Annotated in this window: 44 protein-coding genes and 1 pseudogene (1 of these 45 running past the window's edge); 23 read left to right on the forward strand and 22 right to left on the reverse strand. The window is 67.4% G+C overall.

Annotated elements, in window-relative coordinates; genetic code table 11:
* The 14 genes and pseudogenes from AC1DNG_RS03850 to AC1DNG_RS03915 all read right to left on the reverse strand — a co-directional run.
* Positions 1-248 (reverse strand): annotated as a pseudogene (locus AC1DNG_RS03850) (bifunctional D-altronate/D-mannonate dehydratase); the annotation flags it as partial.
* A 32-nt stretch (positions 249-280) separates the two neighbouring features.
* Positions 281-1,699 (reverse strand): glucuronide transporter, encoded by a 1,419-nt coding sequence (uidB, locus tag AC1DNG_RS03855; RefSeq protein ID WP_476874330.1) that lies wholly within the window; start codon positions 1,697-1,699, stop codon positions 281-283.
* Between the two features lie 58 nt (positions 1,700-1,757).
* Positions 1,758-3,569, reverse strand: a complete 1,812-nt coding sequence (gene uidA / locus AC1DNG_RS03860) for a beta-glucuronidase (protein WP_476886673.1) — start codon at positions 3,567-3,569, stop codon at positions 1,758-1,760.
* 207 nt (positions 3,570-3,776) lie between these two features.
* The gene (locus AC1DNG_RS03865) at positions 3,777-5,222 is read right to left on the reverse strand and encodes a mannitol dehydrogenase family protein (protein WP_476886674.1); all 1,446 of its coding nucleotides are present in this window, start codon (positions 5,220-5,222) and stop codon (positions 3,777-3,779) included.
* On the reverse strand, positions 5,219-6,625 hold the full coding sequence (gene uxaC, locus AC1DNG_RS03870; protein ID WP_476886675.1) for a glucuronate isomerase: 1,407 nt from the start codon (positions 6,623-6,625) through the stop codon (positions 5,219-5,221). The genes AC1DNG_RS03865 and uxaC overlap by 4 nt, the downstream gene beginning before the upstream one ends.
* Before the next feature lie 85 nt (positions 6,626-6,710).
* A complete protein-coding gene (locus AC1DNG_RS03875; RefSeq protein ID WP_476886676.1) occupies positions 6,711-7,787 on the reverse strand; it encodes a LacI family DNA-binding transcriptional regulator in 1,077 nt (358 codons plus the stop codon).
* A 94-nt stretch (positions 7,788-7,881) separates the two neighbouring features.
* Positions 7,882-9,048 (reverse strand): Gfo/Idh/MocA family protein, encoded by a 1,167-nt coding sequence (locus AC1DNG_RS03880; protein WP_476872357.1) that lies wholly within the window; start codon positions 9,046-9,048, stop codon positions 7,882-7,884.
* Between the two features lie 31 nt (positions 9,049-9,079).
* Positions 9,080-9,940 (reverse strand): sugar phosphate isomerase/epimerase family protein, encoded by an 861-nt coding sequence (locus tag AC1DNG_RS03885; RefSeq protein ID WP_476886677.1) that lies wholly within the window; start codon positions 9,938-9,940, stop codon positions 9,080-9,082.
* A 99-nt stretch (positions 9,941-10,039) separates the two neighbouring features.
* Positions 10,040-10,915, reverse strand: coding sequence for an ATP-binding cassette domain-containing protein (locus AC1DNG_RS03890; protein ID WP_476886678.1), 876 nt, complete (start codon positions 10,913-10,915; stop codon positions 10,040-10,042).
* Positions 10,912-12,783, reverse strand: a complete 1,872-nt coding sequence (locus AC1DNG_RS03895; protein ID WP_476886679.1) for a dipeptide/oligopeptide/nickel ABC transporter permease/ATP-binding protein — start codon at positions 12,781-12,783, stop codon at positions 10,912-10,914. Before AC1DNG_RS03895 ends, AC1DNG_RS03890 begins: the two co-directional genes overlap by 4 nt.
* A complete protein-coding gene (locus tag AC1DNG_RS03900; RefSeq protein WP_476851820.1) occupies positions 12,780-13,721 on the reverse strand; it encodes an ABC transporter permease in 942 nt (313 codons plus the stop codon). Before AC1DNG_RS03900 ends, AC1DNG_RS03895 begins: the two co-directional genes overlap by 4 nt.
* Before the next feature lie 6 nt (positions 13,722-13,727).
* Complete coding sequence (locus AC1DNG_RS03905) at positions 13,728-15,251, reverse strand: ABC transporter substrate-binding protein (protein ID WP_230008163.1); 1,524 nt, start codon at positions 15,249-15,251, stop codon at positions 13,728-13,730.
* 300 nt (positions 15,252-15,551) lie between these two features.
* Positions 15,552-16,559: a Gfo/Idh/MocA family protein gene (locus tag AC1DNG_RS03910; RefSeq protein WP_476874326.1), complete on the reverse strand. Its 1,008-nt coding sequence runs from the start codon at positions 16,557-16,559 to the stop codon at positions 15,552-15,554.
* A 52-nt stretch (positions 16,560-16,611) separates the two neighbouring features.
* Positions 16,612-17,460: a sugar phosphate isomerase/epimerase family protein gene (locus AC1DNG_RS03915; protein WP_476886680.1), complete on the reverse strand. Its 849-nt coding sequence runs from the start codon at positions 17,458-17,460 to the stop codon at positions 16,612-16,614.
* A gap of 206 nt (positions 17,461-17,666) precedes the next feature.
* On the opposite strand from AC1DNG_RS03915, the gene AC1DNG_RS03920 reads away from it, so the two are divergent.
* Positions 17,667-18,692, forward strand: a complete 1,026-nt coding sequence (locus AC1DNG_RS03920; protein WP_223914562.1) for a LacI family DNA-binding transcriptional regulator — start codon at positions 17,667-17,669, stop codon at positions 18,690-18,692.
* 244 nt (positions 18,693-18,936) lie between these two features.
* A complete protein-coding gene (nadE, locus tag AC1DNG_RS03925) occupies positions 18,937-19,758 on the forward strand; it encodes an ammonia-dependent NAD(+) synthetase (RefSeq protein ID WP_026539367.1) in 822 nt (273 codons plus the stop codon).
* Between the two features lie 52 nt (positions 19,759-19,810).
* Here the strand turns inward: nadE and AC1DNG_RS03930 are convergent, their stop codons facing one another.
* Positions 19,811-20,716 carry an NADP-dependent oxidoreductase gene (locus AC1DNG_RS03930; protein WP_476886681.1) on the reverse strand — a complete coding sequence of 302 codons (906 nt, stop codon included), beginning with the start codon at positions 20,714-20,716 and terminating at the stop codon, positions 19,811-19,813.
* Between the two features lie 136 nt (positions 20,717-20,852).
* Positions 20,853-21,635, reverse strand: coding sequence for an IclR family transcriptional regulator (locus AC1DNG_RS03935; protein WP_230010098.1), 783 nt, complete (start codon positions 21,633-21,635; stop codon positions 20,853-20,855).
* Positions 21,636-21,884: 249 nt separating this feature from the next.
* Between AC1DNG_RS03935 and AC1DNG_RS03940 the strand changes: the two genes are divergently transcribed.
* The 8 genes from AC1DNG_RS03940 to AC1DNG_RS03975 all read left to right on the forward strand — a co-directional run bounded on the left by AC1DNG_RS03940 (position 21,885) and on the right by AC1DNG_RS03975 (position 30,612).
* On the forward strand, positions 21,885-22,631 hold the full coding sequence (locus tag AC1DNG_RS03940; RefSeq protein WP_476874323.1) for a CoA transferase subunit A: 747 nt from the start codon (positions 21,885-21,887) through the stop codon (positions 22,629-22,631).
* Between the two features lie 82 nt (positions 22,632-22,713).
* Complete coding sequence (locus AC1DNG_RS03945) at positions 22,714-23,394, forward strand: CoA transferase subunit B (RefSeq protein WP_230008949.1); 681 nt, start codon at positions 22,714-22,716, stop codon at positions 23,392-23,394.
* Positions 23,391-24,587, forward strand: a complete 1,197-nt coding sequence (locus AC1DNG_RS03950) for an acetyl-CoA acetyltransferase (protein WP_230008948.1) — start codon at positions 23,391-23,393, stop codon at positions 24,585-24,587. The genes AC1DNG_RS03945 and AC1DNG_RS03950 overlap by 4 nt, the downstream gene beginning before the upstream one ends.
* Positions 24,588-24,731: 144 nt before the next feature.
* On the forward strand, positions 24,732-25,787 hold the full coding sequence (locus tag AC1DNG_RS03955; protein WP_476851828.1) for a zinc-dependent alcohol dehydrogenase family protein: 1,056 nt from the start codon (positions 24,732-24,734) through the stop codon (positions 25,785-25,787).
* Positions 25,788-25,931: 144 nt separating this feature from the next.
* Positions 25,932-26,249 (forward strand): hypothetical protein, encoded by a 318-nt coding sequence (locus tag AC1DNG_RS03960; RefSeq protein ID WP_476886682.1) that lies wholly within the window; start codon positions 25,932-25,934, stop codon positions 26,247-26,249.
* A gap of 166 nt (positions 26,250-26,415) precedes the next feature.
* Complete coding sequence (locus AC1DNG_RS03965; RefSeq protein WP_476886683.1) at positions 26,416-29,226, forward strand: PEP/pyruvate-binding domain-containing protein; 2,811 nt, start codon at positions 26,416-26,418, stop codon at positions 29,224-29,226.
* A gap of 87 nt (positions 29,227-29,313) precedes the next feature.
* Positions 29,314-30,261 carry an alpha/beta fold hydrolase gene (locus AC1DNG_RS03970; protein ID WP_476859424.1) on the forward strand — a complete coding sequence of 316 codons (948 nt, stop codon included), beginning with the start codon at positions 29,314-29,316 and terminating at the stop codon, positions 30,259-30,261.
* A gap of 147 nt (positions 30,262-30,408) precedes the next feature.
* Positions 30,409-30,612 carry a cold-shock protein gene (locus AC1DNG_RS03975; protein WP_009357211.1) on the forward strand — a complete coding sequence of 68 codons (204 nt, stop codon included), beginning with the start codon at positions 30,409-30,411 and terminating at the stop codon, positions 30,610-30,612.
* Positions 30,613-30,762: 150 nt separating this feature from the next.
* Here the strand turns inward: AC1DNG_RS03975 and AC1DNG_RS03980 are convergent, their stop codons facing one another.
* On the reverse strand, positions 30,763-32,739 hold the full coding sequence (locus AC1DNG_RS03980) for an APC family permease (RefSeq protein WP_476886684.1): 1,977 nt from the start codon (positions 32,737-32,739) through the stop codon (positions 30,763-30,765).
* Between the two features lie 266 nt (positions 32,740-33,005).
* Between AC1DNG_RS03980 and AC1DNG_RS03985 the strand changes: the two genes are divergently transcribed.
* The 9 genes from AC1DNG_RS03985 to AC1DNG_RS04025 all read left to right on the forward strand — a co-directional run bounded on the left by AC1DNG_RS03985 (position 33,006) and on the right by AC1DNG_RS04025 (position 45,899).
* The gene (locus AC1DNG_RS03985) at positions 33,006-33,626 is read left to right on the forward strand and encodes a hypothetical protein (RefSeq protein ID WP_476886685.1); all 621 of its coding nucleotides are present in this window, start codon (positions 33,006-33,008) and stop codon (positions 33,624-33,626) included.
* A gap of 130 nt (positions 33,627-33,756) precedes the next feature.
* Positions 33,757-35,733 carry an APC family permease gene (locus tag AC1DNG_RS03990; RefSeq protein ID WP_476886686.1) on the forward strand — a complete coding sequence of 659 codons (1,977 nt, stop codon included), beginning with the start codon at positions 33,757-33,759 and terminating at the stop codon, positions 35,731-35,733.
* A gap of 332 nt (positions 35,734-36,065) precedes the next feature.
* Positions 36,066-36,164 carry a potassium-transporting ATPase subunit F gene (locus AC1DNG_RS03995; RefSeq protein WP_344361134.1) on the forward strand — a complete coding sequence of 33 codons (99 nt, stop codon included), beginning with the start codon at positions 36,066-36,068 and terminating at the stop codon, positions 36,162-36,164.
* Between the two features lie 7 nt (positions 36,165-36,171).
* Positions 36,172-37,839: a potassium-transporting ATPase subunit KdpA gene (kdpA, locus tag AC1DNG_RS04000; RefSeq protein ID WP_476851792.1), complete on the forward strand. Its 1,668-nt coding sequence runs from the start codon at positions 36,172-36,174 to the stop codon at positions 37,837-37,839.
* Complete coding sequence (kdpB, locus tag AC1DNG_RS04005) at positions 37,836-39,974, forward strand: potassium-transporting ATPase subunit KdpB (protein ID WP_476886687.1); 2,139 nt, start codon at positions 37,836-37,838, stop codon at positions 39,972-39,974. The genes kdpA and kdpB overlap by 4 nt, the downstream gene beginning before the upstream one ends.
* 10 nt (positions 39,975-39,984) lie before the next feature.
* Positions 39,985-40,614: a K(+)-transporting ATPase subunit C gene (gene kdpC, locus AC1DNG_RS04010; protein ID WP_476886688.1), complete on the forward strand. Its 630-nt coding sequence runs from the start codon at positions 39,985-39,987 to the stop codon at positions 40,612-40,614.
* 12 nt (positions 40,615-40,626) lie between these two features.
* Complete coding sequence (locus tag AC1DNG_RS04015) at positions 40,627-43,311, forward strand: DUF4118 domain-containing protein (RefSeq protein WP_476886689.1); 2,685 nt, start codon at positions 40,627-40,629, stop codon at positions 43,309-43,311.
* Entirely contained in the window at positions 43,308-43,982 is a 675-nt protein-coding gene (locus AC1DNG_RS04020) for a response regulator (RefSeq protein ID WP_476886690.1), read from the forward strand. The genes AC1DNG_RS04015 and AC1DNG_RS04020 overlap by 4 nt, the downstream gene beginning before the upstream one ends.
* Before the next feature lie 81 nt (positions 43,983-44,063).
* Positions 44,064-45,899: a sensor domain-containing diguanylate cyclase gene (locus tag AC1DNG_RS04025; RefSeq protein ID WP_476886691.1), complete on the forward strand. Its 1,836-nt coding sequence runs from the start codon at positions 44,064-44,066 to the stop codon at positions 45,897-45,899.
* A gap of 13 nt (positions 45,900-45,912) precedes the next feature.
* Here AC1DNG_RS04025 and AC1DNG_RS04030 read toward each other — a convergent pair whose 3' ends face one another.
* Entirely contained in the window at positions 45,913-47,046 is a 1,134-nt protein-coding gene (locus AC1DNG_RS04030; RefSeq protein ID WP_243181414.1) for an acyl-CoA dehydrogenase family protein, read from the reverse strand.
* Positions 47,047-47,369: 323 nt separating this feature from the next.
* Here AC1DNG_RS04030 and AC1DNG_RS04035 point away from each other — a divergent pair, with 323 nt between their 5' ends.
* The 4 genes from AC1DNG_RS04035 to AC1DNG_RS04050 all read left to right on the forward strand — a co-directional run bounded on the left by AC1DNG_RS04035 (position 47,370) and on the right by AC1DNG_RS04050 (position 54,105).
* Positions 47,370-49,115 (forward strand): AMP-binding protein, encoded by a 1,746-nt coding sequence (locus AC1DNG_RS04035; RefSeq protein ID WP_476886692.1) that lies wholly within the window; start codon positions 47,370-47,372, stop codon positions 49,113-49,115.
* 2 nt (positions 49,116-49,117) lie between these two features.
* Positions 49,118-49,624 (forward strand): MarR family winged helix-turn-helix transcriptional regulator, encoded by a 507-nt coding sequence (locus tag AC1DNG_RS04040; RefSeq protein WP_028277447.1) that lies wholly within the window; start codon positions 49,118-49,120, stop codon positions 49,622-49,624.
* A 54-nt stretch (positions 49,625-49,678) separates the two neighbouring features.
* Positions 49,679-50,677 carry a zinc-binding metallopeptidase family protein gene (locus tag AC1DNG_RS04045; RefSeq protein ID WP_476886693.1) on the forward strand — a complete coding sequence of 333 codons (999 nt, stop codon included), beginning with the start codon at positions 49,679-49,681 and terminating at the stop codon, positions 50,675-50,677.
* Positions 50,678-50,925: 248 nt separating this feature from the next.
* Positions 50,926-54,105: a bifunctional cytochrome P450/NADPH--P450 reductase gene (locus tag AC1DNG_RS04050; protein WP_476886694.1), complete on the forward strand. Its 3,180-nt coding sequence runs from the start codon at positions 50,926-50,928 to the stop codon at positions 54,103-54,105.
* 36 nt (positions 54,106-54,141) lie between these two features.
* On the opposite strand, the gene AC1DNG_RS04055 is transcribed toward AC1DNG_RS04050, so the two are convergent.
* The 4 genes from AC1DNG_RS04055 to AC1DNG_RS04070 all read right to left on the reverse strand — a co-directional run.
* Complete coding sequence (locus AC1DNG_RS04055) at positions 54,142-54,921, reverse strand: enoyl-CoA hydratase (protein WP_223914579.1); 780 nt, start codon at positions 54,919-54,921, stop codon at positions 54,142-54,144.
* A gap of 68 nt (positions 54,922-54,989) precedes the next feature.
* Positions 54,990-55,949, reverse strand: a complete 960-nt coding sequence (mmsB, locus tag AC1DNG_RS04060) for a 3-hydroxyisobutyrate dehydrogenase (RefSeq protein ID WP_476886695.1) — start codon at positions 55,947-55,949, stop codon at positions 54,990-54,992.
* A complete protein-coding gene (locus AC1DNG_RS04065) occupies positions 55,942-57,090 on the reverse strand; it encodes an enoyl-CoA hydratase/isomerase family protein (RefSeq protein ID WP_476886696.1) in 1,149 nt (382 codons plus the stop codon). The genes mmsB and AC1DNG_RS04065 overlap by 8 nt, the downstream gene beginning before the upstream one ends.
* Positions 57,090-57,671, reverse strand: the final stretch of a protein-coding gene (locus AC1DNG_RS04070; protein ID WP_476856194.1) for a CoA-acylating methylmalonate-semialdehyde dehydrogenase. It continues 918 nt past the right edge of the window; 582 of the gene's 1,500 nt are visible here — the last part of the coding sequence; its start codon lies beyond the right edge, outside the window; its stop codon occupies positions 57,090-57,092. Before AC1DNG_RS04070 ends, AC1DNG_RS04065 begins: the two co-directional genes overlap by 1 nt.

The following is a 57,671-nucleotide window of genomic DNA, read 5'->3' on the forward strand; positions in this document are numbered from 1 at the left end:
ATCGTGACCGGGCCGCGGCGCCAGTACGAGGACCGGTACAGGAACTGCCAGGTGTCCTCGATCCGGTGCGGGTCCTTGCCGATCAGCAGCTGCGCGACGTGCTCCTTCAAATAGGCGGCCACGGCGAGCTCGCGCCCGTTCAGGGTCGCRTCCCCGATCCCGGTCACGCCGTCCTCGGTGGTGATCCGCAGGGTCACGAAGTTCCGGGAGGGGCTGGTGACGAACACTTCAGCGGCAATGATTTTCACAACAGGTCCTTTTCTGGTCTTTCGGGGGTGTCTTATTTGCTGGGCGCCAGCGGCGCGGCGTCCGCGGAACCGGTGGCGGAAACAGCGGCCGGCACGCCGGCGCCGTCGGAAGAACCGTCGCCGCCGGTGCGGCGGGCCTGGATCTCGGTGAGGATCCGGGCGTGCATGGCATCGGTAAGCGTGTACTTGGCCATGACGAGCACGGCCAGGATGGTCATGACGGCCGGCAGGGCGCCTGCGGCGATCTGGATGCCGAAGACGGCGTCGGGCGTCTGGACGGCGCCGGACTTGTAGCCGCCCAGGGCCAGGGCGTAGGCGGCGAGCGCACCGCCGACGGCCTGTCCGGTCTTGCGGGTGAAGGAGAACAACGCGTAGGTGATGCCCTCGGTCCGGACGCCGGTCTTCCATTCGCCGTACTCCACGGTGTCGGCCTCGAGCGCCCACACGACGATGTTGACCGCCAGCACGCCCACGAGGCTGATGATCAGGCCGGTGAATCCGATCCAGACCTGGCTTGCCGGGGTGAAGAAAACGATGGCGCCGCCAATGACCGTGAGCAGCGAGGAGAAGATGTAGACGCGCTTTTTGCCAAGGTTCCGGACCAGCTTCGGCATGAACCCGGCCAGCACGAAGGTGAGGACGAGCTGGGTGATGGACAGTACGGGGTACAGGTCCAGCCGGCCCAGGACATCGCGGAGGTAGTACAGCTGGACCGAGGTGAGGGCCAAGTAGCCGGTCAGGAAGAAGAAGGAACTCACGCACAGCATCAGCAGCGGCCTGTTGCCCTTGAGGGTGTCCATGCTCTGCTTGAACGTGACGTTGGGGACGGCGCGGTGGACCCGCTCCTTGGCGGTCAGGACGGTGAAGAGGTACAGGGCCGCGCCGATGACGACGAAGACAAGGGTGATGGTGGTGAACGTTGCCTGCAGGTTGGCGCCCGGCTTGATCAAAGGGGCCACGAAGATGCCAAGGGCGGAGCCGACCAGCATTCCGCCGATCATCCGGGCGGAGCCGAGCTTGGCGCGTTCCGCGGGGTCCTGGGTCATGGCGCCGGCGAGGGAGCCGTAGGGGATGTTGACCAGGCTGTAGGCCAGGCCCAGGGCTGCGTACGTGACGTAGGCGTAGAGCAGGGTGCCGGATTCGCCGAGCTCAGGGATGGAGAAGGTGGCCACGCTCAGCAGCAGCAACGGGATGGAACCGAACATGATGAACGGACGGAACTTGCCGAACCGCTTGCTGTAGGTCCGGTCCACCACGCGGCCGGCGAAGACGTCGGCGAAGGCGTCGAAGATCCGCACCACCAGCAGCAGGGTGCCGGCGGCCGCGGCGGAGATTCCGGCCACATCCGTGTAGTACACGAGCAGGAACATGGTGGCGGTGGTGAAGGCGAGATTGTTTGCGGCGTCGCCGGCGCCATAGCCGACGATGCTGAGCTTGTTCAGCTTTTTCATGATTGGGCTCCTTTACCCGTTGCCGGACCTGGGTCCGGCGAAAAATGTGCGGTGAGGCCTACGCCTTGGAGGTGCTGTTCTTGGTGCCGGCCAGTGCCGTCCACCGTTGGCGCAGGGCATAGGCGGCAGGTTTGGGCCGCCTGTCCCGGGTGAAGACGCCCTTCTTGTTGCCGTCCACGCGCATGATGCCGTTGGAGGTCTGGAAGTCCGCGAAGTTCCAGACCTGTTCACCGACCATGGCGTCGACCCGGTCGAAGACCCGGTGGTACATGGCCAGGAACGCTGCCTGGTATTCCTCGCTCCAGGGCTGTTCATAGATGGAGTGGAAGCCGGGCATGGTGTCCGGTCCGTACTCGGTCATGATCATGGGCTTGCCGTACTTGGCTTCCCACTCGCGCAGCTCCTTCTCGAGGTGCTGCTCGGCGGTTTCGAGGTCGCCGTTATCGACGTACCAGCCGTAGTAGCGGTTGAGCATGATCACGTCGAACAGGTCCCCGAGCAGTTCCTTGTCCGGGGTGTCGAACAGGACGTTGACGTAGCCGACGGGCCGGGTGGGGTCCAGGCTGCGGGTCAGCTCCGCGAGGGGTGCGAAGTACTCGCGGGCGCCCTCCTCGGAACCGTTGGGTTCGTTGGCGATCGACCAGATCACGACGGAGGGGTGGTTCTTGTCGCGGGCGACGAGTTCGGTAATCGCCTGCCGGTGGTTGGCGGCGGTGTGGGCGTCCACTCCGCCCTCGACGTAGGTCTTCCTGGCGATGCCGCCGAAGACGGCGCCGAAGCCCAGGTGCAGCCCGACGGCGGCGGTTTCGTCGATCACGACGATGCCGTGCCGGTCCGCGAACTCCATGACTTCCTCGGCGTAGGGGTAGTGCGAGGTCCGGAACGAGTTGGCGCCCACCCAGTCCAGGAGCTGGAAGTCGTTGACCATCTGGGCGTTGCTGTGGCCCTTGCCGATGGCCACGTGGTCCTCGTGCATGCCGAAGCCGGTGAAGTAGAACGGTGCACCGTTGATGAGGAATTCCTTGCCCCTGACTTCCACGGTGCGGACGCCGACCGGCAGGGTGTAGCTGTCCAGCAGCCGGCCGCCGTCGCGGATCTGCGCGGTGAGGCTGTACAGGTAGGCCGCGCCGGGCTTCCAGAGCACGACGTCGGCGACCGCCAGGGTGCCGCGGGCGCCGTCGGCGCGGGCGACCTCGACGCCGTCGGCGTCGCGGAGGGAAACGGTGACCGTTTCGCTGCCGGTTCCGCCGGCGGTGGCAATCGTGTAGTCGACGCTGCCGGCGGTTCCTTCGAAGCCGGTGACGACGGTGATGTCATCGACCGTGACCGCGGGGGTGCTGAAGAGCCAGAGGCTGCGGTGCAGGCCGGCGTAGTTGTAGAAATCGTGGAGGTAGCTCTGCTGCCGGCGGCCGTCCCCGGTGACGGTGATGGTCCCGGGCGGGATGGTGGCCTGCGTGAGCTCGTTGTTGACCGAGACCGTCAGGCGGAAGGCCTGTCCGGGTGTCACATGGTCCGTGATGTCTGCGCTGAACGGCATGTAGCCGCCGGTGTGCTGTGCCACCAGGGTGTCGTCCACCCACACCATGCCTTCGTGGGTGGCGGAGTCGAGGCGGACGTGGATGCGCTCCCCTGCCCAGCCGCGCGGGACGCGCACGTCGCGCTGGTACCAGACGTAGCCCACGTGGTCCCGGATGGCCTTGTCGGGGAAGACGTCGTTGTAGCTGGCCGGGACGCCCATTTCCAGTCCGGTTTCCAGGGGCGCCTTGAACCATTCGTCCCGGTGGCCGGAGCGGTCATGGTCGACCTTGAAGCGGTACAGGCCGTCGAGGTTGACGATCTCGCGGGTTTCGCTGGCCTGGGGCTTGAGCATTGGGAGGTCCTATCGCGTCTTTGCGGGCAGTGCCGGGGAGGGTTTTTAGGGTCCGGCCGCGGGGCCGGTTTGTGCTCTTGCTGTAATCCTAATCACTTGGCAATCAAATGGCAAGCGGTTGCCATAAATTTATTGAAAGTACATCGAAACGCTGCTGCCCGGCTCCCGATGATCCGGGACCGGGCAGCGCTGCTTGCACGCAGGGCGTTACGGGGAGACAGCCTGCTCCCCGAACGTTCCGCGCAAGCTTTCAATGAGTTCCACAACGGAACGGTCACCGGCCAGGGCCGGATCCACCAGGGCCAACAGCGCACGGGTCCGCTCGGCGCCCGCGAGCCGGTTGGCTGCGGCTGCCTCCTCGGCCAGCGGATCCTGGAGCGCGGCCGAGGCGGCGCTGTAGTCCATCCAGGCGGCAATCATGAGCGCGGCCGCCGCGCCGGGCCTGCCCGCGGCACGCTCGGCCCGCAGCACCGGAACGGCGCGCATCCGCAGCTTCGTGCTGCCGTCCATGGCGATCTGTGCGAGGTGGTGGGCAATCCGGGCGTTGCCGAATCGCTCCAGCAGGGCGGCGCGGTAGGCCGGGATCTGCAGCTCGGCGGCATGTCCCGCCGGCCCGGACAGATTTGCCTCCGCCTCGTCCCAAAAGCTTTCAATGGCCCGCAGGCACAGCGGGTCTGCCAGGGCCTCGGCCACGGTGGTGTGGCCGCGCAGCTGGCCGGCGTAGGCCAGCAGGGAGTGCGCGCCGTTCAGGAGCCAGAGTTTGCGGTTTTCGTACGGTTCGATCTCGGCGACGAACACGGCTCCGGCGTCTTCCCAGCGCGGCCGCCCGGCGGGGAACTCCCCGCTGAGCACCCAGTTGGAGAAGGGCTCGGCCACCACGGGCGAATTGTCGCGGTAGCCGCACGCGGCCTGGACGGCGGCGATGTCCGCGGCCGTGGTGCGGGGAGTGATGCGGTCAACCGAGGTGCTGACGAAGCTGACGTTGGCGTCGATCCATCCGGCCAGGCCCGCGTCCCACGCCCCGGCCATGCCTGCCACGGCATTGTGCGCGACGGTGCCGTTGTTGGAAAGGTTGTCGCAGCAGACGACGGCGAGTGGTCCCGCCCCGGCAGCCCGGCGGGCGGCGAGGGCCAGCACCAGCCGGCCCAGCGGCGTCGCCGGGTTGGCGCTGCCGGACGCCAGCAGCGCAAGGTCGGCGGCGACGTCGGGCGCGGAGCGGTCAAGCTGCCCGTCGGCGCGGAGCCGGTAGGCCGCCTCGGTGATGGTCAGGGTGATCACCGCGGTGGCCGGCGCGGCAACCAGCTCCGCCAGGCGCTGGACATCCGCCCCGTCCACGGCTTCGACGATGCTGCTGACAACGGTGAAGGTGTCGCCGCCGTCGGCCCGGTTCACGATCGTGTAGAGCCCGTCCTGTTCGGCCAGCGCCAGGGCGGCGTCGGGGCGGCGTCCGGTAAAGGCCGCAATGCCCCAGTCCGCTGCGTCGGACGCCTGGTGGGTGTACCAGCCCTGGTGCGAGCGGTGGAAGGCGCCCAGCCCCAGATGGACGATCCGCACAGGCGCCGTCGCACCGGGGTGCAGGCGGCGGCTCAGTTGGGGAAGTTCCACGGCGGCCTCGACCTCGGATTCCTGTGCGGATGTCAGTTCGGCGCTCACAGTTTGAACACCCGTCGGGGTGAGCCGTCCACGACGTCGACGATCAGTTCATGGGCGCGGTCCTCGCTGACGCGGTGCTCCGCGACCAGCCTGGCCAGGAAGGAGGCCTCGATCCGGCGGGAGGCATCGTGGCGCGCGGGGATGGAGCAGAAGGCGCGGGTGTCGTCGATGAAGCCGGACGAGCGGGAGAATCCTGCGGTTTCGGTCACGGCCGAGCGGAAGCGCAGCATGGCGTCGGGCGCGTCCAGGAACCACCATGGCGCACCGAGGTAGACCGACGGGTAGAAACCCGCCAGCGGCGCGAGTTCGCGGGAGAACACGGTCTCATCGAGGGTGAAGAGCACCAGGTGGAAGTCCTTGGCGGTGCCGAAGTCCTGCAGCAGCGGACGGATCGCCTCGGTGTAGTTGACGGCGAACGGGATGTCGTGGCCGGTGTCGGCGCCGAAGGCGTTGAAGGTGGGTTCGTGGTGGTTGCGGTAGGACCCCGGGTGGATGGTCATGACCAGGCCGTCCTCCACTGACATCCGTGCCATCTGGTACATCATGTGGGCCTCGAAGTCGTCGCGGTCGGCCGCCGTGGCCTGGCCCGAGCGGGCGCGGTCGAACAGCCTGGCCGCGTCGCCGGCGTCGAGCTTGAGCGTTGCCGGGGTCCGGACGCCGTGGTCGGCCGAGACTGCGCCGTGGACCACGAAGTAGCGGCGCCGGTTTTCCAGGGCGGTGATGTAGCCGGCATAGCCGGCGGCGCCGTCGCCCGCTGCCGCAATAAGCCGGTCAACATTCGCACTCCACGTGGGGTGCGCGATGTTGAGGTAGGCATCGGGGCGGAAGGTGGGCAGGACGCGGCCGTGGAAGGTGGGGTCCTCGGCGATCGCCGCGTGGCTGGCGAGGCTGTCCAGGGGGTCGTCGGTGGTGGCCAGCACCTCGATGTTGAAGTCCTTGAAGAGCTGGCGGGGACGGAAGCCGGGCTCCAGCAGCTTGGCGGAGATCGCGTCGTAGCTGGCGTCGGCGGTTTCGGCGCTGATCTCCTGCCGGAGGCCGAAGACGCTGCTGAACTGGGTGCGGAGCCAGTAGCCGGAGGCCGTGCCTTCGAAGAGCGGCCAGGCCTTGCAGAACTCGCGCCAGACCGTGCGGGAGTCCGGTTCCGCCGCGGCCGAGCCCCGGAGCCGGTCCAGCGGTACGCCGCTGGCGTGGATCAGCCGGGTGACGTAGTGGTCCGGGCTGACCAGCAGCGCTGCCGGGTCCGGGAAGGGGCTGTTGTGCTCGATGACGGCGGCGTCAACGTGCCCGTGCGGGGAAATGATGGGGAGGTCCTGGACGCGCTGGAGGAGGTCGCGCGCAATGCTGCGCGTTCCGGGATCCGCGGGCAGAAGCCGGTCTGGGTTGGCGGCAATCGACTGTGACATAGATCAATGGTCCGGCTTGCCTCCGGCATTTGTCAACCGGTTGCCAATAATTGCCATCAAGTTGCGGATGGCCTCACAGGTGTGGCTAGCCCGCGGGCAGCAGCCGCCCGCTCGAGCCGCGCAGCACCAGCTCCGTCTCGACGCGCAGCGTGGCGGCAGGTTCCCCCGCGCTGGGCAGGTGGTCGCTGTGCAGCAGATCAAGGAGCAGCGTCGCGGCGCCGGAGCCGCACTCCCCCAGCGGCGAGCGCACGGTGGTGAGCGGGGGCGTGGTGAAATCCGCGCCGAAGATGTCGTCGAAGCCCACGATGCTGATCTGGTCCGGGACCACCATGCCGGCGGCCTGGAGTTCCTGCATGAGCCCGATGGCCAGGAGGTCGTTGTAGGTCAGCACCGCCGTGGCGCCGCTTGTCCGGACGTCGCGCGCCACCTGGCGGCCGCCGTCGACCGTGGGTTTGGTGGATTCCAGCCGCACGGCTTCGAGCCGGGACCACTCGCAGGCCGCCTGCACGCCTTCCCAGCGGCGCGCGGACATCCAGGACTGCGGCGGCCCGGCAACAAAGGCAACCTTGTGGTGCCCGTTGGCGGCCAGGCTGCGGACTGCCTCGCTGATGCCCTTGTTGACGTCGGGAACCACGCACGGCACGCCGTCGACCTCGCGGTTGATGACCACCACCGGCTTGTCCCGGGCGATGGCGCGGATGTCGTCGTCGTCCATGCGGGGGCTGGCCAGGATGAGGCCGTCCACGGTGGCCATCATCCGGCGTGCTGCCGTCAGTTCGGTGACGCCGGACTCGGCCGACTCGGCCAGCACCAGGGTGTAGTCCCGCAGCGTGGCGGTCGTTTCCGCCCCGCGGATGATGTCGAAAAAGGTGGGGTTGGTGATGTCCGCGACGATCAGGCCGAAGGTGTTGGTGCGGCCGGTGGGCAGCGCGCGGGCGAACGGATTGACCTGGTAGTTCAGCTCGGCGGCCGCGTCCTCGATGAGTTTCTGCGTCTTGGCGCTGACCCGGCCGGGCTTGCTCAGCGCCCGTGAGACGGTGGAAGGATTGACGCCGGCAACCTTGGCAATGTCGTAGATGGTGGCGTGGGACTTTCCGGACCGGGAGTGCTTCTTGGCCGGGTCGGTTGTTGCGGCAGCGTCCGGCGTCTTGGGTTCAGTCACCGCCCCATCCTAACGAGGAAACAACCCAACCAGCCCCCAGCAGGGGCCGTTTTGAGTGCTCAAAACGGCCCCTGCTGCGGCGGGGCGGGGCGGGCTAGGAGCGCTCGGCGAACTTGCCCTCGTCCGCGATGCGCTTGTTCAGCTCGGCGAGGAACTCGTCCTCGTCGAAGTCCAGCGCCACTTCCGTGCCGGTCCAGCTCGAGAGGTGGATGGCGTTGGCCAGCCGGACACCCTTGATGCCGTCCGATCCCGGGGCCAGCAGCGGCGTGCCGTCCAGGATGTTGGCGGCGAAGTTCGCCAGGACGCCGGAGTGCTGCGCGCCCCAGGCGGACTCGAACTCGATGACCTCGGTGGTGTAGTACTCGCCGGGATTCAGCTCGCCCATGAAAAGTTTGCGGACATCGTCCATGCCCATGCCGTCGCTGAGTTCACGCTCGGGCTTCTTCAGGCGGGTCACGGTGGCGGTCTTGCTGTTCTCCACCACGATCTTGCCCTGGTCGCCCAGGATCTCGAAGCGGTCGGTTCCCACGAGGTCGTGCGTCGCGGTGACGAAGACGCCCGTGGCGCCGTTGCCGTAGTCCACCACGGCAGTGACTTCGTCCTCCACGGCGATGTCGCGGCGGAAGCCGTAGGCCACCTTGGCGTAGACGGACTTCGGCACGCCGCAGATCCACTGCCACAGGTCCAGCTGGTGCGGGGCCTGGTTGACCAGAACGCCGCCGCCCTCGCCGCCCCACGTGGCGCGCCATTCGCTGGAATTGTAATAGCCCTGCGGTCGCCACCAGTTGGTGATGATCCAGTTGGTGCGGCGGATGCCGCCGATCTCGCCGCCGTCGACGATCTCCTTCAGCTTCTGGTACAGCGGGTTGTTGCGCTGGTTGAACATGATGGCGAAGGACAGTTCGGGCTTGCCCGCGGCAAATTCGTTGAGCTCCCTGACCTGCTTGGTGTAGACGCCGGCCGGCTTCTCCACGAGGGCGTGGATGTTGCGCTTGAGGGTCTCGATCCCCATTTCCGGGTGCAGGAAGTGCGGCACGCACGTCACGACCGCATCGACGTCGCCGCTTTCCAGCATCGTGATGTAGTCGTCGTAGAAGGGCGCGTCGGGGTACCTGGCGGCCGCCAGTTCCTTTTTCGCGGGGTCGGTGTCGCAGATGGCGCCGATCACCATGTTCGGGACCAGGCCGTCGGTGATGAACTGGGCGTAGGCGCCGCCCTGCTGGCCCAGGCCGATGATGCCCAGGCGTACTTGCTTGCTCATGTGGTGGTTCTCCGTAGTCAGTGGGGGTGGGTTAGAAAAGTTCGGCGTGGCCGAGCGCCACCAGGTTGTCGTGGGAGGTCTGCAGCGCGTCCCAGACGGTGCGCCCGTAGAGTTCGTCCTGCTCCACGAGCAGGTACCGGGCGCCGGCGGCCTGGGCGGCCGGAACAATGGATGCGAAGTCCAGGTTGCCTTCGCCCACTTCAGCGAACTGGACCACATTCTTGAACTCGGTCATGAAGCCCATGATGTCCCCGGAATCCAGGAGCCCGAACGAGGACTCCGGCAGTTCTCCGATCCGGTAGTCCTTCAGATGGACCATGGCCGTGCGGCCGGCGTACTTCTGCAGCGTCCGGACCGGGTCCAGGCCGCCGCGCTGCACCCAGTGCACATCGATTTCCATGCCCATGGCCGGGGAGTTCTCGGCAATGATGTCCAGCATGAATTTGCCGTCGAACTTCGCGAACTCGATGTGGTGGTTGTGGTAATACAGGCTCAGGCCCTGTTCCTGCAGGCGCTCCGCGTACTCGTTGGCCTGCTTGGCGAAATCAACGACTGCCGCGATTGACTTCATGGCCGGGAACGGCAGCATGCCGATCCGCAGGAGGCTGGAGTCCAGGCGTTTGGCGTCCGCCACGATCTTGTCGAAGTGCTCCGCCAGGGAGTCCCCGGGACGGCCTTTGGGGGTCTCCATCGCGACGGACAGTGCCGCGATGTCCATGCCCAGTTCGCTCCGGGCGCGGCCCAGCTCGGCGACGTTCTCCGGGGTCATCGGGATCTGGGAGATCTCGACGGCGTTGTATCCGATCGCGCTCACCTTGCGGAGCGTCTCGAACGCCCCCACTTCGGCGAAGCTGTCTTTCAGCATCATCGCTTGTACGCCAATTTTGGCCACTGTATTCCTCCGTGGTGTTACGGACCCGCAAGGGCCCTCGTTGCCGGTTAGGTGCTGCCGCCAGGGCGCCGGCCGTTCTGCCTGACGGCGCGGGTGGCCTCAGGCGAGGGCGCCCGCTTGTTCGTGCTGCATGCGCTGCGTCTCGAGCAGGCGGTGCCGGTCCGCGCGGCGCTGTTCCTGCCGGTCCGGGTCCGGGACCGGGGAGGCGAGCAGCAGCCGCTGGGTGTAGGGGTGGTCGGGGTCGGTGGTGACGACGCCGGCCGGGCCTTGTTCGACGATCTCCCCGTGGTACATCACGGCGACGCGGTGGCTGACGTGCCGGACGACGTCGAGGTCGTGGGAGACGAAGAGGTAGGACACACCGGTGTCCTTCTGGATCTGCAGGAACAGGTCCAGCACCCGGGCCTGGGTGGAGAGGTCCAGGGCACTGACCGGCTCATCGCAGACGATCAGCTTGGGCGAGAGGGCCAGGGCGCGGGCGATCGCCACGCGCTGGCGCTGTCCGCCGCTGAATTCGCGCGGCAGCCGGTTGATGGCGTCGGCGGGCAGACCCACCTGGTCCAGCAGTTCCCTCACACGCTTTTTGGCCGCCGCGGCGTCCATGCCCTGCACACCCAGTGGTTCGGCGAGGATGTCGCCGATCTCCAGGGCCGGGTTCAGCGAGGTGTAGGGATCCTGGAACACCACCTGAAGGTCACGGCTCAGGACCCGCCGGTCCTTGCGGGTGGCGCGGCTGATGTCCTTGCCGTCGAAGCTGATCTTCCCGCCGGTCACCGGGGCCAGCCCCAGGATGGCGCGGCCCAGGGTGGTCTTGCCGGAACCGGACTCCCCCACCAGGCCGAGGGTTTCGCCGCGGCCGATGGTGATGTTGATGTCCGTCAGGGCGCGGAAGGGCTTGGCCCGGAACTTCTTGCTGGGGTACTCGACGACCAGCTGGTCGACTGTGAGCAGCGGAGCGCTGTCGGTGGGGCTCATGCGACTGGCTCCTTCTGGCCGGTGGAAACGAGCATGGACATGGGTTCCTTGCCCTCAAGCATCGATGCCAGGAGCGTTTGCGTGTAAGGCTCCTGCGGATTGCGCAGGATGTCGCGGACGGATCCTTCCTCCACGAGCCGGCCGTTCTGCATGACAGCCACACGGTCGCAGAGGTCCGCCACCACCCCGAAGTTGTGGGTCACCAGGATGACGCCGATGTTCAGGCGCTGCTGGAGCTCGCGCAGCAGGTCCAGCACGTCCGCCTGCACCGTGACATCCAGGGCCGTGGTGGGCTCATCGGCAATAACCAGGTCCGGTTCGCAGCTGATGGCGCCGGCGATCAGGACGCGCTGGGCCATGCCGCCGGAGACTTCGTGCGGGTAGGCGTTGAAGGTCCGTTCCGGGTTGGCGATTCCGACGTCGGTGAGCAGCTTCAATGCCCGCCTCCTGGCCTCGGCCTTGGAGATGCCGAGGACGCGGACCATGGGCGTCACGAGCTGGTAGCCGATGGTGAAGGCCGGGTCCAGGTTGCTCATGGGCTCCTGCGGGATGTAGGAAATCCGCCTGCCGCGCAGTTTGGACAGGCGCTCCTGGCTGACGCGCTCCTCGCCCGGGGCAACGGTGTAGTTGCCGTCGAACTGGATGGAGCCGGCCACGATGCGGGCATTGTCCGGCAGCAGCCCCAGGATGGAGAAGGCGGTCTGGGACTTGCCCGAACCGGATTCGCCCACGATGCCCAGGATCTCGCCGCGGTCCACGTGGAAGGAGACGTCGTCGACGACCTTCTTGATGGAACCGTCTGCCTGCGGATAGCCGACCCCGAGATTGGTCACCTTGACCAGGTGGTGTTCGGTTCCGGGGTCGACGGCGGCCACTGACTTCCGCGACGGGCGGGCGGCGGCGGCCGGCGCCGTCGTGCGTTTGCTGATGCCGTTTCCCCTTGGCTTCTTGCGATGCGTGATCTTTTCGCCGTCTTCAAGGGCATCGCGGATGGCGTTGCCCAGCAGGACCAGGCCGCCGATGGTCAGCGCCATGGCCAGTGCCGGCCAGAAGAGCAGCGTGGGAGTGAGGTAGACGTTCTTGAAGCCCTCCGAGAGCATCACGCCCCAGGTGGCCTTGGTGGGGTCGCCCAGGCCGAGGAATTCCAGACCGGACTGAATGGCGATGGCCACGCCGGCGATCGCCGCGGTCTGGATGATGATGGGGGCGCGGACCACGGAGAAGATGTGGCGGGCGATGATGCTGAGGTCGGACAGCCCGGAGACCCGTGCGGCGTCGACATAGAGCTCGTTGCGCACCGACTGGACGGCCGTGCGGGTCAGCCGGAAGTAGGACGGGCTGATCAGGATGCCGAAGGCGATCATGGACATCCAGACCGAAGGGCCGAAGGCCGCCCGGATGGTCAGCAGCACGATCAGCCCGGGGAGGCTCATGAGGATGCCGACCACCCAGTTGGAGACTGCCTCGAATTTGCCGGCGTAGTACCCGGCGACCAGGCCGGACGGCAGGCCGATGGCAATGGCCACGCCCGCGCAGAGCAGGGCGGAAAGCAGCGTCAGCTGCGCGCCGTACAGGAGCCGGCTCCAGACATCGCGCCCGGCGCTGTCCGTTCCGAGGATGTTTACGGAGTCCGGGGCGGCGAGGGTCTTGGCGATGTTGGCGTAGTTCTGCTCGAAGGGCGCCAGGACCGGGGCGAGTACCGCCAGGAGCGAGATCGCCAGCAGGATGGTCATGGCAACGATGCCCAGCGGGTTCCTGAACAGGCGCCGGATGACGGTGGACCGGACCACGGTGCCGCTCTGGCCGGGGTGAATCGGAATGGCGGCGGATGCCGCGGTTGCGGCGGCTTCTTCGGAAGAATTTTTCATGACACACGTACTTTCGGGTTGAGCCAGCCATTGAGGATGTCCACCAGCAGGTTCACCACAATGACGACGACCACCGTGTACATCACGACGCCCATCACCACCGGAAGATCCGACTGGCCGGTGGCGGCGACCGCCATCGGACCCATGCCGGGAAGGGCGAAGATCTGCTCGATGATCACCACGCCGCCCAGCATGCCGATCAGCTGCAGGCTCAGCACCGTCAGGCCGGCCGGCGCGGCGCTGCGCAGGACGTGCTTGAACAGGATTTCCCGCTCGCCGATCCCGCGGCTGCGCAGGGTGCGGACATAGTCCCGCTCGAGTTGTTTGATGACGGCGCTGCGGATCTGCTGCGCGCCCCCGGTGACGCCGTTGATCAGCAGGGCTATCACCGGAAGCGACATGGAATAGACCCACGCGTCGGCCCCGGAATCCGGGGAAATGGTGCTGGTGGCCGGGAACAGGCCCAGCTGGATGGCCAGGATGGTGACCAGGATGACGCCGATCACGAACCCCGGAACGGAGTCGCCGATGATGGCGCCAACCTGGACCACCCTGTCCACCCAGCCGCGCTTGACCGCGGCGAAGACACCGATGAGTGCGGCACAAATTGCGATCAGGATCATTGCGGCGAAAACCATGGTCATGGTCACCGGAATCCGGGTGGCCAGGGAGTTGGCCACCGGTTCCGAGGAGAACCAGGAGGCGCCCAGGTTTCCGCTGAGGGCATCGGCCACCCAGGCAAAGTAGCGGGTCAGCAGGGGCTGGTCCAGCCCCAGCTCGTGTTCTTTCATCGCCACCTGCTCAGCGGTGGCCTGATCGCCCAGGATGTTCCTGGCGATGCTCCCGCTGGACATATAGAGCAGGAAGAAGGTGAGCGCCGAGACAACAAGCAGCACCACCAGCCCGCTGCCCAGTCGTTTCGCAATGAACCTGATCATGGTGTCCTACTTGGCGGGTGAGTAGTTGTAAATGGACGGAACGGCCTGCTGGATCTGGGGTGTGACGTCGACCTTGGCGTTGTGGTAGTACATCTGGTTGACGCGGAACAGCGGCGCGAACCAGGCCTGCTCCACCACGTACTTGTTCACTTCCTGGGCCAGCTTGCCCGCGTCAGCCCCGCCGTTGCGCACGGCGTCAATCTTGGCGTCGAGCTCCGGCGACGCGTTCTTGAACGGGTTGTAGAGCGCCTTGGTGGAGATGATCTGGTTGATGGCAACTGTCGGCTGGCCTTGGAAGAGGGAGAAGTACATGGTGGTGTACTTCTGTCCAGCCACATCGGAGGTGAAGGTGTTGGTGAGCGCGGCGCCAATCTTCAGGGTGATACCGACGTCTGCCAGCTGCTGCTGGACCACGGAAATCTGAGTCTGGAAGTCGGGGATGCTGGGGACTTCCAGGGTCACGCCGTTTTCATAGCCGGCTTCCTTGAGGAGCTGCTTGGCCTTGGCCGGATCGTAGCTGTAGTAGTTCTCCAGTTCTTCGGTCCAGGCGCCGCTGGCCTTGCCGAACGGCTGGGACGTCGGGGTGCCCTGGCCCAACAGGACCTGGTCCAGGATGGTCTTGCGGTCAAAGGCGTAGTTGATGGCCTGGCGGACCTTGACGTTCTGCAGTGCGGGGTTCTTGGCACCGTCACGGTCCAGGAGGAGCAGCCCCTGCCAGTCCACCTCGTTGGCGGCCAGCTTCATCTTGGCGCCTTCGGCCTGCTTGCCGTTCTTGGGGTCCAGGAGTGTGGCGTCCACCTGGCCGGAGACCAGGGCGTTGGTGCGGGCGGTGGGGTCGGTCAGGATCTTGAAGGTCAGCTTGGAGTACTTCTGCAGATCCTTGTTCCAGTAGTCCTTCCGGGCGGTGAACACGGTCTGGGAGTCCTTGACCGACGCGGCCTTGTCCATCACGTAGGGCCCGGAGCCCACCGGCTCGGTCTTGATGCCCTCGGTGCCGAGCGCCTTGGGGCTGCCCATCAGGCCGGCCGCCTGGCTGAGGAAGTACTCGAGGGCCGGGTCCGGGGTGCTGAGGTTGATGTCGATGGTATCGGCGTCCACAACGGCCACGTCCTTGACGGCATTGAGCTGGGCCATCTGCGGACCATTGGCCGTCTTGAAGTGGTCCATGTTGGCCTTGGCAGCCTCGGCGTCGAACTTTGCTCCGTCGCTGAAGGTGACGTCCGAGCGCAGGTCCACCGTCAGTTTGGTGTTTGCTGCGTTGTACTTCCAGGCCGTCGCCAGCATGGGGCTGAGCTTTCCGTCCGGCTCGCGCAGGATCAGGGTGTCGTAGACGGCCTGGTACGGCTGGAGGATATGGCCCACATGGGCCTGGGCCGGATCCCAGGACCGGACATCCTGGATGGTGCCGAGCGTGAGGGACGTGGCTGTGGTGCCTGCGCCGCCTGCTGCGGCGCCGCCGCCACAGGCGGTGAGCGCGAGGGATGCGCTGAGGATGAGGGCAGCAGCTGCTGCCTTGGGACCGAACTTCATTGTTGGCTCCTTTGGATCGCTTCTCGAGGTCCGCTGCACGGACGTTGATGGCGGCAATGTGGCTTGGGCCACACCGCTGCTTGTGGGTTCAGCGTACGTTGGGTTGCCACATCTGGCAACCGGTTGTCATTATTTTTTGAATTATTGCGAATCCGGGCGTGGCCAAGCACTACGACGGCACCGGACGGAGACGCAGCGCGGCGCGCCTGAGGGGCGCACGTACTGGGCAAGCACGACGTTCGCAGCGGAGTGCACAAGCAGCGCAACGGAAGTCCGCATGGGTCGCGGCGGCGGCTTCGGTCAGGACACTTTTTCCTCAGAGCCGGGGTAGGACTGGCGGTAGAGTTCCTTCACGATCCGCAGCGACTTCGCCCCTTCGGCGGCGTCAATCCAGAACGGGCCCGGTTGCGCCAGTCCGGCATAGAAATCTGCGATCAGCAGGGCATGCGAAACGCCCCAGTAGGACCGGCCGCCGGATCCCTTGGCGCGTTCACGCACCACCTCGCTGCGCCCGTCGTCGTAAGTGACTGTCAGGTCCCCGCGCAGGCTCAATGCAGCCCTCTCGGTGCTGATGTCCAGCGTGACCGGTGCGTTGACGGTGTTAGCCAGGGTGGCGTAGAAGACGGAGCGCGCCCCGCTGCTGTGCAGCGCTGCGAACTCCGCCGTGTCCTCCACCTCGATGGTTTCTGCCAGCACATGGGTCGAGGCGCTGCCGGCGAGCGCGACGACGTCGCCCACCAGCCACTGCAGCAGGTCAACGGTGTGGATGGCCTGGTTCATCATCAGCCCGCCGCCGCCCTCGGCCCAGCTTCCGCGCCAGGGCCGGCTGAGGTAGTAATCGGCATTGCGGTGCCACATGACCGTGGCCGAGGCCCCCCGCACCTGGCCCAGCTCGCCGGAGTCCAGCAGCCGGCGCATTTCCTGCACCGGGGCGTTGTAGCGGTTCTGGAAACACAGGGCAATTTTGGCCGTGCTGTCGGCAGCCGCGGCCAGCAGCCTTTCGCCCTCGGCCAGGGTGTGCGCCAGGGGCTTTTCCAGCACCACGTGGACCCCGCGGCGCAGGCATTCGATCGCTATCGCCGCGTGTTCGTGATGCGGGGTGGTGATGTGCACGACGTCGGGAGCTGCCACCTCCAGCATGTCGCGGTAGTCCTCGAAGCCGGGGACGCCGTGGGCCTCCTGCGCCGCCGCCCGGCGTGCCGGATCCGGGTCACAGACGGCCACCAATTCGGCGTCGTCCATCCCTGCAAGTGCTTCAAAGTGAACGACCGACACGTCGCCGCAGCCGATGATTGCCGCCTTTGGCATCCGGAGTTCCCTCTTTCCCTAGGGGTGGTGCATGCCTGCTAAAGAAGGCCGATTACACGAGTTCGATCTGGTTTTTCGCGGCCAGCGCGGCAAAGGCGCGGGCCGCGGTGCCGAAGGCCGCCGGGCCCGAGAAGCCGCCGAGTTCGTGGGCGCTGGCCAGGTGGGGTTCCAGCGAGGCGAAGCCGGCGTAACCGTCCGCCTTGAGGGCGGCGATGGTGGCGTCGAGTTCGCCGTCGCCCTCACCGGAGGGGACTACTTCCCCGGTGGTGGCGAGCGCGTCCTTGACCTGGAAGTACTCGAGGTAGGGGCGCAGCATGGCGTAGCCCTCGGTATAGGGCTTGACGCCCACCTGGACGAAGTTGGCGTTGTCCCACGCGATGCGGAGCGCGGGCGAGTTCACGGATTCCATGATGTCCAGCACGCGCTGCGGGGTATCGCCATAGATGCCCTTTTCGTTTTCGTGCAGGAGCACGACGCCGGATTCCGCGGCGAGCGCCGCCAGCGCGCCCATACGGGCCAGGACGTCCTCGCGGATGTCTTCCGCGCTGCGCCCCTCGGCCCGGAAGAAGGAGAAAATGCGGACGTATTGTGTATCCAGCCCCCTGGCCACTGAGATGATCTGCCGGAGCCGTGCCAGCTCCTGCTCCACCGGCAGGCTCACGTCCACCTTCCCGATGGGGCTGGCCACGGCCGAGACCTTGAGGCCCTTTTCATCCAGGATTTCCTTGAGCCGGGCAACCTGCGCGGGCTGCATCTCGGAGACGTTGGTGCCCCAGGCGCTGCGGACCTCGATGTGGCTTGCGCCCAGCGCCAGGAGCACGGCGGCCTGAACTGCCGGGTCCGGATCTATTTCGTCGCCGAAGCCTGACAGCGACCAGACTGCGGGTGGTGTTTTGCTCACGCGGATCTCCTGGGTTTCGCGGCCGCCGCGGGCAGCTTCCGGCTCCGGCGCGGTGACGCAGTTCACAAACGATGTGGGCCCCAGTCTAGCCATCACCGCATTCAAATGACAACCGGTTGCCAAATTCTGACAATCTGTGGCATGCTTTGCTGACCGGCCCTGTGGCGGCAATCACAGCCCGGCCACCACGTTCAGAGAGGAGCGCCGTGGCGACGACGCAACCAGCAGCAGTGGACCGCCCGGCCACCATCCATGACATCGCCGCGCTCTGTGGCGTGGCGGCCTCCACGGTTTCCCGTGCCCTCTCCACGCCGGACCGGGTCAACATCAGGACACGGCAGCGGATCGAGGCGGCCGCGGCCCGGCTGCACTACACACCCAACAGCCAGGCGAAGGCGCTGAGTTCCGGGCGCACGGGCGCGGTGGGAGTCCTGGTTCCGGATATCACCAACCCGTTCTACTTCGACCTCATCAGGGGAACTCAGCTCCAGCTCAAGGCGGCCGGGTACACCCAGTTGCTGGTGGACACGGAAGAATCCGACGAGGTGGAGGCCAGCACCGTGGAGCAGCTGCGCAAGAGCGCCGACGGCATCATCGTTGCCGCATCCCGGCTCAGCGACGAAGCTCTGCTGAACGCGGCGGCGAAGATGCCCATGGTCGCGATCAACCGTGACGTGCCCGGCGTTCCCGCGGTCCTGATCGACACCCCATCCGGCACCAGCCAGGCGCTGGACCACCTGATCTCGCTGGGGCACACCCGGGTGGCCTATGTGGCCGGCCCGACGACGTCGCAGTCCAGCGAACGGCGGTGGACCGCGTTGTCCGTGGCAGCCGAGGAACGCGGCGTGGAGGTGCGCCGGCTCGGTCCGTTCGCCCCCAAGACACAGTCCGGCGCGGCAGCCGCGGACGCCGCCGTCCACAGCGGGGTCACCGCCTGCCTCGCGTTCAACGACCTCATCGCCATCGGCATGCTCCAGCGCCTTCGCGAACGCGGCATCCGCGTCCCGCAGGACATGAGCATTGTGGGCTGCGACGACATCTTTGGCGCCGACTTCTGCAATCCGCCGCTGTCCACCATGGCCTCCCCGATCGAGCAGGCCGGCCGCGTGGCGGTGTCCATGCTGCTGGCCCAGCTGAACCCGCTCGCCGGCGGTGGCACCCGAAGCCGGTCCGTGATGCCCACCCATCTCACGGTCCGCGGCTCCACCGGTCCGGTGCGGCAGGCTCAATAGGCCCGGCGTCCGGGCCGGTGCCCAGTCAGGACCGGGCAGGCGTCGGCCGGCGGTGCGGTTTTCGCGGCGGTTCCGGACAGGGGCGCCGAATTCGGACCGGCGCACCGGGGATCCAAGTCGCAACGGTCCGAAACCGTAGCCGCCGTCCGGAACCGAAGCCATTTCGACGCCGGATCCGCCCGTCAGCCGCCGGTCCGGGCGCAATAGTTGAGCGCTGTTGACACCGCTGACTAGGCTGTGAGGCATGCGTGAACTCCAGGCGAAGATCATCGAGGAAATGGGCGTACAGCCCCGGATCGACCCTGCCGGGGAGGTGCGCAAACGCGTGACGTTCCTGAAGGAATACTTGACGGCCACCCACACCAAGGGCTTCGTCCTGGGCATCTCGGGCGGCCTGGACTCCTCCCTGGCCGGGCGGCTGGCCCAGCTGGCGGTCGAGGAACTCGAGGCCGAGGGCACCGAGGCGAACTTCGTGGCCGTGCGGCTGCCCTACGGCGTCCAGCATGACGAGGACGACGCGCAGGCGGCCCTGGACTTCGTGCGAGCCAAGACCGAATGGACGTTCAACATCTCGGCCGCAGTAGATGGCTTCGAGGACGAGTTCGAGAAGACCGTGGGCACGGAGATCTCCGATTTCCACAAGGGCAACACCAAGGCCCGGACCCGGATGATTGCCCAGTACGCCCTGGCCGGCGAGCACAACTACCTGGTGATCGGCACGGATCACGGCGCCGAGTCCGTCACGGGGTTCTTCACCAAGTTCGGCGACGGCGGCGCGGACATCCTGCCGCTGTTCGGCCTTAACAAGCGCCAGAACCGCGCCCTGCTGGCGGAACTCGGCGCACCGGCCCGGATCTGGGAAAAGGTTCCGACGGCGGATCTGCTGGACGGCAAGCCGGGCCGCACCGACGAGGACGAACTCGGCCTGGGCTACGACCTGATCGATGACTACCTCGAGGGCCGTGACGTACCCGATGCCGCTGCCGAACGGATCGAGGCGATGTACCTGCGGACCCGCCACAAGCGCACGGTCCCGGTGACGATTTTCGACACCTGGTGGAAATAGCCTGAGCCGAGAGCCCCGGGCCGGGCTGCAGGCTCGCCCCGCGGGGGTCCAATCACGGGATCAGCACGAGTTTGCCCCGGACATGGCCTGCGCGGCTGATGACCAATGCCCGGGCCGCATCGGTGAGGGGAATCCGCTCCTGGATGCTGAAGCGGAGCTTTCCCCCGGCCGACAGCCGGGCCGCCTCCGCTACCCGTCCGTCCAGCAGCCTGACCGGTGCAATTCCGGCGGCGTTGGCCTCCTTTCCAGGCACTGTGGTCACCGCGGCGCCGTGGCCGCCAAGCAAATGGACCGTCGCCGTCGTCGTCTCCTCCCCGCCAAAGGTGTCCACGACGGCGGTGATGGTGCCCAGTGCGCGGACGCGTTCCACGAGCCCTTCGCCATAGGCCACAGGCACGGCGCCGAGGCCGCGCAAGTAGTCGTGGTTCTGCTCTGAAGCGGTCCCGATGACCCGGGCGCCGAGGTGCCGTGCTATCTGGACCGCCGCCGAGCCGACCCCGCCCGCTGCGCCGTGGATGAGGACCGTGTCCCCCACGCCAATGCCAAGCTGAACCAGCGCCGAATACGCTGTGCCGCCAGCTATCGCGACGCATGCCGCCTGCTCGAAATCGATGCCCGCGGGCTTTGGCGTCAGCTGGTCGACCGGAAAATTGGCCACGGCACGGTAGGCCCCGGAAATGCCATTCCAGATGACGTCGTCACCCACCTCATAGCCGGTCACGCCGGGGCCAACGGCGGTCACGATTCCTGCCGCCTCACAGCCGGGAACTGCAGGGAAGTCCAGGGCAAGGTACGGCTCCAGGTAGCCGGCGACGACTTTCCAGTCCACCGGGTTGACGCCGACGGCGCGGATTCCCAACTGGACCTCGTTCTCCCTCGGAACCGGCGGTTTCTCCTCGCCAACGGTGACGACGTCCGGGCTGCCATAGTGATCGAAAGAGATCTTGGTGTCTTTCACGGGGCTTTGCTCCTTCGGCTCGACGCGCTGCGGCCTGTGCTGCCAGCTTCTGGCACAAGCGGCGGCTGCGCAAGAGTCGCCCGGCAAGTTGAATTGTCCGAGGCAGCCTGAGCCGAACCGGGGCCCGTGACGAGGGTCAGGCGCCTGGCGAGCGGGTCAGCAGCGTGGAGATCCGGTGCGCTTCTTCCAGGAGCAGCCGCCCCAGCTGCGGACGCCGGTCCTCCCGGAAGCGCGGTTCGATGCCGGTCAGGGACAGCGCCCAGGCGGGGCGCCCCCGCTGGTCGAAGACCGCCGCACCCATCCCCCAGCTGCCTTCCAGGACCAGCCCCGGATTGACCGAATAGCCGGCCTGCCGCGTCGCTTCCAGGTTCTCCCTGACCAGTGCTGCGGTGTGCGCGGCCGCAAAGCTGCCGGCATGGGCTGCCCAGTTGGCGAGCAGTTCTTCCTGCTCTTGTGCCGGCAGGAAGGCCATGATGGCGGTGCCGGCGGAGGCGACGCCCAGCGGGAACCGCACCCCCTCGTGCAGCACGAAGGAACGGACCGGGAAGCTGCCTTCTTCCCGGAGCAGGCACACGGTCTCGTTGCCGCGGCGGATGGAGAAGAAAGCGCTTTCGCCGGTCTCTTCGGCCAGGCGGCGCAGGCTCGGCCTCGCGATGTCCTCCAGGGGGAAGCGCGCCGAGGCCACGGACCCCAGCAGCAGGATCTCCGGTCCCAGGACCCAGTTGCCGCTGCCCGGGTCCTGGTCCAGCAGCCCCTCGGCCGCGAGCGAGCTCAGCAGCCGGTGCACGGTGGGCCGTGTCAGGCCGGATTCGCGCACGAGCTCCACCAGGGGGCAGCCCTCCGGCTTCCGGCCGACCAGGCGCAGCAGGCCGGCTGCCCGGCTGACCACCTGGGCGCCCTGGACGGGGGTTGTATTCATTGCTTGCCTCACGTCGGCCCGGAACTGAATGATGCTTTCTCCCACGCTGCTTTTACCCAATTTCACCATCAGGTATCCACATAATGGATAGTCCTAAGGGTAGCGTCCACACTGTAAATTCCGCCAGTTAGCGGCGAGACTCCACGTTGACAGTGGTCTGTGACACACCATAGGCTCCTTCTTCAGACATGGAGTCCACAAAGTGGATTGCCGGGGTGGACAGCAAGACGAGCTCAATGAGGAGATGCAATGTCAAAGGTGAAATCCGGGGCAGCGGCCGCTTTGCAGGACGTACTGCGCGACGGCATGACGCTCGCCGTCGGCGGTTTCGGGCTCAGCGGGATCCCCGCTGACCTGATCGAGGCGGTGCGGGACTCCGGGGTGAAGGACCTGACTGTCGTCTCCAACAACATGGGCGTGGACGGCAAGGGCCTCGGGGTCCTGATCGAAGGCGGCCAGGTCCGTAAGGTCATCGCGTCCTACGTTGGGGAAAACAAGCTCTTCGCCGAGCAGTACCTCGCCGGCCAGCTGGAGGTGGAGTTCACCCCGCAGGGCACCCTTGCTGAGCGGCTGCGCGCCGGCGGCGCCGGCATCCCGGCGTTCTACACGAAGACCGGCGTGGGCACCCTCGTCGCCGAAGGCAAGCCGCTGGCGGAGTTCGACGGCGAGACCTATGTCCAGGAGCGCGCCATCAAGGCCGACGTCGCCCTGGTTCACGCCCGCACGGCCGACACCGACGGCAACCTGATCTACCGGTATACCGCGCAGAACTTCAATCCGGTGGTGGCTACCGCGGGAGCCGTGACGGTCGCCGAGGCCGAAGTGATCGTCGAGCCCGGCCAGCTGGACCCGAACCACATCATCACCCCCGGCGTGTTCGTCCAGCGCCTGGTCCAGGCCAGCGGCCGCGTCAAGGACATCGAACAGCGCACCGTCCGCCCGCGGCCCGCAGCGGAAGCGGCGGCGGCGCAGGCCGCCTCCGCCGTCACCGTCTAATCCGGCCCGAGCGCCGCCCACCCCGGGCGCGCCGGCGTTGGCGCCCCACCCTTTGCACCCTGACTTTCCAAGGAGAACCACCATGGCCTGGACCCGAGATGAAATGGCCGCAATCGCGGCCGAAGAACTGAACGACGGCGACTACGTCAACCTTGGCATCGGCATCCCCACGCTGGTGGCCAACAACCTGCCCGACGGCGTCCGCGTTGTCCTGCAGAGCGAGAACGGCCTGCTCGGCATGGGCCCATTCCCCTTCGAGGGCGAGGAAGACGCGGACCTGATCAACGCCGGCAAGCAGACCGTCACGGTCCTGCCCGGCGGCAGCATCTTCGACTCCGCGACGTCCTTCGGCATGATCCGCGGCGGCCACGTGAAGGTCGCGATCCTCGGTGCCATGCAGGTCTCCGGTGCCGGCGACCTCGCCAACTGGACCATCCCCGGCAAGATGGTCAAGGGCATGGGAGGCGCCATGGACCTCGTGGCCGGCACCCCGCGCGTCGTGGTCCTGACCGAGCACAACGCCAAGGACGGCAGCGCCAAGATCGTCAAGGAATGCACGCTGCCGCTCACCGGGCTCAGCTGCGTGGACCGCATCATCAGCGACCTCGCGGTCTTCGACCTTGTGAAGAATGAACACAAAGCAGGCGGCGGGCGGAAGCTCACGCTCACGCGCCTCGCGCCCGGCGTCACCGTGGAGGAAATCCGCGAAAAGACCGAAGCCGACTTCGATGTCGCGCTCGAATTTGAAGGAGCGACGGCATGAGCCTCAAAGACCAGTTCGGCAAGGACGTCCTGCTCACCGGCTGGGGCCACAGCCGGTTCGGCAAGCTGAGCGAAGAAACCCTGGAGTCCCTGATCGTGCAGGTCGCCACCGAGGCGATCGGCAACGCCGGGATCGAGCCCGGCCAGATCGATGAGATCTACCTCGGCCAGTTCAACTCCGGCATGATGCCGCTGGCCTTCCCGTCCTCCCTGGCACTGCAGGTCTCGGATCAACTGGCCAACGTTCCCTCCACTCGGGTGGAGAACGCCTGCGCCTCCGGCTCGGCCGCATTCCAGCAGGGCACCAAGTCCCTGCTTGCCGGCACCGCGAAGACCGTCCTGGTGATCGGCGCCGAAAAGATGACCCACGCCGGGGCCGACGTCGTGGGCGCGGCCCTGCTCGGCGCGGACTACGACATGGCCGGCAAGGCCTCCACCACCGGGTTCACCGGGCTCTTCGCGGAGGTCGCGAAGCACTACGGCAAGCGCTACGGCGACAGCAACGGAAAGCTCGGCGACGTCCTGGGCACCATCGCGGCGAAGAACCACCGCAACGGCGTCGACAACCCCTACGCCCAGCTCCGCAAGGACCTCGGCGAGGAGTTCTGCCGCACCGTCTCGGACAAGAACCCGATGGTGGCCGATCCGCTGCGCCGCACCGACTGCTCCCCCGTCTCCGACGGCGCCGCCGCCGTCGTCCTCAGCGTTGCCCCTACCGGCGGGGCAACCGCCCCGGTGCGGCTCGCCGGCTTCGGTCAGGCGAACGATTTCTTCCCCGCCGAGCGCCGGGACCCGACCGAATTCGCCGCCACACGCGCCTCCTGGCAGCGGGCCCTGGGGATGGCCGGCGTCGGGCTGGAGGAGCTCGACTTCGCGGAAGTCCACGACTGCTTCACCATTGCCGAACTGCTCATGTACGAGGCCATGGGGCTGGCCGAACGCGGCCAGGGCGCCCGGGCGCTGGAAGAAGGCTGGGTCTTCAAGGACGGCAAGCTGCCGGTCAACGTCTCGGGCGGGCTCAAGGCCAAGGGCCACCCCGTCGGCGCCACCGGCGTCTCCCAGCACGTCATCGCCGCGATGCAGCTCACCGGGACCGCCGGCGACATGCAGCTGGCCAACCCGCGCCGGGCCGCGGTGCAGAACATGGGCGGCGTGGGCATCGCCAACTACGTCAGCGTGCTCGAAGCCCTCTAAAGCAACGCGGGGTCAGATACAGCCCATGCCGGGCGGCTTGATGGGCCGTACCTGACCCCGCGTTGCTTGTCCTCGCCTGCGTGGCCGGCATGCCACGGGACTAAACTCGTTCCCAGCCCATCCACCACAATGCGAGGAGCACCCATGCGCGCCACCATCATCCACGGTCCCGGCGACATCCGAGTCGAAGACCGCGACTACCCCACCCTCCAGCTGCCCACCGACGTCATCGTGAAGGTCACCGCCTCCTGCGTCTGCGGCTCGGACCTCTGGCCGTACCGCGGGGTCAAGCCCACCCACAAGCCGTCCGCGATCGGGCACGAGTTCATCGGGACGGTCGAAAGCATCGGCGACGACATCAAAGACCTCGCCGTGGGCGACTACGTGATCGCCCCGTTCGTGGTCAGCTGCGGCGCGTGCCCGCAGTGCCTCGACGGCGTCACTGTCGCCTGCGACCACCTCGCCGGCTGGGGCGGCAAGGATGACACCGGCCACGGGATCGACGGCGGCCAGGGCCAGGCCGTGCGCGTACCGCTCGCCGAGTCCACGCTGGTCAAGGTCCCGGGCGTCACCGACCCGGACGACGCCCTCCGCGCCAGCCTGCTCACGCTCTCCGACGTCATGGCCACCGGCCACCACGCAGCCCTCGCGGCCAAGGCCGGTCCCGGCCGGACGGTCGTGGTGGTCGGCGACGGCGCCGTCGGGCTCTGCGGCGTCCTGGCCGCCAAGCGCCTCGGCGCGGAGCGGATCATCGCCATGTCACGGCACGCCGACCGCCAGGCGATCGCCCGCGAATTCGGGGCCACGGACATCGTCGCCGAACGCGGGGACGAGGGCGTCGCCAAGGTCCGCGAATTGCTTGGCGGTGTGCTCGCCGACTCCGTGCTGGAGTGCGTGGGGACCAAGGAATCCATGGAACAGGCCCTGCACAGCGTCCGCCCGGGCGGCGCCCTCGGCTTTGTCGGCGTCCCCACCGGCGGCGCCGAAGCCCCGCTGCGCTTCCTGTTCGATACCAACATCTCGATCGGCGGCGGCATGGCCCCGGCCAGGACGTACATCCCGGAACTGCTGGCGGACGTGCTGAACGGCACCATCAATCCGGGCCGCGTGTTCGACTCGGTCATGCCGCTGGAGGAGGCACCCGAGGCCTACCGCGCGATGGACGAACGGCGCGCCATCAAGGTCCTCCTGACCCCCTAGCCGGGATCTCGACGGCGGCCGCGCTTGCACCCGCGCGGCCGCCCGCGCCGGCCTAGCTGTACTGCTAGCTCCCGCCCTTGCACGGGCAAGGACGAGGGTCTAGCGTGAAGCGCATCAGCATCCGCCGCCGTCAAGGGAGCCGTCATGGCCAGGTTCGTGCAGATCATCGAATTTCAGACCTCCCGCATTGAGGAGATCGAGCAACTCGGCCGGCCCTCCAGGACGGAGGGAATCACTGCCCCGACCTTCCGCCGCATCATGGCCACCGCAGACCGCGACCGCCCCGGAACGTACCTCACGATCGTGGAATTCGACTCCTACGAGTCGGCCATGGAGAACTCCAACCGGCCCGAGACCTCCGAATTCGCCGCGCAGATGGCCGCCCTGTGCGACGGCCCTCCGGTCTTCCGCAACCTGGATCTTATGTGGGAAGACACCGGCGAGGCCGACGCCGGCCAGTAGGCCGGCAGGCTCGCTTGGCGGAGGTGCCGCCGCGCCGCCGGACTCAGGACCCGGAGGCCGCCCGCGGCTTGAATACGTGGCGTGAACACGTGGATTGAAGACGCGGACAGGACGTGGGAGCAGGGAAATGGGTTCTGCAGATGGCAGGGCGCCGGAAAGTCTCGTCATGGATCTCAGCGCACTGGGTTCCGCTCCCCTGCCGCTCGTGGGCGGAAAGGCCCTGAACCTCGGCAAGCTCACGGCCGCCGGATTCCGCGTACCCCGTGGATTCTGCCTCACCACGGTTGCCTACCGAAAGGCGGCCCCGGCCGAACTGGACGCGCTGGCGGCCCGGCTGGACGCCGCGCGGCCCGGCCCTTCGAACGACGACGAAACAGACAACGGCGAACCAGGCGACGGCGAACCAGGCGACGGCGGCTCCCGCCCCGGCCAGCCAGGCCGCCCCGGGTTGGCCCGGCCCGGACCGGACCTGGGCGAACTGGCCCGGCAGGCGCGGGAAATGATCGTGACCGCGCCGATTCCCGCCGACGTCGATGCCGCCCTTCGCGGCGCGTATGCCGCGCTCGGCAGCCGGGCCACAGTGGCGGTCAGGTCCTCCGCCACCGCCGAGGACCTGCCCTTCGCCAGCTTCGCCGGCCAGCAGGATTCCTTCCTGAACATCTCCGGAGCCGACGCCGTGGTCGAGTCGGTCCGGCGCTGCTGGGCCTCACTCTGGACCGAACGGGCCGTGGCCTACCGCGCCGCCAACGGGATCAGCCACCGTGAGGTGGGGCTCGCCGTCGTCGTCCAGGACCTCATCACCGCCACCAGCGCCGGCGTGCTCTTCACCGCCAATCCCGTGACGGGCACCCGGACTGAAACGGTCATCGATGCGAGCGCGGGGCCCGGCCAGGCGGTGGTCTCCGGCAGCGTGAACCCGGACCATTTCGTCGTGGATACGGCCACGGGACGCATCCTTCTCCGTTCACCGAAGGGGACGGCAGTCCGGCGGCGGCCGAGCCTGGACGACGCCCGGATCAGCGAACTCACGGCCCTCGGCGATACCGTCCAGCGGCTGTTCGGTACACCCCAGGATGTGGAATGGGTGATCGACGCAGCGGGCAGGATCTGGGTGACCCAGTCGCGGCCCATCACGACGTTGTATCCGCTGCCGGAGCCTGCGGCCGCCGAACCGCTCGGCGCGGAGGCAGGGGCCGACGCCGACCCCCGCGTCTACCTGTGCGGCACCTTGCTCCAGGGCCTGACCAGGCCCCTGACCCCCATGGGGCTCTCCGTGCTGGGCTCAATGCGGAACCGCAACGGGCCGTGGCGGTACGTCAACCCGGGATTGCGGATGTATGTCGACGTGACGCCCATGGTGCGCAACAGGTACGGCCGCCGCTACCTGCTGCGGATGCTGCCGCTGGCGGACGGCAGGTCCGGCGCGGTTTTTCCGGCACTCCTGGATGACCCGCGGTTCGGCGTGCGCAAACGGCCGTCCCGGCGGGCACGGCACGGTGCAGCGGGCAGGCTGGCCCCCCGACAGGCGGGGACTGGCAGCGGCGCAGCGGGCAATAGCGCAGGGCGCGATCCCGGAACCATGGCCGGCCTGGGCCTGACGGTCCGGCTGCTTCCGTCCCTGGTGCGGGCCGCGGTGCGGCCGTCCGCCGAACTGCGCCGCGCCTTCGATTACGGAAATCGACTTCAATCCGAGCTTGTCCTGCCGGAGCCGGCCACCACTTTTGGCCGGCTCGATCACGCCCAGCGCATCCTGGAGAACACCGTGGACGGGCTGATCCTGGCGACGCTGCCCGGACCGTCCGTTGGGTACCTCATGCTGGCCGGGGCGCGCAGGCTGCTGCGCGGCATCGCGGCACCGCGGGAACTCGAGGCCGTGTTGCGGGGTCTGCCCAACAATGTCACCACCGAGATGGACCTCGAGCTCTGGCAACTGGCCGTCACCATCGGCGCGCATGCCGCGTCCCGGGAGGTGTTCCTGGCCCACGGGCCAAGGGAACTGGCCGCCCTGTACCAGGCCGGCTCGCTGCCCGCAGTGGCACAGACCGGCCTGCACGGGTTCCTGGACCGCTACGGCCACCGCGCCGTGGCGGAGATCGACCTTGGCATGCCGCGGTGGTCGGAGAAGCCGGACCATATCCTCGGGATGATCTCGAACTACCTTCATGTGGCCGACCCCGAGCAGGCGCCCGACCGGCAGTTCGCCCGCGCCGAGGAACATGCCGAGGCCAGGATCCGCAGCCTGGTGGAACGGACCAGGGTCCGGAGCCGGATCCGTGCCCGGCTGGTGGAATTCTGCCTGCGCCGGACCCGCCAGCTGTCCGGACTGCGCGAACTGCCCAAGTTCTACATCATCCTCGCCCTCGCGGAAATGCACCGCCAGCTCAACGCGATCGGCATCGAGCTGGCCCGGTCCGGTGCGATCGCCGCCGCGGACGACGTGTATTTCCTGGAATTCGACGAGGTCCGTGTGGGTTTGCGGGGTGCCGACCTCAAGGGCATCGTCGCGGGCCGCCACCGGATCTACGACGTCGAACTGCGCCGGCGCCGGATTCCCCGGCTCCTGCTCTCCGACGGCACGGACGTCGAGGCGGCCGTGATGGCCAAGTCCCCCGCTTCCGGCGCCCTCGCCGGGACACCGGCGTCGGCCGGCACCGCCACCGGAACGGTCCGGGTCATCCTGGATCCGGTGGGCGCGCACCTTGAGCCCGGGGAAATCCTTGTGGCACCCTCCACCGATCCCGGCTGGACGCCGCTGTTCATGACGGCCGGCGCCCTGGTGATGGAAATGGGCGGGGTGATCTCGCACGGCGCCGTGGTGGCCCGCGAATACGGCATCCCGGCGGTGGTGGGCGTGCCGGACGCGACCACCCGTTTGCGGACCGGTGAGACCGTGACCGTGGACGGATCGGCCGGAACGGTGCGGCAGGTGGATTCCCCGCTCTCCCCTGCGACGGCCGCCGGCAGCCTGGCTGGCTGAGCGTGAACTTCCGGACCGGCCGGCACCGGGCCTTCGAATTGCAGCGGGACCTCCGCCACGCCGCCAGCAGGGGGCTATGTTAGTTAGATGGCGTCTGCCGGCAGTAACGCACAGGGCGGCCCGGTTCCCGAGGGCTTTGGTTCGGGGCTGGTGGACGATGCCGCCCGCCGGGACGCCGCGTTGCCCGACTTCGACTGGGCCGTCCTTCCGGCAGGCGTGATGCGCGGTGAGTTCGAGGCACCGAGCGGGACCTTGGCGACGATCGCTGCCGGAGATCCCGGGAAGCCGCGCGTCCTGCTAGTCCCGGGCGCGACCGGCTCCAAGGAAGACTTCATCCTCATGCTGCCCGAGCTCGCCGCGGCCGGATACTTCGTCCTCAGCTGCGACATCGCCGGGCAGTACGAATCCGCCCAGGCCGGGCCCGAAAACCTCGTTCCGCCCCGGAATTGCTACGACTACGAGCTGTTCCGCGACGATCTCCTGGCCATGCTGGACACCGATCAAGGCGCGGTGCACGTCGTGGGGTATTCCTTCGCGGCGGTGGTTGCCCAGCTGGCGTTCGTCCAGCGGCCAGAAAAGTTCCGCAGCCTGACCCTCATCAGCTGCCCGCCGGAGCCGGGGCAGAGCCTCCGCTACGTGCGCCTGGCTGGCTGGGTCAGCTGTTGGGTCACCTCCAGGGTCGGCACCGCATTAATGATTTGGGGCATCCGCAGCAATATTGCCCGGGTGGCGCCGCAGCGGCTGCGGTTCGTCAGGAGCCGGTTCGCGTTCACGCGCCGCGCCTCGGTGGTCGACATCATCGGCCTTATGAAGCACACCCCGGATCTGCGGCGGGTGCTGGCGGCCGCGACGCTGCCAAAGCTTGTCGCAGTCGGCGAACACGACCTCTGGCCGCTGGCGTTGCACCGGAGCTTCGCGAAGTCGATCGGTGCGCGGATTTCGGTCTACCGCGCGGGCCACAGCCCGTCCGAGACCTCGCCGTACCAGATCAGCCGGGACCTGATTGCGCTCTTCGACGCCACCGTCTCGGCCTGACGAAAGCGGCCGGCCGGGACGAAGACCCCCGTCAGACCCTTGCACCGCGGCCCGTCGCACCGTACGTTGGGGACAGCGGACGAATGTCTCCGCAGCCGTTGGCCTTATGGCCGCCGGAGATCAGCAGCATTTCAGAAGGATAAAGGCATGGCTACAGGCACAGTTAAATGGTTCAACGCCGAAAAGGGTTTTGGCTTCATTGCCCCGGATGACGGGTCGGCCGACGTTTTCGCCCACTACTCGGCAATCGCTACCAGCGGCTACCGTTCGCTGGACGAGAACCAGAAGGTTGAATTCGACGTCACGCAGGGCCCGAAGGGCCCGCAGGCTGAGAACATCCGCCCGCTCTAAGTACTCCGGAAAAAGCCCCGGCCGCCTGGCCGGGACACTTTCCCCGAAGACCACAACGCCCCTCCGGAGGATTCCTCCGGAGGGGCGTTTGTGTTCGAGGCGCTTGTGTTCGAGGCACTTGTGGCCTTGCGCCTGCCGCCTGGCGCGGTCTCAGCCGACGTGGACCCAGGGCCGCTTGGTCACGTCGGGTTCGGCCTCGCGCAGCACTTCGCGCGTGACCGGGGCGATCTCGCCTTCGCCGAAAGCCAGGAACCGCAGGAGGTTGGTGAACGGGTTTCCCTCCGTCCAGCGGAAGTAGATGTGCGGCATCAGCCCGGTGACGTCGCGGATGTGCAGCAGCACGGAGGCGATCGTGTTCGGAACAACTGGCCCGTGGACCTCCAGGATCTGGTACCCGTGCCGGCTGACCCCGCGGACCTCGAGCGCGGTCTCAAAGTCGGAGGAGTCGTCCACCACCACTTCGAGGAACAGTGCCTGGGAGTCCAGCGGGAGGTGGCTGACCTCGATCGCGGACGTGAGCTTGTCCAGGTACGCCTGGGCAGTGAGACGCAGCGGCTCGTGGGCGATGATCGCGATGGGGCCGGATTCATTGGCGGCCAGGAATTCCAGGGCCGGGGTGTCCATCCGCACATGCGTGGCATGGAGCTCGAAGGAGCGCCGGATGCGCGAGAGCAGGGAGATCACGATGATCCCGATGATAAAGAACGCGGCGATCCGGATGCCTTCGGGCCGCTCGAAGATGTTGACCACCGTGGTGTAGATGAACACGACGGCAATGATGCCGAACCCGATGGTGCGCTTGCGCTGCTGTCGGCCGCGCGCGGACAACGTCACGGCAATCGCCGCCGACGTCATCAGGACCAGGACACCGGTGGCGTAGGCACCGCCCTGGGCATCGACGTCGGCGTCGAACAGCCAGGTGATCACGAACCCCACCAGCGTGAACACCAGGACCAACGGCCTGACCGCCCGGGCCCATTCCGGGGCCATGCCGTACCGGGGCAGATAGCGCGGCACGAGGTTCAGCAGCCCGGCCATGGCGGAGGCGCCGGCGAACCACAGGATGGCAATGGTGCTCAGGTCATAGACGGTGCCGAATCCGTTTCCCAGGTATTCGTGCGCGAGATAGGCCAGGGCACGCCCGTTCGCCTGCCCGCCCGGCTGGAACTCCTGCGCCGGGATCAGCACCACCGTGGTGAAGCTTGTGGTGACGAGGAACGCGCTCATGATCAGGGCCGCCGTCGTCAGCAGCCGGCGTGCACCCTTGATCCGGCCCTCAGGGTTCTCCTCGGTGTCCGTGACGTGGCCGCGGATCTGCGGCATCACGGCGACGCCGGTCTCGAACCCGGACAGGCCCAAGGCCAGCTTGGGGAAGACGAGCAGCGCGATGCCCACCACCATCAGCGGGCTCCCGTGCTGGGTGGTCAGGGCCAGCCACCAGTTGTCGACCGCCACCGGGTGCTGCAGGACCTCGATGATCGTTGTGATGACCACGACGACGTTCAGCCCGAGGTAAATGCCCACCAGGACGACGGCGACGCCGATCGCCTCCTTGAAACCGCGCAGGAACACGGCGGCGAGCAGGGCCAGGAAGACCAGCGTGACCGCGACGTTCTGGCCTTGGATCCAGTCGGGGGCGAACGGGTTCTCGATCGCGTGCGCTGTTGCGTCCGCAGCGGAGAGCGTCATGGTGATCATGAAGTCGGTGGCGGCGAAACCCAGCAGCACCAGGACGAGCAGTTTCCCGCCCCACCGCGGCAGCAGCCGCTCCAGCATGGCGATGGACCCTTCGCCGCGCGGACTTTCGCCGGCCACCCGGCGGTACACCGGCAGTGCGCCCAGCAAGGTCACGGCGACCAGGACCAGGGTGGCCAGCGGCGAAATCACGCCCGCGGCCAGGGCCGCAATGGCCGGCTGGTAGCCCAGCGTGGAGAAGTAATCGACGCCGGTCAGGCACATGACCTGCCACCATGTGTGTTTCTTCAGGTGGCTGTCGCTCACGGCCCCGGGCCCCTGGTGGATTCCCTTGGCGTCCTGGAGGCCGAACAGCAGCCAGTTCTTGAAGTGCTCCCCGGCGTCGGGCCGCGGCGCCGAAGGGTCTGCCGGTGGCCGGCTGAGGGTAGTCATGTAGTCCTTTCCAGGCGACGCATCGCGCCGCTTCCGTCCGCGAGAGTACCAGCGCACGCAGCCGTCACGACCGTCCGGCCAACAATCCTGATGGTTCCTTAACGCCCACGGCGAGCCGCCACATTAAGAGAACGCAAATTTATGGCCTGCCGGCATATGGAAAGCATTAAGGACCGTCCCGAGGGGCGTCGCCGGTGATGTTATGAAGCAAGAGGACGCTGCAGCCACGGTGGCCGCAATCCGATCCCCAGCAGGAGCCAAACAGCATGAACACCACGTCCCGGCCGGCACACGACACGCCCGACCTTCCGGCTCGTGGCGGCACTGCCCCGGATTTCGTCGCCGTCGATGACAGCGGGGACTTTTCCTATCACCGGTCGGAACAGGACCTGCTGGCGGCGTTTGAGTACGTCGGGGAAGCCGCGTGCATCATCGACCGCAGCGGCAGCGCCTACCGCCTCGCCCTGGATCCGAACCGTCATCTGGTCCTCGGGCCCTCCCGCGGCCAAGTGGAATTCCATTGGCTCCGCCACGCATGGCTGGACGCACAAGGCGCGCATCCCGAGGGGCATCGGCTCCGCCGCTTCTACCCCGCCACCAGGGACGAAGTGGTCTCGGACCTGTTCGAAACCCTCGCCCTGGAACGCGGGACAGCCCCGGCCGGGGGCGCCTGGTCTCTCGACGTCGACGGCCTTGCCTCGCACCCGTCCGGCATCGAGGACATCGACGTCCAGCTCCGGCGCCAAGACGTGCTGGCGCATGCCCACGTGACAGACCCGTTCGGACACCTCTACCGGCCCGCACGGCACCGCAGGCACTGGTATCTGCCGGCTGCCGCCGGTTTCATCCTCTACATCGAAATCCCCGCCCCCGCCGCAGCCCGCTGAGACCGGTGCCGCCGCCGGCGGGCCGGTGTTAAAGATCCGTCAAGATCGGCCCCGGGGCGGGAGCCGCTCCCGGCTCCGGTGTTATCGTCGGCAGTAAACACGATGGTGGGCATCGCGCGGAGAGGCATAGATGACCACGATGAGCAGGCCGCCTTCGGATCCCTCAGCGGCACGGCCGGGAGCCGGGGACAACTTCAGGAAATGGCTGCTGTTCGGCCTGCAGGACGCCAAGGGTATCCATCAGGGGCCCGGGGCCGTGAGCGACAGCCACCTGAAGAAGCACTCGTGGTGGCAGGTCATGTGCCTGACCGGCGTCGATTACTTCTCCACGCTGGGCTACCAGCCGGCCATTGCGGCCCTGGCCGCGGGCGTGATTTCGCCGCTGGCCACGCTGGTCCTGGTTGCCGTGACCTTGTTCGGCGCACTGCCGGTATACCGCCGGGTGGCCGGCGAAAGCCACCGCGGCGAGGGATCCATCGCCATGCTGGAGCGGCTGATGCCGCGTTGGGGCGGGAAACTGCTCGTCCTGGTGTTGCTGGGGTTCGCGGCTACCGACTTCATGATCACCATGACGCTTTCTGCCGCGGACGCGACCGCGCACGCGCTCGAGAACCCGTTCGCCCCCGCCTGGATGCAGGGCCAGAACGTCGCGGTCACGCTGTTCCTGCTGGCTCTGCTCGCCGCCGTGTTCCTGCGCGGTTTCAAGGAGGCCATCGGCGTCGCCGTCGTCCTGGTGGGCATTTACCTGGGCCTGAACGTCGTCGTGGTAGTCACGACAATATTCGAAACATTGACCCACCCAGTTGCCGTGGACGACTGGTGGCTGGCCCTGACCACCCAGCACGGGAGCCCGCTGATGGTGGTGGGCATCGCGCTGCTCGTCTTCCCCAAGCTGGCCCTGGGCCTGTCCGGCTTCGAGACCGGCGTGGCCGTGATGCCGCAGATCCAGGGACGCCCCGGTGACACGGAAGAGAAACCGGCAGGCCGAATCGACGGTGCCCGCCGGCTGCTGACAACTGCCGCCGTCATCATGAGTGCCTTCCTGATCACGACCAGCTTCACCACGGTGGTCCTGATCCCAGCGCAGGACTTCGAACCCGGCGGCCCGGCGAACGGCCGCGCCCTGGCCTACCTCGCGCACGAATACCTGGGAAACGGATTCGGCACCGTCTACGATCTGAGCACCATCGCCATCCTGTGGTTCGCCGGCGCCTCCGCCATGGCCGGGCTGCTGAACCTCGTGCCGCGCTACCTGCCCCGGTACGGCATGGCCCCCGGGTGGGCAAGGGCCGTGCGCCCGCTGGTCCTGGTGTTCACCCTGGTGGGGTTCCTGATCACCTGGCTGTTCGACGCCGACGTCGACGCCCAGGGCGGCGCTTACGCCACAGGCGTCCTGGTCCTGATGACCTCCGCCGCGGTGGCGGTGGCACTGTCCGCCCGGCGCGGGAAACAGCGCAAACGCACTATCGGGTTTGGCGTCATCGCCGTCGTGTTCATCTACACCACGGTGGTCAACATCTTCGAGCGGCCCGAAGGCATCCGGATCGCCGCGTTCTTCATCGGGGGCATCATTGTGATCTCCCTGCTTTCCCGCATCCGGCGCTCCTTCGAACTCCACGCGACCCATGTCCACATGGACCGGAAGGCATTGGAGTTCATGTCCGCCAACCTGGAAGGTCCGATCGCCATCATCGCCCACGAGCCGTTGCGGCTGAGCCCTGAAGCGTACCTGGACAAGCTCACGTCCGCGATCGAGGTCAGCCACCTCCCCGTGGACTACCAGGCGCTGTTCCTCGAAGTCGTCGTGGACGACTCCTCGGACTTCGAGACCGCGCTCGAGGTCAACGGGGTCACCCGGCACGGTTACCAGATCCTGGAGGTCCACGGGCCAGTTGTGCCGAACACGATCGCCTCCGTGCTGCTGCACATCCGCGACGTCACCGGGCTGATGCCGCACATCTACTTCCGCTGGACCGAAGGCAACCCGGTCACCAACCTGCTGCGCTTCCTGGCCTTCGGCGAAGGTGAAATCGCCCCGGTCACGCGCGAAGTGCTCCGCGAAGCCGAACCGGACGTCACCAAACGGCCCTGGGTCCACGTCGGCTGAGCGCCGCCGGGACCCCCTGCCCTGAACCAGCTGGGCTGGCCCCCTTCACGACAGCCCGCAACAGCAGCCCCTGTGGGCGGTTGCCGCGCCTGTTAAGACTGCGTCAAGATCGGCCGTCCGGGCGTTAAGAAACCATCAGGAACCGGTTATTTCGCTCTTGGCAGGGATTGACTTTCAGTAGCCCCGCAAACGGGGCGCGGATGAAAGGAACCTGCAATGGCCGACCTGGCTGTTATCGGAATCCTCATGGTGTCCATGGGGTTCGTCATGTGGATCGGCCACGTCCTGGCCGGAATGGTCGGCAGTGCCGATGACCGGCCGGAGAGCGGCAAGTGAGCGCCGACGCGATCATGTGGCTCGTTCTGTTGCTGGCCGGGTTGTGCCTCTTCGGCTACCTGCTGGCCGTCCTGATCCACCCGGAAAAGTGGTGAGCGGATCATGACGTTCAACGCTGCATCCTTTGCTGCCCAGGTGGCGGCCCTCCTCATCGTTCTGGCGGCCGTGCACAAGCCCCTGGGCATCTACCTGGCCCGGGTTTTCGAGGGCAAAACGTCATCCCGGCCCGAGCGCCTCTTCTACCGGCTGGCCGGGGTCGACGCCGACACCGAGCAGACTTGGTCCGTCTACCTGCGCAGCGTCCTGGCGTTCTCGGCCGTGTCCATTCTGGCCGTGTTCGGCCTCCAGCGGCTGCAGGGCGTCCTGCCGGGCAGCGGATCCCTGCCCGGCGTGGATCCTTGGGTGGCCATGAACACGGCCATTTCGTTCGTGACCAACACGAACTGGCAGACCTATGTACCGGAGACCACGGTAGGCATCTTTGTGCAGATGGCCCTGCTTGCGGTGCAGAACTTCCTTTCTGCCGCCGTCGGGATCGTCGTCGTTATCGCCCTGATCCGAGGCATCGCCCGGACCCGCACCGACCGGCTGGGCAACTTCTGGGTGGACCTGGCCCGGACCTCGTTCCGGGTCCTGTTGCCGATCGCGTTCGTCGCGGCTGTGGTGATGGTCCTCGGCGGTGTGGTGCAGAACTTCTGGCCTACGGACGTCGTCAACCAGGCGTCCGGGGTCAGCCAGACCATTCCCGGCGGTCCCGTCGCCTCCCAGGAAGCCATCAAGATCCTGGGAACCAACGGCGGCGGCTACTTCAATGCCAACTCGGCCCACCCGTTCGAAAACCCCAACGCCTTCATCAGTCTTTTTGAGGTGTTCCTGATCCTGCTCATCCCCTCGGCGTTGCCTTACGCCTACGGCCGGATGGTGGGCGACCAGAAGCAGGGCTATACGGTGGTCGCCGTGATGGGCACCCTGTGGCTGGCTTCGATTTCGCTGATGGGTTGGGCCGTGGCTGCCGGGCAGGGAACGGCGACAGCGGCCGCCAGCGGATTGGGCGAGGGGTTTGAACAGCGCTTCGGCCCCGTGCCAAGCGCGATCTTCGCTACCTCCACCACTCTGACCTCCACCGGCGCCGTCAACGTCGCCCACGATTCGCTGCCGCCGCTGGCCGGCGGAATAGCCATGGTGAACATGATGCTCGGCGAGGTCGCTCCCGGCGGAACCGGTTCCGGGCTCTACGGCCTGCTGATCCTGTCGATCATTTCCGTCTTCATCGCAGGTCTCATGGTCGGGCGCACCCCGGAGTATTTGGGCAAGAAGATCGGCCCGACGGAAATGAAGCTCGCCGCCATGTACATCCTGGTCACCCCGACCCTGGTGCTGGCCCTGTCCGGAATCACCGTCCTGCTGCCGGACATCATGGCCAACGCGCCAGCAACCGGTCCCCACCAGTTCAGCGAAGTGCTCTACGCCTTCACGTCCGGGGCCAACAACAACGGCTCCGCGTTTGGTGGCATCACCACCTCCGGCCCCTTCATGTCGGTCATGATGGGCCTGGGCATGCTGCTGGGCCGGCTCCTCCCGATTGTCCTGGTGCTGGCCCTGGCCGGCTCCCTCGCCCGTCAGGGCAAGGTTCCCGCCTCCGCCGGCACCGTCCCCACCCACGGCCCACTGTTCGGCTCGCTGCTGCTCGGCGTGACAGTGATCATGACCGCCCTGAGCTACTTCCCGGCCCTTGCCCTCGGACCCCTCGCAGAAGGACTCCTCAAATGACCCGGTCTCACACGGCATTAGCCACGGACACCGACGCCCAGACCTACGCCGACGGCAACCCCCTCGGCACCCCCGGCGAACACAAGCACCACACCAAGGCCCCGGCAAAACTCACGTTCGCGTCCGTCCTCGCGGCCCTGCCGCTCGCGGTCCGCAAACTCTCCCCGCGGCAGATGATCCATTCCCCGGTCATGTTCACCGTGCTGGTGGGGGCTGGCCTGTGCACGGCGATCTCCCTGTACCGGCCGTCGGTGTTCGGCATCGCGGTCACAGCCTGGCTGTGGCTCACCGTCCTCTTTGGCACGCTGTCCGAATCCATCGCCGAGGGCCGGGGCAAAGCCCAGGCCGACAGCCTCCGCGCCAGCCGCAAAGGCGTCCAGGCCCGGCTCCGCCAGCCCAACGGCACCACCCGGGACGTGCCCGGCACGGAGCTGCGTCTCAATGATGTGGTGATCTGCGAGGCCGGGGACGTCATCCCCTCGGACGGCGAAGTCATCGAAGGCCTGGCGAGCGTCGACGAATCGACCATCACCGGCGAATCAGCCCCGGTGATCCGCGAATCCGGCGGTGACCGGTCCTCCGTCACCGGCGGCACGAGGGTCCTCTCGGACCGGATTGTCATCCGCATCACGGCCGAGCCTGGACAGACGTTCATCGACCGGATGATCAAGCTGGTGGAGGGCGCCGTGCGGCAGAAGACTCCCAACGAAATCGCGCTGCACGTCCTGCTGGTGTCCCTGACCATCGTGTTCCTGGCCGTGACGATGTCTCTGGCACCGTTCGCCGCCCTGGCCGGCGCCACGCCGTCTCCGATCGTGCTTGTCGCCCTGCTGGTCTGCCTGATCCCAACCACCATCGGGGCCCTGGTCCCTGCGATCGGCATCGCCGGCATGGACCGCCTGGTCCAGCACAATGTGCTGGCGACCTCCGGCCGTGCCGTGGAGACCGCCGGGGACATCACCACACTGTTGTTGGACAAGACCGGAACCATTACCTACGGCAACCGCCGCGCCGTCAATTTCTTCCCCGCCAACCAGGTGGACAGGACCCAACTCATCGAGGCCGCACGGGTCTGCAGTCTGGCCGATGAAACCCCCGAGGGACGCTCTATCGTGGACCTCGCCGCGGACAAGGGCGTGACCGGGTCCGATCTGGCCACACTTGAACGCTCCTCCGGCAATTTTGCCGTGGTTCCCTTCAGCGCCAGCACCCGAATGAGCGGGCTGGACCTTGACGGGCTGCAGATCCGAAAGGGCGCGGCCTCCACGGTGGCGGCGTTCGTTGCCGACTTCGGCGGGCACACTCCGGCGGAGGTCGACCACCGGGTACAGGAAATCTCGGCCCAGGGCGGCACCCCCCTGCTGGTCGCCCAGGTGGACAAGGAGGGCCGGGCGGACATCCTGGGAACCATCCACCTGGCCGACGTCGTCAAACCCGGCATGCACGCCCGCTTCGCCGAACTGCGGCAAATGGGCATCCGGACCGTCATGATCACCGGCGACAACCCCATCACCGCCAAGGCCATCGCCGCCGAAGCCGGAGTCGACGATTTCCTGGCCGAAGCAACCCCGGAGGACAAGCTCGCGGTCATCAAAAAGGAACAGGCCGCAGGCCGGCTCGTGGCCATGACCGGTGACGGCACCAACGACGCCCCGGCCCTGGCCGCGGCGGACGTCGGCGTCGCCATGAACTCCGGAACCCCGGCCGCGAAGGACGCCGCGAACATGGTCGACCTCGACTCCGACCCCACCAAACTCATCAACATCGTCGGCATCGGCAAGCAGCTGCTCATCACCCGCGGCGCCCTGACCACCTTCTCTGTCGCCAACGACGTCGCCAAGTACTTCGCGATCGTCCCGGCCCTCTTCACCGCAGCCTTCCCCGGGCTCGGACTGCTGAACATCATGGGCCTGTCCACCCCGGCCTCAGCCATCCTGTCCGCAGTGATCTTCAACGCCCTAATCATCATCGCCCTGGTGCCGCTGGCTCTGCGCGGGGTCAAATACCGTGCCGTCTCCGCCAACCAGGCGCTGGCGCGGAACCTGCTGATCTACGGGCTCGGCGGCCTGATCGCACCCTTCATCGGCATCAAAATCATCGACCTCATGATTTCCCTCATCCCCGGAATCGGCTAGGAACACCCCCATGAACGCACTCACCGGCTACCTCCGCCAGGCCGGCACCGCACTGCGGTTCCTGCTCTTTGCCACACTGGCCCTCGGCGTCGCCTACCCGCTGGCCGTTTTCGGCATCGCACAGCTCATCGCGCCGTATCAGGCGAACGGCTCCATCATCAAGGACGCCGCCGGCGACCCGGTCGCGTCTGCCTTGATCGCCCAGTCATCCGCTAACGACGCCGGCGCCCAGGACCCGCGCTGGTTTCACCCCCGGCCCTCGGCCGTGAAGTGGGACCCGGCGTCGTCCTCGGCCACCAACTTCGGGCCCAACGATCCGAAACTGCTCGAGGCCGTCGCCGCGAACCGGGCCGCCGTCGCCGCCGCTGAAGGCGTGGATGCGGCAGCGGTGCCGGCCGACGCGGTGACGGCCAGCGGTTCCGGACTGGACCCGGACATTTCACCCGAGTACGCCAAACTGCAGCTTGCGCGGGTGGCAGCAGCGAACGGCCTGAGCACTGACGCCGTTGCGTCCCTGGTGGAGCAGCACACCAGCAGTGGGTTAGTCGCGTTTCTCGGCCAGCCGTCGGTCAACGTGACTGCCCTCAACCTCGCCGTGGCGGCGGCCGCGCTGCCGTCGCAGCCGGCACAATCCAAGTGAGAGAATGACGGCATGGCACGTGGAACGCTGCGGATCTTCCTGGGCGCCGCGCCGGGTGTGGGCAAGACCTACGAGATGCTCGAAGAGGCCCACCGGCTCGGCAAGCGCGGCGAGGACGTCGTCGTCGCGTTCGCCATGGACCACGGCCGCAGCGAGACAGGGGCGCTGCTGGAGGGACTCGAAGTCATTCCACCCCGGAAGCTGCCCTACCGGGACACGGAGTTCGAGGAAATGGACCTCGACGCTGTCCTGGCCCGGGCGCCAGGGACCGCGATCGTGGACGAATACGCCCACTCCAACATCCCCGGCAGCCGCAATCCCAAGCGCTGGCAGGACGTCGATGCGCTTCTGGATGCCGGCATCAACGTGCTCTCCACCGTCAACGTCCAGCATCTGGCGTCCCTGGGCGACGTTGTCAGCGCCATCACCGATGTCCACCAAGCGGAGACGGTGCCGGACGCCGTCGTCCGGAAGGCGGACCAGATCCACCTCGTGGACATCTCCCCCGAGCTGCTCCGCCAGCGCCTGGGCGACGGCAAGATCTACGCTGCCGACAAGATCGACGCCGCCCTCTCGAACTATTTCCGCCTGGGCAACCTCACGGCATTGCGTGAACTGGCTTTGCTGTGGCTCGCCGACCGGGTGGACGAGGGCCTGGCCAAGTACCGGGCCGAACAGGGCATCGACGAAAGCTGGCCGGCCCGGGAACGCATCGTGGTCGGGCTGACCGGCAGCCCCGAAGGAGAAGTCCTGATCCGCCGCGGGGCCAGGATCCTCAACCGCGTCAGCGGTGGGGACCTGCTGGCGGTCCACGTCCGGTCCGCCGATGGCCTCGCCGAGGAGTCGCCCCAGGCGCTGGAAGCCCAGCGCCGCCTGATCCTGGACCTGGGCGGCAGCTATCACATCGTGACTGGCGAGGATCCGGCTGCCGCGCTCCTGGACTTCGCCCGCAGCGTCAACGCCACCCAGATCGTCGTCGGCATCTCGCGGCACAAAAAGCTCGCCGGCCTGGTCGGAAATCTGCTCGGCGGCGGGGTCGGCACCCGGGTGGTCCGCGATTCCGGCGACATCGACGTCCACATGGTCTCCCATCCGCTCGGCGGCCGGGGAACCCGCCCGCCACGGCAGCGGGACCTTGGCCGCATCCGGGTGGCCGCCGGGTTCGGTCTTGCTGTGCTGCTCCCGGTGGTCCTGCAACTCCTGCTGTCGCTCTTGAATCCGGAACAGAATGTGGCTGCGGCCATGCTGGTCCAGCTCACCGGCTCGGTGGCGGTGGCGTTGATCGGCGGGTTGTGGCCGGCCATCCTGGCCGCACTGTGGAGCAGCCTCCTGGTGAACTACTTTTCGACCCCGCCGCTGGGCAACCTCACCATCAGCGATCCCCAGAATTTCCTGGCGCTGCTGGTGTTTGTAGGCGTCTCGGCCGCCGTCGCCCTTGTGGTCGACCTATCGGCCCGCCGCTCCAAGGAGGCCGCGCGGGCCCGCGCCGAAGCCACGACGCTCGGTGACCTGACGCGCAGTGCCGCCGGCTCGGAGGACACGGTCCAGGCATTGCTGGAACAAGCCCTGAGCGTCTTCCAGGTCCGTGGTGCTGCTGTTTTCAGCCTGGGCTACGGCCTCGGCCTCGCGGACGGCGACGGCGGAGCCAGCCCGGACCGGCAGTGGCGTCTCCAGGCCGCCGTAGGTGAAATTCCTGCCCTGTCCGCTGACGGGACCGGAAGCGATGCCGCCGGCGACAACGTCGAAGAAATCGACGCCTCCACGCGCCTGGTGCTGTTCGGACGGATTCTGCCCGCAAGCGACCGGCGCCTTCTGGGGGCGTTCGGGGTTCATCTGGCAGCGCAGCTGGAACGACAGCAGCTGGTGGCGAGCCGGCGGGAGATGCTGCGCCTGGCCGAGAGCAACACGATGCGCACCTCCATCCTCCGGGCCGTTTCCCACGACCTGCGCACGCCCCTGGCCGGGATCAAGCTGGCCGTCGGCGGACTTCGGCACGACGACGTCCATTTCACCAAGGAAGAGGAGAAGGAGCTGCTGGCTACGATAGAGGAGTGTTCGGACAGGTTGGACGCGCTGGTCGGCAATCTGCTGGACATGTCCCGGATCACGTCGGATGCCGTCAATCCCCTGCTCAAACCCGTGCGCTGGTATGAGGTCATCCCGGGTTCCCTGAGCGCCGTCCCCGCGGGGAGGGTCCGGGTGGACCTGCCTCCAAACATGCCGGAGATTGAAGCCGACCCTGGAATGCTGGAGCGGGTGATTGCGAACATCGTCGAGAACGCCGTGAAATATGCCCCCGACTCGGACATCGTCCTGGTCGGGGCGGCCGGCGGGCTGAGCCCGGCGACTCTCGGGGGGCGTCCTGCCGGCGAGCTGCGGATCATCGATCACGGCCGGGGAATCCCTGCGGAGAGTGTCCTGGAAATGTTCCGGCCATTCCAGCGGCTCGACGACGCCCCGCAGGCCACTGGGATCGGGCTCGGGCTTGCGGTAGCGAAAGGGTTCACGGACGCCATGGGTGGGAGCCTGACCGCGGAAGCTACACCGGGAGGAGGGCTGACGATGATTATCCGGCTGCCGTTGTCGACGGGGACCCCGTATGACGGGCACCGGGCCCAGGCCCCGTTCGAGCCCCGCTCGCTGGTGGCGCGCCGTGGTCATGCGCTACCCGTCACGTCCGGACCGGACGCAGCATGACGGCGGTCCTCGTCGTCGACGACGACCCGCATCTGCTCAGGGCCCTCCGGATCACGCTCCAGGCCAACGGCTACGCCGTCACCACCGCCGTCGACGGGACCTCAGCACTGCTGGCGGCCACTCAGAACCCGCTCTCACTCATCATTCTGGACCTCGGCCTGCCTGACATTGACGGGACCAGCGTCCTCAAGGAGCTGCGCGGCTTCAGCAGCGTGCCAGTTCTGGTGCTGTCCGCCCGGCACGGCTCCGAGGACAAAGTTGAGGCGCTCGACGCCGGCGCGGATGACTACATCACCAAACCGTTCGGCCTGGACGAGCTCCTGGCCCGGCTGCGCGCCCTGCTGCGCCGCAGCGTCGAACCGGAGCACGAATCAGTGGTCAGGACCGATGCCTTCACCGTGGACCTTGCCAAGCACCGGGTGACCAGGGACCACGAGGACGTCCGGCTGACCCCCACGGAATGGAAGATTCTGGAGGTTCTGGTCCGCAATCCGGAAAAGCTCATCACCCAGCAGCAGCTGCTCTCCAAGGTCTGGGGTCCGGCCTACGCCAAGGAGACCAACTACCTCCGGGTTTACATGGCCCAGCTCCGGCGCAAACTGGAGCCGGACACCGCCAGCCCCCGCCACCTGCTCACCGAGGCCGGCATCGGCTACCGGTTCATGCCCTGAGTTCCGCTGACGCGCAGACACGCTGGCGGTCGATGACACTGACGTTTCCCTCCAGGCAACCCGGCCATGGATACTGGGGCAATGACTAATCGCAGCCCGCTCAACAGGGACGATGCCGGTCCGTCGCCACTGCCTGAGATCCCGGCGCAGCTGCGGGCCGTCCTAAACGGAATCCCGGCACTCGTGGGCTATTGGGACACGGGACTCCGCAACCGCCTGGCCAACGACGCCTACTGCGAGTGGTTCGGTTTCGCACCCCAGCAGCTTCACGGCATGCATGTCCGGGACGTGCTCGGCGAGACCGTCCTGGAGGCCAACCTGCCGCACATCGAGGGAGCGCTCGCCGGGAAGCGGCAGCAGTTCGACCGGACCCTGGTGGATGCCGCGGGCCAGTCTCGCTTCACCGAGGTGACCTACACCCCCGATACCCAGGACGGCGCGGTGCAGGGCTTCTTCGTCCTGGTCACGGACATCACCGAGCGTGTCCTGGCCGACCGGCGCCGGCAACGGGACATGGACCGGTACCGCGCCCTGGCGCGGAGCGTCCCCGGCGTCTTTGTCCTCCTCTTCGACGCCGAGCTGCGCTACCTGATCGCCGAAGGCCAGGAGCTGGAGACCTTCGGCTACCGCAGGGAAGAGCTCGAAGGCCAGCGCATCCAGGACGTGCTCAAGGGCAATCTCGCCAGCGAGCTCGAGCCGCGCTACCTCGCTGCCCTCGCTGGCCGCGAGGTGTCCTGGAGCCGGCAGATCGGCCACCGTACCTACCGGCTGAACGCCGGGCCGGTCTACTCCGACGACGAGGCCGCGGCCGGCATGGTGGTGGCGGTTGATATCACCGAGCGCCTGCAGCAACAAAAAGTTTGGGAGGCTTTGCACGAGATAGCCACCGAAGTTGCCCGTAATGCGGCCCCCGCAGCCATCTCTGAGCGGGTCGCCGCGATTGTCCGCGACCTGTTCAACGTCGATTCCGCCGCCGTCGTCCGTTTCACGGGCGCATCCTCGGCGGAAATCGTCGCCATGGCGCCGACGCTGCCGCCGACGCTGAGCCGGCGGCAGATCTTCGCACCGACGGACGAGTCGGCCACTGTCCGGGTGGCCGTGACCGGCAAGCCGGCCCTGGTTCGCTACCGGGCGGAAGGTGGACAGGCAGCGGAGCAGATGCGGGCCGGCGGCTTCCAGTCTGCGGCGGCGGCGCCGATCCGGGTCCGCGGCAGCCTGTGGGGCGCCGTGAGCCTGACGTCGAAGTCGCGCACCGGGGTCACGGAGGCGATGATGGAGCGGCTGGCCCAGTTCGCGGAGCTCGTCGAGATCGCCATCGGCAACACGGAGGCCCGGACCGACCTCGAACAGCAGGCCACTACCGATGCCCTCAGTGGCTTGCCCAACCGGCGGGCCTTGGAACGGCACCTCGCCGAGCATGTTGCGCAGGCCCGGAGCCGCGGGACAAGCCTGAGTGCCGTCGTCCTGGATATCGACCACTTCAAGAGGGTCAACGACACTCACGGCCACCTGACGGGCGACGTGGTCCTGGCGGAGGTCGCGGCCAGGCTCCGGGCGGTCGCCCGCGCCGAGGAGATCGTGGCCCGATTCGGCGGCGAGGAGTTCGTGTGGCTGCTCCCGGAGACGGACGGCGCCGAGGCCCTGCGCGCCGCCGAACGCGCCCGCAAGGCCATCGCGTCCGAACCGTTCGGGGAAGTTGGTTTCCTGACAATCTCCGCCGGAGTCTGCGAGCAAAGCGACGCCGCGGCCGGCTCGCTCCTGGACTGCGCGGACCGGGCCCTGTACGAGGCCAAGAACGGCGGCCGCAACCGCACGTCCCGCTACGGCCACGCCAGCCCGGCACGGAACAGCCCGGCACAGAACGGGCCGGCATGGAGCGGCCAGGCGCGGGACGGCGCTGACACACTCGGAGCCTAGATCCCGCGGGAGCTTAGACGAAAGCGGACTTTCCCGTCACGGCCCGCGCCACGATCAGTGAATTGATTTCGTAGCTGCCCTCATAGGTATAGAGAATCTCGGCGTCGCCGAAGAGCTTGCCCATCTCATAGTCGCTGCTGATGCCGTTGCCGCCCATGAGGGACCGTCCCATCGCCACCGAGGCACGCGCCAGCCGCGTGGTGGTCGCTTTGGCCATGGCGGCCTGGACCATCTCGAGCTTGCCCTCTTCCTGGATGCGCGCCAGCTGGGCCATCAGGGCCAGGGAGGCGGTCGCGTTGCCCAGGATCTCGGCGAGCTGCTGCTGGATGAGCTGAAAGCGGGCGAGTTCCTTGCCGAACTGGCGGCGCTTCAGCGAATAGGCGCGCGCGACGTCGAACGCGGCCAGCTGGATGCCGGCACCCTGCCAGCCCACCCAGGCCCGCGAATCGCGCAGGAGCTCGTTGGCCTTGGAGAAGCTGGTGGCGCCGGGCAGCAGGTTGGCCGCCGGGATCCGGACCTCGTCGAGGACGATGTCCGCGTTCTGCATGATGCGCAGGCCGATCTTGTTGGCGATCTTGGTTGCGGTGTAGCCCGGACGGTCCGTCTCCACGATGAAGCCCTTGATGTGCTGGTCAGCGACGTCCCGGGCCCACACGAGGGCGAAGTCCGCGATGGTGCCGGCGCCGATCCAACGCTTGGCGCCGTTGAGGACCCACTCGTCGCCGTCCAGCCGCGCGGTGGTTTCCAGGCCGCCGGCGATGTCCGAGCCGTGGTCCGGCTCCGTCAGGGCGAACGCCCCGAGCTGGGTGAACGCGGTGAGGCCAGGGAGCCAGCGCGCCTTCTGTTCCTCCGAGCCCAGCTCGTCGATCATGCCGACGATCAGCTCGTTGTGGATCCCGACGAGCGCGGAGAGGGAGACATCAGCGCGCGCCACCTCGACATACATGAGCCCCTTGAAGAGCTTGGACGTGCCGTCCGTCTGCAGCCCGCCCAAACCGTATTTGCCGAGTTCGGCGAGCAGCCCGAAGGGAAACTCCTCGCGGTTCCAGTAGTCGATTGATGCGGCCCGGATCCGGGACTGCAGGAATTCCCGGACCTCCTGGTAGCGGAGCTGTTCGTCCGGCGGCAGCAGATCCACGATGTACATGAGGTCGGCGTCGGGAAACGGCGGCTCCGCCGCGGCTTCGGGTGCGGCGACGGCTGTGTTTTCCGCTGTGTCTGATCCCGCTGTGTTTTCCGCTCTCGCGGCAGGTCCGCTGGCACGTCCTTGTGGCTGCACGGGCACGTATCCCTTCGTCATGCAACGCCTGCAGAGCAGCGCCGCCCTTCCAAACCCTTGGATGTCCTAGTATATTGCACAGTGACGGGGATCACTAGGCAGGCACGGGCCGGGCCGGTGGATCCCAGGCAACGGCGCCGTGCCACCGACCGCCCGGAACGGCAGCGCCAGAGGACTTCGAAAGGTGCACCATGACCGTGACTGAGGAATTCCGGGCCGCAAGGGACCGGCTGCTGGCCCTGCGCGGGGACTACGACGGCGCCCGCAACGAATTCCAGTGGCCCCGCTTCGAGGAATTCAACTTCGCACTGGACTGGTTCGACCAGCTCGCCGCGGACCCGGCCAAGGCGGATAAGCCTGCGCTGGTGATCGTTGAACAGGACGGGTCCGCGACCCGGCGCAGCTTCGCTGACCTCTCCCGGCGCTCGTCCCAGGTGGCTAACTGGCTGCGCGGGGCAGGTGTGCGGCGCGGGGACCGGATGATCATCATGCTCGGCAACCAGGTTGAGCTCTGGGAACTCATGCTGGCCGGCATCAAGCTGGGGACCGTCATGATTCCCACCACCACGCTGATGGGACCGGCCGACCTCCAGGACCGGGTGGAACGCGGCGGTGCGGCCTGGGCCGCCGTCGGCAGTGCCAACATCGCGAAGTTCGCCGACGTCGCCGGCCAGTACAGGCTGATTGAAGTCGGCGCCAGCGCCGGGGAACCCGCCGCCGCCCAGGCCAATGCCCTGCAGTACTACGGCGCGGATGCTGCCGCGGCCGGTACGGATTTCACCCCCGACGCCCCCACCCTGGCCGACGAGACGCTCCTGCTGTACTTCACCTCGGGCACCACGTCCAAGGCCAAACTCGTCGAACACACGCACACGTCCTACCCGGTGGGGCACCTGTCCACGATGTTCTGGATCGGCATGGAACCGGGCGACGTGCACCTCAACGTGGCCTCGCCGGGCTGGGCCAAGCACGCCTGGTCCAATGTATTCACCCCCTGGATCGCCGAGGCGTGTGTGTTCATCTACAACTACGAACGCTTCGACGCCAGGGCCCTCATGGAGCAGATGGACCGCGAATCCGTGACCAGCTTCTGCGCCCCGCCCACGGTCTGGCGGATGCTGATCCAGGCCGATCTCACCCTGCTCAAGAACCCGCCCACCAAGGTGGTGTCCGCCGGCGAGCCGCTCAACGCCGAGGTGATCGACCAGGTCCACCGCGCCTGGGGCCAAACCATCCGGGACGGCTTCGGCCAGACCGAATCGACCGTGCAGATCGCGAACACGCCGGGCCAGCCGATCAAGATCGGCGCCATGGGCAAGCCGCTGCCCGGCTACGACGTCGTGCTTGTGGACCCCGCCACGGGTGAGGAGGCCGACGACGGCGAGCTCTGCCTGCGCCTCGACCCCCGCCCCGTGGGGCTCATGAAGGCGTACTACGGCGACCCGGACAAGACGGCGGAGGCTTTCCGCGACGGTTACTATCACACGGGGGACATGGCGAGCCGGGACGAGCGCGGCATCATCACGTATGTGGGCCGCGGCGACGACGTCTTCAAGTCCTCCGACTACCGGCTGTCCCCGTTCGAACTGGAGAGCGTGCTGATTGAGCACCCGGCAGTGGCGGAGGCTGCCGTCGTCCCCTCTCCCGACCCGCTCAAGCTGTCGGTGCCGAAGGCCTTTGTGGTTCTTGCGGCCGGCCACCAGCCGGGCCCGGAGTTGGCCGAGGACATCCTGCGGTACTGCCGGGAGCACCTGGCGCCGTTCAAAAGGATCCGCCGGCTGGAGTTTGCCGAGCTCCCCAAGACGATCTCCGGCAAGATCCGGCGCGTGGAGCTGCGGCACAGCGAGGAAGTGCGCCACGGCGGCGGGCCCGTCCCGGAAGGCCTCGGCGTCGAGTACTCCGACTCCGATTTCCCCGGGCTCAAGGGTCAGGGCTGAACATGGGAACACCGCTGCCGCGAGATCCGATTGCCGACGCCCGGCTGAACTGGGAGCGCCACGGCTGGTCCGACGTCGCCGCCCCGATGGCCGCCATCACCGCCATCATGCGGACCCAGCAGATCCTGCTCGGCCGGATCGAGGCGGTGCTCAAGCCGTTCGGGCTCACCTTTGCCCGGTACGAGCTGCTCGCGTTGCTCAGCTTCGCCCGCAGCGGGGCGCTGCCCATGAACAAGGCGAGCGCGCTGCTGCAGGTCCACCCCACCTCAGTCACCAATGCTGTGGACCGGCTCCAGGAGGCCGGGCTGGTGATCCGCTCGCCGCACCCCACGGACGGCCGCACCACCCTGATCGAGCTCACCCCGGAAGGCCGCACCCTGGCCAAACGGGCGACGGCGGTGCTGAACTCCGAGGTCTTTGGCCAGTCCGGCTTCGCGGACCAGGACGTGGACCAGCTGATCCGGATCCTGGGCACGTTCCGCCGGAACGCCGGTGATTTCAGCGGCTGAGACCCGGGTGCCGGGCACCGGGTGAAGCCCGGTGGCCGCGGCTAAGATCATGAAGTGAAAAAACAATCCTGCGGTGTCTGCGGTTCGAGCGTGTACTTTGAAAATTCGGTCTGCCTGCACTGCGGAACTAACTTGGCATACCTGCGGAACGCCCGCGCCATAGTCGCAACAGGCAGTCAGGGACAGTACACCGATGAGTCGGGAGCCACTTGGCACCGGTGCGCTAATTTTTTGCTTTCCGGTTGCACTTGGCTTGCCCCGGAGGGCGGCAGTCAGTGCTTCAGCTGTGAGCTCACGCGGACTCGCCCGAACGACAGCGATGCCAAAGGCCTATCGCAGTTCATTGCGGCTGAGCGGGCCAAGCGTCATCTCATTGCTGAGCTCGATGGGCTGGGCCTGCCGATCATCACGCGCGCAGAAGACCCTGATGGGGGACTTGCTTTCGACCTGTTGTCCAGTGTCAAGGAAAATGTGGTGATTGGTCATGCTGACGGTGTGATCACCATCAATCTGGCCGAAAGCGACGATGCCTATCGGGAACGAATGCGTACCCAACTCGATGAACCGTACCGGACGATGCTCGGGCATTTCCGGCATGAAGTGGGGCATTATTTTGAGACGGTGCTGGTATTCAGCGATGACGGACGAACGCGCGAGGCGCGTAATCTCTTTGGCGACGACACCAGGGATTACCAGGCAGAGATAGACCGCCACTACAGCGAAGGCGCCCCGGCGGACTGGAATGAACGGTTCATCTCAAAGTACGCAACCATGCACCCCTACGAGGACTTTGCGGAGTCGTTCGCCCATTACCTCCACATCTGCGACACCCTCGACACCGCCCGGGAATTCGGACTCATCCCAGGCACTCCCCGGGGGACCTCTTTCCAGGAAGTTGTGGAAACCGAATGGCTGCCGCTCTCCCTTGCCCTGAACCAGGTCAACCGCAGCATGGGGAAAGATGATCTTTACCCCTTCGTCCTTTCCGCCGCAGTTATCGACAAGCTTGAGTTCGTCCACGGGCTGCGAACCTCAGCGACGGCCGCCGGCTAAGGAACGCCCCGCCCGCTGACCCCGCCCGCTGACAAGAAGGGCGTCCCGGCAGACAGCACGAAGAAAACAGTCTCCGACCCTTCGCTTCTTGGCGTTCGGCCGTCAGGGACGATGGCCCGCGAAGCCGGGCAGGAGCTATTTTGTGCGGGATCGGACCGGAGTATCGTGGTTCCGGCAGGACGGTTCCGTCCGGCCAGGCAGTAAGCAGTGCTCACAGCGCGTCCATTGGCGATCGCCTAGGAGTGGCCATGACTTCGCCCAGCGTCCCCATACCGCAGCCTCCCACGAGGCCGGTGGTCGGCAATTTGCCGGACATCGACTCCAGCAAGGGAATCCTGGGAATAGTCGAGCTGGCCGAGCGGTACGGCCCCATAGTCCGCATCCAGTTCTTCAACCGCAGTATCGTCGCCATCTCTTCCCAGCAGCTCGTCAACGAGGTGTGCGACGAGTCCCGGTTCGGCAAAGTGCTGGGCGTTGCCCTTCGGCAGGTGAGGCAGTTCGCCGGCGACGGCCTGTTCACCGCAGATACACAGGAACCCAACTGGCAAAAGGCACACCGGATCCTGATGCCGGCGTTCGGGCCTGCAGCGCTGAAGCGGATGTTCGCCGGCATGGACGACATCGTTGAGCAGCTGCTGCTCAAGTGGGAGAGGCTGGGCCCCACGGCGCGGATCGACATTCCGGACAGCACCACCCGCCTGACGCTGGACACCATCGCCCTGTGCTCGTTCAGCTACCGGTTCAACAGCCTCTACCGGGAGGAGATGCACCCGTTCGTCGGCGCCATGGTCCGCGCCCTGGTTGAATCCGGGGACCGGGCGCGCAGGCTCCCGGTGCAGAACAAGATCATGCTGCGCAGGCGGCACCAGCTCGAGGAAGACCATGCCCTGATGTTCGAGGTCGCCGAACAGATCATCAGTGACCGGCGGCGCAACCCCAGCCCGCCCGGCAGCGAAGACATCCTGGACACCATGCTCAGCGCGGCGGACCCGGTGACCGGTGAGCGTCTATCCGATGAAAACATCCGCTATCAGATGGTCACGTTCCTGATCGCCGGGCACGAGACTACCAGCGGCTTGCTGTCCTTTACGCTCTACGAACTGCTGCGCCATCCGGGCGTCCTGGCCAAGGCGCGTGCACAAGTGGACGAGGTCCTTGGTACCGAAAGCGCCAGGTTCGAGCACCTGCCCCGGCTGGGATACCTGGACCAGATCCTTAAGGAAACGCTACGGCTGTGGCCCACCGCTCCGGCGTTCAACGTGACTCCTTACGAGGACACGATGCTCGGCGGCCGCTACGAAGTCCCCGCGGGCCAGCCCATCATGGTCCTGATCCCGCAACTGCATCGGGACAAGGCGGCCTGGGGCGAGGACGCCGGCCTCTTTGACCCGGAGCGGTTCTCCCCGGAACGGGCCGCCGAAATCCCCGCCAATGCCTGGAAGCCCTTCGGCAACGGGCAGCGCTCCTGCATCGGCCGGGGATTTGCCCTGCAGGAGGCCATGCTCTTCCTGGCCAAGCTCCTGCAGCGCTTCGAGGTCACGGCGGCGGACCCGGGCTATGAGCTGCAGATCAAACACACGCTGACCATGAAGCCTGAAGGGCTGTTCATCCACGTGCGCAGGCGGGACGTCACCATCGCGGCCAGCCCCCGGGCCGACGTCGAACAGGCACGGCAGGCCGAAGCCGCAGCGGCGGCCGCCGCGCCCAACGGCGTCCCGATCCGGGTGCTCTACGGTTCCAATGCAGGCACGTCCAAGGACTTCGCCCAGCGCCTCGCCAACGACGCCGGACGGCGCGGCTACAGCCCCACCATCGGTCCGCTCGACGAGGCGGCCGGCGGGTTGCCCACGGAGGGGCTCGTCGCGATCGTGACGTCCTCCTACGAGGGGCAGCCGCCGGACAACGCCCGAAAATTCGTGGCCTGGACCGAGGGCCTGCGGCCGGGCGCCCTCGCCGGGGTCCGGTACACGGTTTTCGGCAACGGCAACAAGGACTGGGCGAGGACGTACCAGGAGGTGCCCAAGGCCATCGACGCCCGACTCGAGGCAGCCGGTGCCACGCGGATCTATGCCCGGGGCGAAGCCAACGCCCGCGGCGACTTCTTCGGCGATTTCGAAGAGTGGTACGCGGGATTCTGGCCCGCGGTGGACGCCGCCCTGGGGCAGCGGACCAGCCAGCCGACAGCTCAACCCGAGCTGGAACTGCAGTTCGTCGGCAACGTCCGGGACCCGATGCTGCGCCAGAACGGGCTGGCGCTGGGCACCGTCGTCGCGAACCGGGAACTGGTCGATCTGGCCAAGCCCGGCGCCCGGTCCAAGCGGCATGTCGAGATCGCCCTGCCCGAGGGGATGAGCTACCGGACCGGGGATTATCTGGCCGTGCTGCCCCTGAATCCCAGCGAACTCGTGCAGCGGGCCCTGGCCCGTTTCAACCTCGACTACGACTCGCACGTCCAGCTGACCATGGAGCGCGGGGACACCTTCCTGCCCACGGGCGCGCCGGTGGCGGTGGGCGAACTGCTGAGCAGCTACGTGGAGCTCGCAGTCCCCGCCACCCGCACCCAGCTCGAGGACCTGGCGGATGTCGCGGCCGATCCTGCCCAACGCGCCGAACTTGAGGCCCTGGCCCAGGACCGCGGGCGGTACGCGGCCGAGATCCTCGACAGGCGCGTTTCCATCCTTGACCTGCTGGAGACGTATCCGTCATGCCAGCTGTCGTTCACCTCGTTCCTGCAACTGCTGACCCAGCTGACCCCCCGGCGGTACTCCATCTCCTCGTCCCCGCTCTGGAGCCCCGACCACGTGACCCTGACCTTCGCCGTCATCCAGGCTCCGGCGTGGTCCGGCCGCGGGGTCTTCGAAGGGGCCTCGTCCACCTACCTCGCCCAGGCCAGGCCCGGGTCAAGGGTCGCGGTTACTGTCCGCCCCTCGAACGCGGCCTTCCACCCGCCGCCGTCCCTGGCGGTCCCGCTCATCATGGTCTGCGCGGGGACGGGACTGGCCCCCTTCCGCGGGTTCGTCCAGGACCGGGCGCTGCGGGCCGAGGCCGAGGAGACGACGCCGGCACCTGCCCTGCTGTTCTTCGGCTGCCGCGCCCCGGACACCGACTTCCTCTACCGCTCGGAACTCGCGTCATGGGCGGACCAAGCCAACCTCGATCTGCGGCCGGTCTTTTCCACCGCACCCGAGGACGGCCTGAAATACGTCCAGGACAGGCTCTGGGCAGACCGGGCCGACGTCGTCGAACTGGTCCGGCAGGGCGCCACGGTCTATGTCTGCGGCGACGGCAAGCACATGGCGCCGCAGGTCCGGGACACGTGCGGCCTCATTTACCAGGAAGCGACCGGCGCCTCCAAGGCGGAGGCCGAGGCCTGGATGGATGAGGTGGAGCGCACCCACGGCAGGTACGTGGCCGACATCTTCACCTGAGGCCGCCCCGCCGCTCCCACGGCCGGCCGGTGCCGCCTAGCGGTGGTTGAACTCCGGCTGCCGCTTCTCGGTGAAGGCGGCCATGCCTTCCTTCTGGTCCTCGGTGGCGAACAGCGAGTGGAACACGCGCCGTTCAAACAGCACGCCCTGGGCAAGCCCGGTCTCAAACGCGGCGTTCACCGCTTCCTTGGCCACCATCGCCACCGGCTTGGATTTGGACGCGATCACCTCGGCGGCCTTCAGTGCCTCCTCGACGACGTCCGCGGCGGGGACCACCCGGGACACCAGGCCCGCGCGTTCGGCCTCCTCGGCGTCCATGAAGCGGCCGGTCAGGATCATGTCCATCGCCTTGGACTTGCCCACTGCGCGGGTCAGGCGCTGCGAGCCGCCCATGCCGGGGAGCACGCCAAGGTTGATTTCCGGCTGGCCGAACTTGGCGTTGTCCCCGGCGATGATGAAGTCGCACATCATCGCCAGCTCGCAGCCGCCGCCGAGCGCGAAGCCGGACACGGCTGCCACGACGGGGATGCGGAGCCGGGTGAAGTCCTCCCAGCCGCGGAACCAGTCCGCCGCGTACATGTCCATGTAGCCCTTGGACTGCATTTCCTTGATGTCCGCGCCGGCAGCAAAGGCCTTCGCCGAACCGGTCACCACCACGGCACCGACCCCCGGGTCCGCGTCCATCCCGGCGACTGCCTTCACCAGCTCGTCCATCGTGGCCTTGTTCAGGGCGTTGAGGGCCTCGGGCCGGTTGAGCGTCACGAGGCCCACGCGGCCGCGGCGCTCCACCAGGATGTTTGCGTACTGTTCCGTCATGGGTGGTCCCCTTAGGTGGTGCTGGTCTGGTTCTGGTTCTGATGTTGCGCGTTGGCTTCGGTCCGGGACTAGTGCCCGGCCGTGCCTGCCTCGGATTTGCCTGCTTCCGACTTTTCCCGGATGTCGGTGATGATGCCCGAGAAGTCCCGGCCGGCACCGCCTTCCGCGGCAAACGTATCGTAAATTTCGGCCGCGAGCGGCCCGAGCCGGGCCGCGACGCCGGTGCTCTGCAACGCGTTGAGGGCCAGGTTGAGGTCCTTGGCCATGAGCGCCCCGGCGAAGCCAGGCTGGTAGTCCCGGTTGGCGGGGCTCGTCGGGACCGGACCGGGCACGGGGCAATTAGTGGTCAGCGCCCAGCACTGTCCCGAGGCGGCGGAAGCGACGTCGAACAGCGCCTGGTGGGTCAGGCCGAGCTTCTCGCCCAGCACAAAGGCCTCACTGACGGCGATCATCGAGACGCCCAGGATCATGTTGTTGCAGATCTTGGCCGCCTGGCCGGCACCGTGCGCGCCGCAGTGGACCACCCGCTTGCCCATGACTTCCAGCAGCGGATTGACGGCCTCGAAGTCCTCCGGGAGGGCACCGACCATGAATGTGAGCGTGCCGGCCTCGGCGCCCACCACACCTCCGGACACGGGGGCGTCGACGGCGCGGTGGCCGGCCGCGACCGCGAGTTCTGCGGCCTCGCGGGCCTCGTCCACGTTGATGGTGGAGCAATCCAGGAACATGGTGCCCGGGGCGGCGGCTTCGAGCAGGCCGGGCGTACCGCCCGTGCCGCGGTAGGCGTCAAGGAGGTGCTTGCCGCTGGGCAGCATGGTCAGCACGACGGCGGCGCCCGCCGCCGCCTCGACAGCCGTCCCGGCAGTGGGAATGCCGTGCTCCCGGGCGGCGTCCAGGGCCGCCGGCACGACGTCGAAGCCGGTCACCCGGTAGCCGGCCTTGACCAGGTTGACGGCCATGGGGCCGCCCATGTGGCCCAGGCCGAGGAAGGCGATGGTGCCGGTATCCGGGGCTCCTGCGTCAGACATGGTTCTTCTCCTTGTTGTTCTCCGCGTTGTTCTCTTTCGGAGAGAGTTTCAGTTCGCGCCCGCCCAGCGGGGCGAAGTAGGCCGCGACGTCCGTCCCGGTGACCTCGGCGAGGGTGGCGGGCTTCCAGCGGGGATTGCGGTCCTTGTCCACCACCTGGGCGCGGATGCCTTCGCGGAAGTCCGGGCCGTCGAGGAAGCGCAGGCCGACGCGGTACTCCTGCTCCAGCGCCTGCTCCAGGTTCAGGCCGCGGACCCGGCGCAGGGATTCCAGCGCCACCTTGACTGCCGTCGGCGACTTGGCCTCGATGGTGTCCGCGGCTGCGGCGGCTTCCCCGCCCGCCTCTCCACCGAAGGCCCGCAGCCGGCGCAGGATTTCCTCGGCGTCGTCGCTGGAGTAGCAGGCGTCGATCCATTCCTGCTGTGCGGCCAGGACTGAAGCCGGTGCCGGTTCGGCGAATCGGGCCACAGCGGCCTCGGCCGCCTCGGTTTCGAGCGCTGCCGCCAGGTCCGGCAAACGGTCGGAGGGCACGAAGCAGTCGGCGAGGCCCAGGAACAGTGCGTCCGCGCCGCTCAGGTGGGCTCCGGTCAGGGCCGCATGGGTGCCGGTCTCCTCCGGCGAGCCGGAGAGCAGCAGGGTGCCGCCGACGTCGGGAACAAACCCGATCGTCGTTTCGGGCATGCCCGTGCGGGTGCGTTCGGTGACGATCCGTACGGAGCCGTGGGCCGAGATCCCCACGCCACCGCCCAACACCAGCCCGTCCATGAACGCGACGTACGGCTTGGGGTATTCGGAGATGAGCAGGTTCAGCCGGTACTCGACGGCCCAGAAGTCTGCGGTGGCGTCCCCGCCGTCGAGCATGTCCCGGTAGATGGCCACGATGTCACCGCCGGCGCAGAGGCCCCGGTCCCCGGCGCCGCGGACCAGCACCGCAGCCACGGCGTCGTCGTCGGCCCAGAGCGTGAGCTGTTCGAGCATCGCGGCGGCCATGCCGGCCGTCAGGGCGTTGACGGCCGCGGGCCGGTTGAGGGTCACGACGCCGAGGTGGCCGCGCCGTTCAAACGTCACTTCCCCTGCTTCCCCGGCCAAGGGTTCGCCTGCCGCTGCTCCACTGTCCGCTACCCGCGCAACGTCCGCCCCCATCAGCTGCCTTCCGGCATGATGAAGCTGGCGCCCTGGCGGATGCCGGACGGCCAGCGGCTGGTGACCGTCTTGGTCTTCGTGTAGAAGCGGAAGGCGTCGGCCCCGTGCTGGTTGAGGTCGCCGAATCCGGACGCCTTCCAGCCGCCAAAGGTGTAGTAAGCAATCGGCACGGGGATGGGGACGTTGATGCCCACCATGCCCACCTGGACCCGGCTGGCGAAGTCCCGGGCGGCGTCGCCGTCGCGGGTGAAGATGGCCACGCCGTTGCCGAACTCGTGTTCGCTGCAGAGCCGGAGGGCCTCGTCGTAGTCTTCGGCGCGGAGCACGCTGAGGACCGGGCCGAAGATTTCCTCCTTGTAGATCTTCATGTCCTTCGTGACGTTGTCGAACAGCGTGGGTCCGATCCAGAAGCCGCCGTCGTAGCCTTCCACCTTCAGGCCGCGGCCATCGGTCACCAGGCTCGCGCCTTCTTCGACGCCGGAGGCGATGTAGCCTTCGATCCGGTCCTTCGCGGAGGCCGCCACCACCGGGCCGAAATCGGAGTCCTTGGCGAGGCTGTGGCCGACCTTGAGGCCGGCGAT

The sequence above is a fragment of the Arthrobacter sp. 01T425 genome (genome assembly GCF_056398725.1).

What these genes read in the sequence shown, in the direction of transcription:
- AC1DNG_RS03890 (WP_476886678.1), bottom strand. Translation starts at nt 10,915, where the DNA reads ATGAGCCCCACCGACAGCGCTCCGCTGCTCACAGTCGACCAGCTGGTC.
- nadE (WP_026539367.1), top strand. Translation starts at nt 18,937, where the DNA reads ATGCGTGAACTCCAGGCGAAGATCATCGAGGAAATGGGCGTACAGCCC.
- AC1DNG_RS04055 (WP_223914579.1), bottom strand. Translation starts at nt 54,921, where the DNA reads ATGACGGAACAGTACGCAAACATCCTGGTGGAGCGCCGCGGCCGCGTG.
- AC1DNG_RS04065 (WP_476886696.1), bottom strand. Translation starts at nt 57,090, where the DNA reads ATGGGGGCGGACGTTGCGCGGGTAGCGGACAGTGGAGCAGCGGCAGGC.
- AC1DNG_RS03955 (WP_476851828.1), top strand. Translation starts at nt 24,732, where the DNA reads ATGCGCGCCACCATCATCCACGGTCCCGGCGACATCCGAGTCGAAGAC.
- uidB (WP_476874330.1), bottom strand. Translation starts at nt 1,699, where the DNA reads ATGAAAAAGCTGAACAAGCTCAGCATCGTCGGCTATGGCGCCGGCGAC.
- AC1DNG_RS03975 (WP_009357211.1), top strand. Translation starts at nt 30,409, where the DNA reads ATGGCTACAGGCACAGTTAAATGGTTCAACGCCGAAAAGGGTTTTGGC.
- AC1DNG_RS04040 (WP_028277447.1), top strand. Translation starts at nt 49,118, where the DNA reads ATGGGAACACCGCTGCCGCGAGATCCGATTGCCGACGCCCGGCTGAAC.
- kdpB (WP_476886687.1), top strand. Translation starts at nt 37,836, where the DNA reads ATGACCCGGTCTCACACGGCATTAGCCACGGACACCGACGCCCAGACC.
- AC1DNG_RS04030 (WP_243181414.1), bottom strand. Translation starts at nt 47,046, where the DNA reads ATGTACATCGTGGATCTGCTGCCGCCGGACGAACAGCTCCGCTACCAG.
- kdpA (WP_476851792.1), top strand. Translation starts at nt 36,172, where the DNA reads ATGACGTTCAACGCTGCATCCTTTGCTGCCCAGGTGGCGGCCCTCCTC.
- AC1DNG_RS03960 (WP_476886682.1), top strand. Translation starts at nt 25,932, where the DNA reads ATGGCCAGGTTCGTGCAGATCATCGAATTTCAGACCTCCCGCATTGAG.
- AC1DNG_RS04025 (WP_476886691.1), top strand. Translation starts at nt 44,064, where the DNA reads ATGACTAATCGCAGCCCGCTCAACAGGGACGATGCCGGTCCGTCGCCA.
- AC1DNG_RS03935 (WP_230010098.1), bottom strand. Translation starts at nt 21,635, where the DNA reads ATGAATACAACCCCCGTCCAGGGCGCCCAGGTGGTCAGCCGGGCAGCC.
- AC1DNG_RS03985 (WP_476886685.1), top strand. Translation starts at nt 33,006, where the DNA reads ATGAACACCACGTCCCGGCCGGCACACGACACGCCCGACCTTCCGGCT.
- AC1DNG_RS03970 (WP_476859424.1), top strand. Translation starts at nt 29,314, where the DNA reads ATGGCGTCTGCCGGCAGTAACGCACAGGGCGGCCCGGTTCCCGAGGGC.
- AC1DNG_RS04050 (WP_476886694.1), top strand. Translation starts at nt 50,926, where the DNA reads ATGACTTCGCCCAGCGTCCCCATACCGCAGCCTCCCACGAGGCCGGTG.
- AC1DNG_RS03900 (WP_476851820.1), bottom strand. Translation starts at nt 13,721, where the DNA reads ATGATCAGGTTCATTGCGAAACGACTGGGCAGCGGGCTGGTGGTGCTG.
- AC1DNG_RS03990 (WP_476886686.1), top strand. Translation starts at nt 33,757, where the DNA reads ATGACCACGATGAGCAGGCCGCCTTCGGATCCCTCAGCGGCACGGCCG.
- mmsB (WP_476886695.1), bottom strand. Translation starts at nt 55,949, where the DNA reads ATGTCTGACGCAGGAGCCCCGGATACCGGCACCATCGCCTTCCTCGGC.
- AC1DNG_RS03950 (WP_230008948.1), top strand. Translation starts at nt 23,391, where the DNA reads ATGAGCCTCAAAGACCAGTTCGGCAAGGACGTCCTGCTCACCGGCTGG.
- AC1DNG_RS03945 (WP_230008949.1), top strand. Translation starts at nt 22,714, where the DNA reads ATGGCCTGGACCCGAGATGAAATGGCCGCAATCGCGGCCGAAGAACTG.
- AC1DNG_RS03905 (WP_230008163.1), bottom strand. Translation starts at nt 15,251, where the DNA reads ATGAAGTTCGGTCCCAAGGCAGCAGCTGCTGCCCTCATCCTCAGCGCA.
- AC1DNG_RS03895 (WP_476886679.1), bottom strand. Translation starts at nt 12,783, where the DNA reads ATGAAAAATTCTTCCGAAGAAGCCGCCGCAACCGCGGCATCCGCCGCC.
- AC1DNG_RS04020 (WP_476886690.1), top strand. Translation starts at nt 43,308, where the DNA reads ATGACGGCGGTCCTCGTCGTCGACGACGACCCGCATCTGCTCAGGGCC.
- AC1DNG_RS03940 (WP_476874323.1), top strand. Translation starts at nt 21,885, where the DNA reads ATGTCAAAGGTGAAATCCGGGGCAGCGGCCGCTTTGCAGGACGTACTG.
- AC1DNG_RS04015 (WP_476886689.1), top strand. Translation starts at nt 40,627, where the DNA reads ATGGCACGTGGAACGCTGCGGATCTTCCTGGGCGCCGCGCCGGGTGTG.
- uxaC (WP_476886675.1), bottom strand. Translation starts at nt 6,625, where the DNA reads ATGTCACAGTCGATTGCCGCCAACCCAGACCGGCTTCTGCCCGCGGAT.
- AC1DNG_RS04035 (WP_476886692.1), top strand. Translation starts at nt 47,370, where the DNA reads ATGACCGTGACTGAGGAATTCCGGGCCGCAAGGGACCGGCTGCTGGCC.
- kdpC (WP_476886688.1), top strand. Translation starts at nt 39,985, where the DNA reads ATGAACGCACTCACCGGCTACCTCCGCCAGGCCGGCACCGCACTGCGG.
- AC1DNG_RS03980 (WP_476886684.1), bottom strand. Translation starts at nt 32,739, where the DNA reads ATGACTACCCTCAGCCGGCCACCGGCAGACCCTTCGGCGCCGCGGCCC.
- AC1DNG_RS03965 (WP_476886683.1), top strand. Translation starts at nt 26,416, where the DNA reads ATGGATCTCAGCGCACTGGGTTCCGCTCCCCTGCCGCTCGTGGGCGGA.
- AC1DNG_RS03910 (WP_476874326.1), bottom strand. Translation starts at nt 16,559, where the DNA reads ATGCCAAAGGCGGCAATCATCGGCTGCGGCGACGTGTCGGTCGTTCAC.
- uidA (WP_476886673.1), bottom strand. Translation starts at nt 3,569, where the DNA reads ATGCTCAAGCCCCAGGCCAGCGAAACCCGCGAGATCGTCAACCTCGAC.
- AC1DNG_RS03880 (WP_476872357.1), bottom strand. Translation starts at nt 9,048, where the DNA reads ATGAGCAAGCAAGTACGCCTGGGCATCATCGGCCTGGGCCAGCAGGGC.